This is a genomic window from Microbacterium sp. NPDC055910, assembly GCF_042271185.1.
Lineage (GTDB): Bacteria > Actinomycetota > Actinomycetes > Actinomycetales > Microbacteriaceae > Microbacterium.
Genome location: NZ_JBHJZS010000006.1, coordinates 1 through 57,671, shown reverse-complemented (window position 1 = coordinate 57,671; position 57,671 = coordinate 1). Strand labels below are relative to the sequence as shown.

The following is a 57,671-nucleotide window of genomic DNA, read 5'->3' as shown; positions in this document are numbered from 1 at the left end:
CTCGATGTCAGCCTGCGCCTCGCTGCGCACCGAGGGCGAGAGCGGGCCGAACGCGGCCCAGTCGAGATAGCCCGGTTCGCCGTCGAACGACTGCTGGAACGCCTCGAGGTCCATCATCGTCAGCCTCCGAATCGGCGGTCGCGATCGGTGTAGTCGCGGATCGCCCGCAGGAAGTCGACCTCTCGCAGGTCGGGCCCCAGCGCCTCGACGAAGTAGAACTCCGAGTGCGCGGACTGCCAGAGCAGGAAGTCGCTCAGTCGCTGCTCGCCCGACGTGCGGATGACGAGGTCGGGGTCCGGTTGCCCCCCCGTGTAGAGGTGCTCGCCGATCTGCTCGGGAGTGAGGCTCTCGGCGAGCTCCTCGAACGATCCGCCCGAGGTCGAGTGCGCCGCGATGATGCTGCGCACCGCGTCGACGATCTCGCCCCGACCGCCGTAGCCGACGGCGAGGTTCACGTGCAGCCCCGTATTGCCCTTCGTGCGCTCCTGCGCATCGTCGAGCACGCGCGCCAGATCCGGCGGCAGCAGCTCCGACCGGCCCACGTGCTGCACGCGCCAGTCGCGTTCGCGCGACAGTCCGTCGGCGAGTTCGGCGATGATGTCGATGAGATCGGACAGCTCGCGGGAATCCCGCTTGACCAGGTTGTCGTTGGAGAGCAGGTACAGCGAGACGACGTCGACGCCGATCTCGTCGCACCAGCCGAGGAAGTCGCGCATCTTCGCCGCACCGGCACGGTGCCCGTGCGCGGCCGACTCGTAGCCGAGCTGCCGCGCCCAGCGCCGGTTGCCGTCGATCATCATCGCGACATGCCGCGGCACCGCCGCTGCATCCAACCGGCGACGGAGCCGGTTGATATACAGGCGATAGAGGGGCCCTCGGCCCTCGTTCGACGAAGCGCGCGCCACACGCCTACGCTACCGCCCGCGGGCACGCGGCATGTTCGTCACGGCATACACCGACGCGTAGCCTGAGCACGTGACCAGCCGCAGCGGTGTTCCCGCAGAACCCGATGTCCCGGGACTGCCTCTCATGGAGGCCGCGGCCGTCGATGCCGCGACGCCTGAGATCCGGCCGACCTGGCGCGGCTGGATCCATGCCGCGACCTTCCCCGTCGCGATCGTCGCGGGGATCGTGCTCATCGTGCTGGCGCAGGGCGGCCCCGCGAAGTGGGCTTCCGCCGTCTTCATGGCGACGTCGCTGCTGCTGTTCGGCAACTCCGCGCTCTATCACCGGTTCGACTGGGGTCCGAAGACGAGGATCATCCTCAAGCGGATCGACCACGCCAACATCCTGCTGCTCATCGCCGGCACCTACACGCCGATCGCCGTCCTCGCGCTGCCGACGTCGCAGACCGTCATCCTGCTCTCGCTCGCGTGGGGCGGCGCGCTCCTGGGGATCCTGTTCCGGGTGTTCTGGATCGACGCACCGCGATGGCTCTACGTCGCGCTGTACCTCGTGCTGGGCTGGGCGGCCGTCATGTACATCGTGCCGCTCTTCCAGGCCAACCCGGCCATGATGATCCTCGTCATCATCGGGGGTCTGCTCTACACGGTCGGCGCCGTCGCCTACGCGCTCAAGCGCCCGAATCCGTGGCCCGGGCACTTCGGGTTCCACGAGATCTTCCACGTCTGCACCGTGCTGGCGTTCCTCTGCCATTGGACGGCGTGCCTGCTCATCGCGCTGCACCCGGCCTACCACGGCCCCTGAGCCCGCTACGGGCGCGGGGGCACCCGCGGATCCTCGTCGGGCTCGGCAGCATCCCGTCGTCCGTCCGCATCGAGGGCCTCGGCCTCTTCGCGCAGCTCGTCGGCGATGTCGGCACGTACGCGACCCCGGCGGATGCGACGCAGCATGTCGAAGATGAGCAGGAAGACCGCCACGACCACGAGGACGATGACGGCGAAGCCCAGCGGACCGGGTGTCACAAGCGATGGGTCGACCGTCATGCTCGGCGTCGGCTGGGGGTCGGCGGTCGCGAGCGCGGCGATCACGTCGTGCATGGTGTCCTCGATCCGCGCCGGAAGCGCATAGCCTGGATGTCCAGCCTAATCTTCCCGACAGGACCGCGATGACGACCCAGGACATGCTCGATCGGCGCTACGGCCGACGCGGTCGCGGGGGCTCGCGGGCGCTCGTCATCATCGGCATCGCGCTCGCCGTCGTCGCCGTGGGACTGTTCTCCTGGATGACGGTGGCCTCGTCTCTCGACTCCGTCGATGCCGACACGACCGGCTTCGACCTCGTGGATGAGCGCACGGTCGTGCTCGACTTCCAGTTCACCTCTCCCCCGGGCCGCAGCGTCGCGTGCGTCCTCGAAGCGCAGGACGAAGAGCACGGCGTCGTCGGCTGGAAGGTCGTCGAATACGAGGCGTCCGACATGCACGGCCGCGCGTACCGCGAGGTCATCCCGACGACCGCGCCCGCGGTGTCGGGGTTTGTCAACGACTGCTGGGTGACGTAGTCTTTTCCCGTTCACGCCCTGGCCAGCGCCGGGGCGTTCGACGTACCGGCCCCCACAGCAAGGAGATCGACGTGTCCAGCGATGCCCCGGTGACCTTCCTCACCCAGGATGCCTACGACCGTCTCGCCGCCGAGCTCGAGCAGCTCTCGACCGTCGGCCGCGAGGAGATCGCCAAGCGGATCGAAGCCGCGCGCGAAGAGGGCGACCTCAAGGAGAACGGCGGCTATCACGCCGCGAAGGATGAACAGGGCAAGCAGGAGGCCCGCATCCGCACGCTGCAGCAGCTGCTGAAGGACGCGACCGTCGGCGAGGCGCCCGAGAGCACGGGCGTCGTCGAATCCGGCACGGTCGTGACCGCGATCGTCGCCGGCGGCGAAGAGGTCTTCCTGCTCGGCAACCGCGAGATCGCCTCCGGCTCGGAACTCGACGTGTACAGCGAGGCCTCGCCCCTCGGTTCGGCGATCCTCGGTCTCACGGAGGGCGAGAAGACGTCGTACACCGCTCCCAACGGCCGCGAGATCGCGGTCGAGGTCGTGAAGGTCGAGACCTACGCGGGGCAGTGACCCCTCGCCAGGCTCCGCGCCCCTCTTCGACAGGCTCAGGGATCAGCCGCGAGACTGCATCCGCACGGCGAGACGACGGGGTTCACCCGCTGTCTCGCCGTGCCGTTGCAGTCTCGCGGTCATTGTTCGACGATGGCGGGGTGGAAGCCGGCCTCTTCGAGCACCGCGATGACGTGGGCGCGGTGCTCCTCGCCGCGCGTCTCGACGCTGAGCTGCAGGATGACCTCGCTGATCTGCAGGCCCTGACCGTGCCGCGTGTGCAGCACCTCGATGACGTTCGCTCCGGCATGCGACACGAGCTCTGAGACCCGCGCGAGCTGACCCGGACGGTCGGGCAGCGGGATCCGCAGCGACGTGTACCGATCGGATGCCGCGAGCCCGTGCGCGACGATGCGCTGCAGCAGCAGCGGGTCGATGTTCCCGCCCGACAGCACGCTGACGGTCGTGCCCGTGGCCTGCACCTTGCCGGCGAGCATCGCGGCGACGCCGGCGGCGCCCGCGGGCTCGACGACCTGCTTCGCGCGCTCGAGGAGCACCAGGAGCGCCCGGGCGATGTCGTCTTCGGAGACCGTCACGATCTCATCGACGACTTCACGGACGATGTCGAACGTGAGATCCCCCGGTCGCGCCACGGCGATGCCGTCGGCGATCGTGGGTCGTGTCGCGACCTCGAGCGGATGACCGGCGGCGATGGAGGGCGGGAAGGCCGCAGAGTTCTCGGCCTGCACTCCGATGACGCGGATCGTGCGTCCCACCGCGGCAGCGCGCGCCTTGAGAGCCGCGCCGACACCCGCGATGAGTCCTCCCCCGCCGATGCCGAGCACGACGGTCTCGAGTTCGGGCAGCTGGTCCCACAGTTCGATGCCGAGGGTTCCCTGCCCCGCGATGATGTCGAGGTGGTCGAAGGGGTGGATGAGGACGGCACCCGTGCGTTCGGCGAACTCCGCCGCGAGCCGCAGCGGCGTCTCGACCGTCGCGCCCTCGAGCACGACCTCGGCGCCGTAGCCGCGCGTCGCGAGGAGCTTGGGCACGGGCACCCCGAGCGGCATGAAGATCGTGGCGGGGATGCCGAGCTCCTGCGCCGCGAGCGCGACACCCTGCGCGTGGTTTCCCGCCGAGGCTGCGACGACACCGCGGGCGCGCTCCTCGGCGGTCAGCCGCGACAGACGGTAGGTCGCTCCGCGGATCTTGAACGATCCCGTGCGCTGCAGGTTCTCGAGCTTGAGGTGCACGGGCACCCCGAGCAGCTCGGACAGATGCTGCGACGCGTCCACCGGAGTGGGCGAGATGACACCGGCCAGCGAGGCCGCGGCGTCTTCGAACGCCGCGAGCGCAGGGACAGCCGACCGGGTCTGAGACGTGTTCACGCGCGTGTCCTCCTGGGGCGTGGGACGGTGCTCCAGATGAAGTCACCGGTGGGTGGCGCGCCGGTCTCCCAGGAGCGCTTGCTGAGATAGACCGCCACGACGTTCGCGAATGCCGCCAGCGGCACGGCGAACAGCGCCCCCGGGATGCCGGCGATCATGGCACCGCCGGCGACGACGATGACGATCGCGAGCGGATGCACCTTGACGGCGGCCCCCATCAGGAGCGGCTGCAGGACGTGACCTTCGATCTGCTGGACGCCGAGGACGACCACGAGCATCCACAGCGCGATCCACGGACCGTTGTAGACGAGGGCGAGGAACACCGCGACGGCGCCCGTCAGCACGGCTCCCACGATCGGGACGAAAGCGCCCAGGAACACCAGGACGGCGACGGGGATCGCCAGCGGCACGCCCAGCAGGAACGCGCCGAGTCCGATCCCGACGGCATCGATCGTCGCGACCAGCAGCTGCGTGCGGGCGTAGTTCACGACCGTCACCCAGCCGGCCTTCGCCGCGCCGTCCACGGCGCGGCGGGCGCGCCGGGGGAACAGTCGCGTGGCCCACTTCCAGATCCCGGCGCCGTCGGCCAGGAGGCACAGCAGGATGAACACGGCGAGCAGCGATCCCGCGGCGACATGACCCAGCGTCGTGCCGAGCGCCAGCGCACCCGACCACAGCAGCTGCCCCTGTTCCTGCATGAGCTGACCCGCCTGCGCCAGGAGGTCGTCGATCTGCTGCGCCGTGAGGTGCAGCGGGCCGTCGATGAGGTACTGGCGGAACTGCACGACCGCCTCGACCGTGCGCGTCTGCACCGACGCCCACTCCCTGCTGATCTGCCAGCCCACGAGCCACAGCAGTCCCGACACGATGGCGAGCGTCCCGACGACCGAGATGACGATCGCGATCCATTTCGGGACGCCTCGGCGCAGCATCCACGAGAATGCGGGCCAGAGCAGCGCCGTCACGAGGATCGCGACGAGGAGGGGGATGACGAGGAGCTTCAGCTGGATGATGAGCCAGATCGCGACGCCGATGGCCGCCGCGATGACGAGCAGGCGCCACGAGTACGCCGTCGCGACGCTCAGACTCCGCGGTACGGTGCGCCCCGCGTCGGTCGTGACGACCCGGGTCCGATCGCGCAGCGCGTCGAACAATGAGCCGCGAGGCTGGGGAGCGTCGGACTCCGACTCCGTACTGCTCATCCGACAAGTCTAGGACCGGCGCATTCCGCAATCACCATGCACCGCAGCGACGTCGGCGGCCGTCATTAGGCTGACCGCGTGAAGTCCTCACTCAGTCGCGCCGAAGCCCGCCGCATCGCCGTCGCCGCGCAGGGGTTCGCTCGCCCGCGCCCCGCCGCCGTCGGCACACGGCAGCTCAATCTCGCCCTCGCCCGCATGGCGACTCTGCAGATCGACTCGGTCAACGTCTTCGCGAGATCTCACTACATGCCGCTCTTCTCGCGCCTCGGACCGTACGACCCCGCACTTCTGGATCGATTGCTGTTCGCGCAACGCCCGCCCTACCTCGAATACTGGGCGCACGTCGCGGCGTTCATCCCCGCGACCGACTGGCCGCTGTTCCGGTTCCGGATGGATGCCCTGCGCGAGAAGTACGGCACGGGTCCCGACACGTGGTTCCACGCGCATCGCCCGGTCGTGGACTGGGTGCGCGCCGAGCTCGCCGATCGCGGACCACTGCGCCCCGCGCAGATCGAGTACGACGCGCATCGCGGCACGCGGGGTCAGTGGTGGGACTGGGACGTCGTCAAGCGCGCACTCGAGCAGCTGTGGCTCTTCGGCGAGGTGGCGATCGCCGGCAGGCGGGGCTTCGAGCGCCGGTACGCCGTGGCCGCCGATGTCGTGCCCGCCGCGGCGTTCGCCGCCCGTGTGCCGCGTGACGAGGCCGTCCGCGAGCTCGTGCGGCGCGCAGCGCGCGCCTACGGTGTCGCGACAGCGGCCGATCTGGCCGATTACTGGCGGATCAGCGACCGCCGCGCCGTCCTCGCGGCGGTGCACGACCTCGTCGATTCGCACGAGCTGCGCCCGGTCACGGTCGAAGGCTGGACGACGGGCGACCGCCCCACCCCCGCCTGGCTGCACGTCGATGCCCGGCGCCCCCGGCGCATCGACGCGAGCGCGATCCTGACGCCGTTCGACCCGCTGGTGTGGTTCCGCGACCGCACCGAGCGCCTGTTCGACGTCGAGTACCGGATCGAGATCTACACGCCCGCGCACCGCCGCCGCTTCGGCTACTACTCGCTGCCGGTGCTGCAGGGCGACGACGTCGTCGGCCGCGTCGATCTCAAGGCCGACCGCGCGGCATCCCGTCTGCTCGTCCAGTCCGCGTGGTGGGAGCACGGTCATCCTCCGGATGCCGCGGCCCGGCTCGCGCACGAGCTGCAGGCCGCCGCGGCCTGGCAAGGTCTGGACACGCTGTCGGTGTCACGATGGGGCGACGCCACCGACGACCTCGCCGCCGTGCTCCCCCGTGCCGAGCGCCACGATGCAGGACCGGTCGCGGCGGGTTAGCGTGGCACTGTGCAGCGCCGTGTCATCGCAGGGATCGTCGCCGGCGTCGCGGTGGTCGCGATCGGCGCCGGCATCGCGGCGTGGACGCTGACGCGGCCGCCCTCCGCCGACGATGTCGCCGACCGCTATCTGCGCGCCCTCTCGAACGGCGACTTCGCCGCCATCGCGCCGCTGCTGCCCGAGTCGGTCGATGCCGGACACCTCGAGACGGCCTTCGCCGGGGCGACCGGGCACCTCACCGACTACACCGTGACGCTGACCGGCGACGGCGACGCGGTCAGCGCGAGAGCCGACGTCCTCCTCGGTGGCGCGGACGGCGTCGTCGTCTTCGGTCTCGCCCGCACCGATGACGGCTGGACTCTCGCACAGGACTTCCTCGCGAGCCTCGAGGTGAGCACGACGCTCGGCGATTCCGTCCTCGTCGGCGACGCCCTCGCGCCCGCGGACGAACCGATCGCTCTGCTGCCGGCCGTCTATCCCGTCTCAGCGGCGCCCGCCGGTATCCTCGAGGGGGACATCGAGGTGACCGCGACGAACGACGAGCCGGTGACGGCGGCGCTCGACCCGACGCTCGCGCCCTCTGCGACCGACATCGCCCAGCGACGGCTCGACGACTACGCCGCGCAGTGCACGGCGCCGGCGGCGACGATCCCGGAACGCTGCGGGCTGCGCGCACCGTGGGCCGCAGACCTGCGCACACTCGACGCCGTCGCGTTCCGCGTCGAGACCCTGCCGTCGCTGCGCATCGCCGACGACGGCCGATCGTTCGCCGCGACCGGCGGCGCCGTCGTGGCGACGGTGACCGGCACGACGAGGGCAGGGTCCGCCGCATCCTTCACGTATCGATCGGAGGACTGGTCGATGTACGGAACGGTCCGCTTCGAGGGCGAGCAGATGGTGCTGCTCGTCGACTGACCGACAATCCGAGGTCGAATCCGTGCGACAGATGACGCACATCAGAGGCCTTCGGCGCGACACTCTGCCAAGACATACCAGAATGGACGCGGTTCAACAAGACTTCCATCCCCGCGCGCGCGACGCTATGCAGGAAGTATGACAATATCCCCACCTCTACCCGAAACGGCTCGGAGGCGCCGCGGCACAGTAGCCGCGACCGTCACCGTCGCGGCTCTCGCAGCGGCCCTGCTCAGCCCCACGGCGGCATCAGCTTCCGCCGCCGACCCCGTCATCACCATCGAAGACGGCGTCACGCAGCCCGTCTTCGACTACGGCACGGCCGTGCGCGAACGCGTCTTCATCCCCGTCGAGGGTGTCGACCAGGACAACGACGGTGTGACCGACGTCACCTCGGTCGACATCATCCGCCCGGCGCAGGCCTCGGCGGACCTCAAGGTCCCGGCCATCATCGACCCCAGCCCCTACTACACGACCCTCGGACGCGGCAACGAGTCCCAGCGTCTGACCGACATCGACGGCGACGGCGTCGCCGACCTGTTCCCCCTGTTCTACGACAACTACTTCGTGCCGCGCGGCTACGCCGTCATCCACGCGCAGATGAACGGCACGGGCTGGTCGACCGGTTGCCCCCACCACGGCGGTGCGGGTGACATCGAGAGCATGAAGGTCGTCGTCGACTGGCTCAACGGTCGCGTCCCCGCCTTCAACGCCGCCGGCGACGCTGTCGCGGCGACGTGGCACAACGGCAAGTCGAGCATGATCGGCAAGTCCTACGACGGCACGCTGGCCAACGGCGTCGCCGCCACGGGCGTCGACGGCCTGTCCACGATCGTCCCGATCGACGCGATCAGCGACTGGTACCGCTACTCGCGCACGAACGGCATCCGCCACAACACGAACTACCCGGCGAGCCTGTCGAACACCGTCACCAACCCCGAGCGTCGCGCCCTGTGCGCCCCGTCGCGTGCCGTCTTCAACGACATCGACGGTGACGAAACGGGCGACATGAACCCGTTCTGGGACGAGCGCAACTACCTCAACGGCATCGACAACGTCAAGGCGTCGGTCTTCGCGATCCACGGGCTCAACGACGACAACGTCCGGATGAGCCAGTTCGGCGACTACTGGGAGGCCCTCAGCGAGCGCGACGTGCCGCGCAAGGTGTGGCTGCCCCGTCTCGGCCACATCGACCCGTTCGAGTTCCGTCGTGAGGTGTGGGTCGACACGCTGCACCGCTGGTTCGACTACTGGCTGCACGGCATCGACAACGGCATCATGAACGAGCCGCAGTCCACCGTCGAGTTCGGTCCGTCCGAGTACGTCGACGAAGCATCGTGGCCCGCCCCCGGCACCGAAACCGTCGAGCTGAACCTCTCGGGCGCGACGCAGGGCGCCGCCGGCGCGCTGCGCATGGCACCGGTCGCCGGTGCGACGACGCTCTCGTACACGGGCGGCTCCAACGCGCCCGGCGAGAACTCGTTCATCCCGAACCCGGAGAACCCGCAGGCCAACCGCGTCGTGCTGCTCTCCGAGCCGCTCACGGCGGACCTGCGCGTGTCGGGCACGCCCGTCGTCAAGCTCGACGCGTCGCTCAGCCAGGAGCAGTCGAACCTCGCCGCGCTCCTCGTCGACTACAGCACCGACGTGCGCACCCCGCGCTCGCCCGGTGACGGCGTGCTGACCACCGAGGTCCGCACGTGCTGGGGCGCCGCGAGCGAGCATGACAACGCGTGCTACCTCGAGGCTGAGCGTCGCTCGGCATCGTCGGACTTCTGGCGCCTGTCGCGCGGCGCGCTGGACTCGTCGAACCGTGAGGGCATCGCCGAGGGCCAGGCCTCGCCGGTCGTCCCCGGTCAGAAGTACGACTTCGACTGGAAGATGGAGCCGTACGACCACGTGTTCAAGGCCGGCTCGCGCATCGGCGTGATCCTGACGACGAACCTGTCGGGCTACCAGGCCGGTTCGCCCAACGCCACGGTCACGTTCGACGCGACCACGTCGACGATCGCGCTGCCCATCGTGGGTGGGTCGGGCGCCGCGTCCGCCGCCGGTCTGAACACCGTCGCCCTCGATGCAGCCGTCACGTCGCGCTGCCTCGCCGGCAAGGTGTACAACTCGGTCTCGGTCACCAACAACGACTCCGTCGCGGTGAACATCTCGGTCACGAGTGAGCACGGCAGCAAGTCGTTCGTCTCGGTGCAGCCGGGCAAGACCGCTGCGGTCTCGATCAACACCCGCACGGCGACGCTGACCGCGGGCGAGATCGGCATCAGCGGCAACGCTGACGGTCGCACCGACCGCACCACCTCCGTCACCTACCCCGCATTCACCTGCGGCTGATCCATCCCTGACGCCGGCCGCGGCATCCTGGTTCGCCAGGGTGTCGCGGCCGTCGCCTTTGGTGCGGGACGGATAGCGGCACGTGACACCTGGCACGGCCCGTCACGGCGACCGTACCGTCGCGGTGACAGCAGGCTGACCCGCTCGCACCGTTGCAGAGACAGCGGACCTACCCGCTCGCACCGTCGCAGAGACAGCGGACTCACCCGCTCGGCCCGGTCAGGGGAACGCGACCCCCTCACACACCGCCAAGCCGTCACGGTGGACCGAGCCCTGGAGCCGCACCGCACGGCCGAACCCGCGCGCCGCCGCGATCCGCGTTCACCTGCCGCGCACGACTGGGCCCACTCGGGGCGTCACACCGGTCGTGTCAGAACTGCACGCGCGGCGGCTCTGAGATCGCCGCACCGTCGACGACCTCGAAGAACTCGCGCTCGTGGAACCCGAGGTTCCGGGCGAACAGATTGTTCGGGAACACCTTGATCTTGGTGTTCAGTTCGCGCACGCCGCCGTTGTAGAACCGGCGCGATGCCTGGATCTTGTCTTCCGTATCGACGATCGACTGCTGCAGGTGCAGGAAGTTCTGGCTCGCTTGCAGCTGCGGATACGCTTCGGCGACGGCGAACAGCGACTTGAGCGCCTGTTGCATGTGCCCTTCGGCCACGCCCGTCTCGACGGGACCCGTGGCGGTGAGCGTCTCGGCGCGGGCCCTCGTGACATTCTCGAAGACGGCCTTCTCGTGCGCCGCGTAGCCCTTCACCGCCTCGATGAGGTTGGGCAGCAGATCGGCTCGGCGTTTCAACTGCACCGTGATGTCGGCCCACGCTTCGTCGACGCGGACGTTCAGCTGCACAAGCGAGTTGTACGTCGCCCAGAGGTAGACACCGGCGATGACGACCAGCGCCACGACGATGAGAACCGGAATGAGCCATTCCCACATAGCCACAAACTCCGTTCGAAAGATCACCTCATCCTAACGGCGGCACCCTCGCCGACACCGGCGGCTGGGGAGACTCCCAGCTACTCCCCGAGCACGCGTTCGAGGTAGGGGTTGTGGAACATGCGCGTCGGATCGAGTCGATCCCGCACGGCGACGAAGTCGTCGAACCGCGGGTAGCGCTCGCGCAGAGCCGCGGCATCCAGCGTGTGCAGCTTGCCCCAGTGCGGGCGTCCGCCGTAGCGCAGCAGAATCTCCTCGGCGGCTTCGAAGTACTCCGTCGGGTCTTCGCGCACGTACCGGTGCACCGCGATGTAGGCCGTCTCGCGCCCCGACGCGGTCGACAGCCACAGATCATCGGATGCCGCGAACCTGACCTCGACGGGAAACGAGATGCGCCACCCCTCGTCGGCGATGAGAGCGCGCAGGGAGGCGAACGCGGGAACGACGTGCTCGGCGGGCAGCGCGTACTCCATCTCGCGGAACCGCACCGTGCGCCGGTGCGCGAAGACGCGCGCCGAGCGGTCGGTCTGCTCGCGTGTGCCCGTCAGCCTCGTCGCGGCACGCGACACCGCGGGCACGACGGCGGGCAGCACCGACCCGAGTGCGCACGTCGCGCGGTACACGCCGTTGGCCAGGAGCGTCTCGTCAACCCAGCGGCCGACGACCGGCAGCGGCCGGCGCACGTCGCTCTCGGGCAGGCGCGTCAGGGTCTTCGTCAGGGCAACCTCGGTGTGCGGGAACCAGAAGAACTCCATGTGGTCGGCTTCGCGCGCACGCGCCGCGAGCCCGTCGACGACGTCATCGAGCGGCTCGCGACGTTCGACGGCGTGCAGCAGGAACGCCGGGACGCACTGGATCGTGATCTCGACGAGGATCCCCAGCGCCCCGAGCCCGAGCGCGACGGCCGGCAGCAGGTCGGCGTTCTCGTTCTCGTCGACGGTCATCCGCTCGCCGTCGGATCGCACGAGGGTGACACCGGTGACCTGCGTCGCGATACCGCCGAAGCGCGCGCCCGTGCCGTGGGTGCCCGTCGATATCGCACCGGCGAGCGATTGCCTATCGATATCGCCCAGGTTCTGCATCGCGAGCCCGTACCGCGCGAGCAGACGCGGAATCTGGTGCAGCCGCGTGCCCGCCAGAAGCGTCACGCGCGCCCGGTCGCGGTCGACGCGCACGAGACCCGTGAGATCGGTCAGATCCAGCAGCACACCCGGCGCGACCGCGATGCCGGTGAAGCTGTGACCTGCGCCGACGGCCTTCACCCGCAGCCCGCGCGCCGCGGCGGACCGCACGGAGCGCTGCACGGCCGAGACCGATCGCGGGAACTCGACGCGTTGCGGCCGCACCGACGCCGAGCGCGCCCAGTTCTGCCATGTTCCGCCGGGGCGCGTCACAGGAACGCCTTGCCTTCGCCCCGGTACGTCGGCAGCTGCTCCACGATCGCCCCGTCCTCGATGACGTGATACCGGTCGATGCGTTCCGCGAGCTCGCCGCTCTTCGCGTGACGGAACCAGACCCGGTCGCCGACGGCCAGCATGCGCGCCGCCTCGCCCTGCAGCGGGGTCTGCACCTCGCCGGCGCCCTCGCGCGGCAGCATCCGCAGTCCTTCCGGCCAGACGGCACGCGGCTGCCTGCTCGCCGAGGGCGGTCCCGAGGCGATCCAGCCTCCGCCGAGCACCGTGGCGATGTCGGGGCGGGGTTTGCGCACGACCTCGAGGGCGAACGCCGCGGCGGGCGCCGGCTCGAACGCGCGATAGCCGTCGAAGAGGTGGCCCGCGAGCAGGCCGCTGCCGGCGGTGAGTTCGGTGACCGATTGATCGGATGCCGTGCGCTCGAGCGAGCCCGTCCCGCCGGCGTTGACGAACTCGATCGGCGCGACATCGCGCAGTGCTGCGACGATCGCCGCGCGCCGCTCCGCCAGCTCGTGCGCCGAGCGGCGCTGCATCCATCGGATGACGCCGTCGCCGGCCCCGGTCGCGTCGCCCTGCCCGGCGATCTGCGCTTCGTACATCATCAGTCCCACGAGACGGAAGCCCTCGCGAGCCGCGATCGAGCGAGCGAGGGATGCCACCTCCCCCGGCTCGTAGAGGGGCGAGCGGTGCACGCCGATATGGCCGAGTCCCGGCGCGCGCCACGATGCATCGGCGTCGATCGCGACGCGCAGCCGGGGGCGCGTACCGGGCGCGGCGACGGCGTCGACGAGGTCGAGCTGCGCGGGATCGTCGACCATGAGCGTGATGCGCGAGCCGGCCCGCTCGTCGGCGGCGAGTGCAGCGATCGCGGCACGGTCGGTCGTGGGATAGCCGAGCACGACATCGTCGTGCGTCTCGGCGAGCCAGAGCGCCTCGGGCAGGGTGAAGGCGAGGATGCCGCGATATCCGGCGAGGGCGAGCGTCGCGTCGAGCACGCCGCGTACGCGCACCGACTTGCTCGCGACGCGAATGGGCACGCCGCCCGCACGCACGAGCATGTCGAGGGCGTTGTGCCGGATCGCGGCGAGGTCGATCACGCCGACGGGGCCCGAGAGGTCGGCCACGGCACGGGTCAGCAGCGTCCAGTGCCGGGCGGGGTCGGGCCAGGTGGGGGTCGAGACGTCCGCCGCGAGCAGGTCCATGCGCCCCAGCCTACGAGGCCGTTGTGCGCGGCGCGCGAGTGCGGTTCGATGTCGGCATGACCGCTCCCATCCACTACCTCGCTCCGGGCACGAGTCGCCCCGCGTGCGGCGATACGAGCCCCGACGCGCCGGTGACCTCATCCGTGACGTTGGTGACGTGCACGGCGTGCGCACGCGTCGTCACGACGCCGCGCCGACCGACGCCGCACGGGCGCACGAACTGACGCGTCCGTGTGAGAGCACCGCGGCGTGCCGAGCCTCGGGCGGCGTGGGCCCACCCGCACGGGTTCTCGTCAGCTCCGGAACACGGCGCCGCAGCCGCCCGATGGGCGACAGCACCGCCGTACCCCCGGTGGGACTCGAACCCACACTGAAGCGATTTTAAGTCGCCTGCCTCTGCCATTGGGCTACGGGGGCGTCGTCAGCTGACGACACCCACGCTACCGGTCAGCCCGAGACGGCCGCCTTCTCGGCGTCGGCGCGCTTCGCTTCGGCTGGCTTGCCCTGGTCGCGCGGCTCGGCCGGCGGGGTGACGGCCGGCTGCGGCGGACGCGGACGCGCGGCGAACTCCTCGAAGACATAGCGCGGGTTCTGCACGGTCTCGAGGTTGACGAGGTCGCGACCCAGCCAGAAGTTGTTCCACCAGCCCCACAGCACGCGCCACTTGCGCTCCCACGACGGCATCGCGAGGCCGTGGTAGCCACGGTGGGCGAGCCAGGCGATGAAGCCCTTGAGCGCGATGTTGCCCGACTGGAAGACGCCGTTGTACAGGCCGAGACCCGCGACGGCACCCATGTTGTGGTGGACGTACTCGCGCGGCAGCTCACCGCGCAGGACGCCGACGAGGTTCTTCGCGAGCAGCTTGGCCTGTCGCACGGCGTGCTGCGCGTTGGGCACGCAGTACCCGCCGACGCCGCCGCCCGAGAGGTCGGGCACGGCCGAGATGTCACCGGCCGCCCAGGCGCCCTCGACGATCTCCTCTTCCGTGCCGACGCGCAGGTCGGGCCGGGTGCGGATGCGGCCGCGCTCTTCGACGGGCAGGTCACTGCCGCGCACGACGGTCGGGTTCGCCATGACGCCGGCGGTCCAGATGATGAGGTCGCTCGGGATGGTCTCGCCGGTGGACAGCTCGATGTTGCCGTCGACGGCACCGGTCACCTGCGTGTCCAGGTGCACCGAAGCGCCCCGCTCGGCGAGGCTCTTGAGCACCCACTCGCTCGTCTTGAGCGATACCTCGGGCATGATGCGGCCCATCGCCTCGACGAGGTGGAAGTGCGTGTCCTCGAAGGTGATCTGCGGGTAGCTCTTCACCAGCGAGGACGCCAGCGAGCGCAGCTCGGCGAACACCTCGATGCCGGCGAATCCGCCGCCGACGACGACGACCGTCAGCAGGCGGTCGCGCTCGGGGCCGGGGGGCAGGACCGACGCCTTGTCGAAGTTCGACATCAGCCGGTCACGGATCGCGACGGCTTCTTCGATCGTCTTCAGGCCGATCGCGTTGTCGGCGATGCCGGGGATCGGGAACGTGCGCGACACCGCACCGGCGGTGACGACGATCTGGTCGTACTCCTGCTGGTAGGGCTCACCCGCCACGGGAGTGATCGTCGCGACCTTGCGGGCGTGATCGATACCGGTCACCTTCGCCGCGATCACCGCCGTGCGCTTGAGGTGACGACGCAGCGCGACGACGGAGTGGCGCGCTTCGATCGAACCGGCCGCGACCTCGGGGAGGAAGGGCTGGTAGGTCATGTACGGCAGCGGATCGACGATCATGACTTCCGCTTCGCCCTTGCGGAGGAGCTTCTCGAGCTTCCAGGCGGTGTAGAAGCCCGCGTATCCGCCTCCGACGACGAGGATTCTGGGCACGGTGTTGCTCACGGCGGGGAAAACTCCTCGTGGATCAGCGGCTCGGCGCGCGGGACGCCATTCGGATGCGTCGGACAGTTGCAGTGACGCCGAGCCCCATCAGTATAGCGGTGGAGGTGAGTGCCAGAAGCGGGAGCGTGCCGTAGAGCAGCGTCTCGTAGGACGGCAGGAGAGGCGACGTCTCGATCCGACCGTCGGCGACCGGCGGGAGCGGATCGACATCGACGGGGCCGCCGGTCGGCGTCGGTGCGGGTGCAGCATCCGCGCGTCGGTAGAGCCGGATCCATTCCTGCAGACTGCCCATCGGGTTGGCCACGACGGCGGGCACCTCGGCGGCCACCGCCGCGGCGGCGTCCACGAGGCCGTAGCCGTAGAGCGGATCGGGATGCGACGTCGCGGCCGGCGCGGGGCGCGTCGTGCGGACGATGCGGTTGATGACGTTGTTGGCGTCGAGGTCGGGATGCGCCGAGCGGACCAGGGCCGCGATGCCGGCGACGATGGGCGCGGCGCCGCTCGTTCCGTCCCACAGCACCACCCGCCCGTCGGCCGAGACGCCGAGCAGCTTCTCGCTCGGTGCGGAGACGCCGATCGTGATGCCCTGCGTCGAGGCATCCAGGCTCGCGCGCCCCTCGGGGTCGACACCGCCGACGGTGAGCACGCCCGGGATGGTCGCGGGGGCGCCGACGCGCGATGTGCCGCTCGCGCGGTTTCCTGCCGCGACCACGACGACGACGTCGTTCTCGTACGCGTAGAGGAATGCGTCGTCCCAGCTCTTGTCCCAGTCGGGCACGTTCGTCGTGAGTGAGAGGTTGATCACGTCGGCGCCGTTGTCCACCGACCAGCGCATCGCCTGGGCGATCTGGTCGACGAACGGCACGGATGCCGCGGCCCCGAAGCCGACCGAGACCGACAGCAGCTCCGCCTCGGGCGCCACGCCGATCATGCCGGCGCCCGGCCCCGTGCCGCGCGCCGCGGCGAGCGAAGCCACCCAGCTGCCGTGATTGCGGTCGATCGTGCCGACCGGCTTGCGCCCGTCCGGACTCCCCGTGCCGGACACATCGATGCCGTTCACGACGGCGCCCTCGAACTCGACGGGACCGCGCGCGATGCCCGTGTCGATGATCGCGATCCGCACGCCCTCACCGCGCGTCGTCTGCCATGCCTCCTCGATGCCGTACTCGTCGAGCCAGTACTGCATGCCGCGGATGGGGTCGATCTCGGGCGCGTCCGTGGTCGAGGGGGCGGGGGCGAGCGGTGCGACGACGGCGAGGGACAGGGCGAGCGCGCCGGTCGCGAGCGCGCCGAGCCTCACCCCGCGGCTCCCGGTCGGGCGCACACGCAGCGTTCGGGAGACCACGACGACAGCGCGAGTGCGCGATCGCCGAAGGGATTGACTCCGGGTCCTGCGGCGAGCGTGTGCGCCAGCACGGCGTGCAGGCACTTGATGCGGGTCGGCATGCCGCCGGCCGAGATGCCCTCGATCTCGGCGACGTCGCCGTACGGCGCACGGTCGGCGAGGTACGCGTCGTGTGCGCGCTGGTAGGCCGCGCGCAGATCGTCGTCGTCGGCGAGCTCGTCGGTGAACTGGCGCATGACCTGACCGGCTTCGAGCGTCGACATGGCCGCGGTCGCGGCGGGATGCGTCAGGTAGTAGAACGTCGGGAACGGCGTGCCGTCGTCGAGGCGCGGCGCCGTCGCGGCGACGGTCGGGTTGCCGCAGGCGCACCGCGCGGCGACGCCGACGACACCGCGGGCGGGACGCCCGAGCTGTTCGCGAAGAACCGTCAGATCGGCGTCGGTCACGGGCGGATAGGGAGGCGTCGGCACGTCCTCCAGGGTACCGGCCACGGCTGGGGCGCCGCTGGATCGCCTCACCCGGAAGGCGACTCGTCGGGGGCGGGGTCGGGCACACCGACCGTGGGCGGGGCGACGGTCTGCGCGAGCCCCGCTTCGGTGAGCGAGCGGACGAACTGCGACATCCAGTCGGTGCGCGTCTGCTCGACCTCTTCGCTCACGGGATCCAGTTCCTGCGGACGCTGATCGGCCGGCAGATCGTTGTCCACGAGGTAGATGACCTCGCCGGGCTTGACGTAGTACAGCCGTTCACGAGCCTGCGTCGTGATGTAGGCCGGATCGCGCCAGCGCTCCCGCTGCTGCTCGAGCGCGGTCACCTCTTCGCGGCTCACCTGCACCGAGCGCTCGAGCGCGGCGATCTGCTGCCGCTGCCCGATGTAGGTGCCGATCGTGGGCACGAGCACGAATGCGGCGAGCACGACGAGCCCCAGCATGATGACCATGAATCCCGACAGTCGGATGCCGCCGAGCCATTGCCGGACGTCGACCTGGCGCGCTTCACGCGTGCGGCGGGCGCGAGCAGGGGGAGCCGTCGTCTTGGCCACGGCTCCCCCTTCTCTTCGCGGTCGGTGATCGAGCAGCCCGCCTCAGCGCGCTCCCGGTGATCGAGCAGCCCACCTCAGCTAACCCACCCGGTGACCGAGCAGCCCACCTCAGCAACCCACCCGGTGACCGAGCAGCCCACCTCAGCAACCCACCCGGTGACCGAGCAGCCCACCTCAGCAACCCACCCGGTGACCGAGTAGCCCGCCACAGCAGCCCACCCGGTGATCGAGTAGCCCGCGCAGCGGGCGTATCGAGATCTAGTCCTTGAACCGAGGGAAGGCCGAGCGACCCGCGAAGACCGCGGCGTCGCCGAGGTCTTCCTCGATGCGCAGAAGCTGATTGTATTTCGCGACGCGCTCGCTGCGGGCGGGCGCGCCGGTCTTGATCTGACCGCAGTTGACGGCGACCGCGAGGTCGGCGATCGTCGTGTCCTCGGTCTCGCCCGAGCGATGCGACAGCATCGAGCGGTAGCCGTTCTGCGTCGCGAGGGCGACGGCGTCGAGCGTCTCGGACAGCGTGCCGATCTGGTTCACCTTGACCAGGAGGGCGTTTCCGACACCGAGGTCGATTCCCCGCTGCAGCCGCTCGGGGTTCGTCACGAACAGGTCGTCGCCGACGAGCTGCACTTTCGAGCCGAGCTTGTCGGTGAGCGCCTTCCAGGCATCCCAGTCGTCTTCGGCGAGGGCATCCTCGATCGTGACGATCGGGTAGTTCGCGACGAGGTCGGCGAAGTAGTCGGTGAGCTTCTCGGCCGACCACGGCTGTCCCTCGACGGTGTAGACGCCGTCGTTGAAGAACTCCGTAGCGGCGACGTCCAGGCCCACGGCGATGTCGGTGCCGGGCGTGTAGCCGGCCTTCTCGATCGCGCGCATGAGGAAGTCCAGCCCCTCGCGGTTGCTCGGCAGGTCGGGAGCGAAGCCGCCCTCGTCGCCGAGTCCCGTCGCGAAACCCGCTGCCTTCAGCTCGCCCTTGAGGACGTGATAGACCTCGGTGCCCCACCGCAGCGATTCGCCGTAGGTCTCGGCGCCGATCGGCGCGAGGAAGAACTCCTGGAAGTCGATCCCGTTGTCGGCGTGCTCGCCGCCGTTGATGACGTTGAACAGCGGCACCGGCAGGACGTGCGCGTTGGGACCGCCGAGGTAGCGGAACAGCGGCAGGTCGGCGGCGTCGGCGGCCGCCTTCGCGACGGCGAGCGAGACGCCCAGGATCGCGTTGGCGCCGGCACGGGACTTGTTCTCGGTGCCGTCGGTCTCGATGAGGATCTCATCGACGATACGCTGCTCGCTCGCCTCGACTCCTTCGAGGGCGGGTCCGAGCTCGTCGATGACGGCGGCGACGGCCTTCTGGACGCCCTTTCCGCCGTAACGGTTCGCGTCGCCGTCGCGCAGCTCGTACGCCTCGAATGCGCCCGTCGATGCGCCGGAAGGGACCGCCGCACGCTGGACAGTGCCGTCATCGAGCAGCACCTCCACTTCGACGGTCGGGTTGCCGCGCGAATCCAGGATCTCGCGCGCGCCTACAGCCTCGATCAGTGCCACAGGGGACTCCTTAGGTCGTGGAGGTGGGGATCGGCGGAGCGTCGTCGGTCCGTCGGTGCGAGTCTAGTGATCGGATGCCGCTCCCCGAAGGGCGGCCCCGCTGAGCGGCCCCTGAGCCTGCCTAAAGGTCGCGATGCGCCGGTCTCGCTCCCCGCCGCTAAACGACCAGTGCGATGGCGACCCCGTCCCAGCCCTTCGCGTCGAGCGTCTGGATCGCCGTCGCGTCGAAGCGGGGATCGCGGCCGAGCATCTCGATGCCGCGCTGCACTCCGATGATCTGCGGGTCCTCGGTCGCGGGGTTGGCGACCTCCCCCGAGCGCACCGTGTTGTCGACGATGACGATCGTGCCGGACCGACCCAGCCGCGCCGCCCAGTCGAGATAGATGGTGTTCGACTCCTTGTCGGCGTCGATGAAGACGAGGTCGAACGGTTCGCCGCCCTCGAGCGTCGGCAGCACATCGGCTCCGCGCCCCAGCCTGATCTCGACGCGGTCGCCCACCCCGGCGCGATCGAGGTTCCGACGTGCGAGCTCGGCGATGCGCGGCTCGGCCTCGATCGTGACGACGCGACCGTCGTCGGGGAGCGCCCGCGCGAGCCAGATCGTCGAATAGGCGCCCAGGGTGCCGATCTCGAGCACGCGGCGCGCGTTGGACATGCGCGCGAGGAGGTGCAGCAGCTTGCCGTTGACCGGGGCGACCTCGATCGACGGCAGGTCCGCCGCGTTCTGCTCGGCGACGGCGCTTTCCAGGCCGGGATCGTGCCCGATGAGCGTGTCGGTCAGGTAGGCGTCGACGCGGCGCCAGGACTGCGGGTCGGGAAGGGGTTCGCTCACCCGTCCAGACTCACCGGGCACCCGGCATCCGTCAACCCGTGAACGCGAACGGATCGATGACGGGCACGCCGGTATCCACGAAGTCGTCGGTGCTGCGCGTCGCGACCGGATGCTGCCGCGGTAGCCGCGTTCGAGTTCATCGATCCACGATCCGATGGGGCCCGCTCGCGCGTGCGGCCATCGTGTTCAGGAGCGCGGCGCCGGTTGCTGCATCGTCGACCGTGACGACGAAGGTGCGTCCGTTCGACCTCGTGACCTCGATGCACGACCCCGTTCGCAGCACGACGCCGAATCGGCGGTCGGGCGACCATCGCATGCCCCAGCCGCCGAACTCGGCCATGGGGTTCACGTGCGACGCCGTTGCCACCGTGACGTCGCTCGCGGCGATCCGGAACCGAGGGACCCCGAGGGCCGAGCGCACGGTGAGCCCGGACGCGTCCACGACGACGTGGAAGACCGTGTTGGACGCGGCGAGGAGCGCGATCAGTGCGCCGAGCCCGAGAACGATCCAGGCCGGCCCCGACTCCCCCGCGAGGATCATCCCGATCCCGATCGCGACGAGCAGCACGACTCCGCCGACGAGCACGAGGACTCCCCCGCGCGACATCACGGCCGTGCGGATCCAGACCGCCTGCTCGTTGTCGGCGAGCGGCAGCGGGTCGGCCGTCGCGACGCGGGGGCGCGGCATCCCCGCCGGCAGCGCTGCCCGGGCGATCGCGCCGCCGATGACTCCGGCCACGGCGCCGGCGAGCATGCTCAGCCAGATCGCCGGGGCATCCGTCGCGTTCTCGATGCCCACCTGCGTGAGCACCGTCGAGGTCATCATCACGACGATGAAGGCCGTCGTGCCGAGCGACACACCGCCGATGAAGCGGTAGGAGCCGCCACGCTGGCCCCAGCGCGGATCGACGCGGCTCTGCATCAGCGCGGACCCCACGACGATGAGCGGCAACAGGATTCCGATCACCGCCGTCATGGCGAGGGCCGTCCAGGCGGGTGCGTACCCGTCGGCCCGCCCGTCCAGCCCCCAGTGGATCGCGATCCGCGCGGGAACGCGCGGCAGGCAGATCGCCTGGATGATGACGCCGACGACGGCGAGCACGATGGGCGCGATCAGTCCGACGGCACGCAGGCGGGCGGAGACGGGACCGGTCATGGGGTCTTCCTTTCGTCGGAGCGCGCGGCATCGCCCACGCGCGCGGTCTCGCGTACGAGCGCGGCGAGGCTGTCGGGGGACAGCCCGAGTTCGGCTGCCCGACCCACGAGCGCCACGATCTCGGCGTGCAGACCCGACAGGGCGCCCACGGCGGGTGTCGCAACCGCGCCGCGACCGCGCCGCAGTTCGATCAGGCCCTCGTCGCGCAACTGCTGGTAGGCGCGCAGCACGGTGTGCACGTTGATGTCGAGCGCGCCGGCCACATCGCGCGCCGAGGGAAGGCGGTCCCCTGCCCGGATGCGCCCGGCCGCAGCGTCAGCGCGCACCGAATCCGCGACCTGCCCGAACAGCGGCACGTCGCTCTCGGCGTCGATGGTGATGAGCATGCACTTACTCTAGTTTATATAGAACAACAGGTCTTCCGCACCTGTTGGGTTGCGCCTCATGCACAAGCGATGTGCGCGCCCCGAGCCCGCACGCCACGATGATCGGATGCGCATCACGCCCCGTCGCCTCGCCATCGGCATGAGTCTGTGGATCCCGAACCTCTTCAGCGGAATCCGCGTGCGGCGATTCTCAGACGACTGGACGAGCGCGACCGTGGAACTGCACGTCAACCTCGTCACCCGCAACTACGTCAAGACGGCATTCGGCGGATCGATGTCGGCGATGACGGATCCGTACTTCTTCATGCTCGTCATGCATCAGCTCGGCCGTGACTACGTCGTGTGGGACACGCGCGGCGAGATCGAGTTCGTCAAGCCGGGCCGCGGTGTCCTGACGGCTCACTTCCACGTTCCGGTCGAGACGGCCGACGATCTCCGCGACCGCGCGCGCGGCGGCGCGAAGGTGCTCGAGTGGTTCGAGACCGACATCGTCGACGCCGACGGCGACGTCGTCGCACACGTGAGGCGCGAGGTCTACGTCCGCGAGAAGCGGCGGGTCACGGAGCGGGCGAACTGAGCCGACTGCGCACCCTGAATCTCACGTGTCGTGCTCGATGACCCCGGCGTCCTGCCGGTGATCCTCGGGGTCTCCCGGCGGGAACACCGCCACCTCGGGCCTGCTGCGCAGGAACAGGGCGCTGACGACCGTGCCGCCCCACACGATGATGATCGACAGGACGAGGAACGTGATGGCGAGGGGGGTCATCGGGACGCCTTCCGCTGAGCCGACGGGGTGACGGGTGCCGGCGGGAATGCCGGCCAGGGCTCGAAGTCGTCGGGCGAGCGCTTCCAGCGAAGCAGCGGCAGGATGATGGCGCCGACCACGATGACGACGATCGTGCCCCACCCGAAGGCCAGCAGGTACCACTCGGGCAAGCCCCCGTACCCCTCGGTGACGAGCACGATGATGCGCTGCACGAGCATGTAGCCGAGCACGATGGGCCCGAGGACGCCGATCAGGAAGACCCACCAGCCGCCGACGCGGAAGGTCGACAGGGCGTTGAGGTGGTAGCGCAGCTCGGGGCCCTTGCGGGCGACCCACACGACGAGGATCGTGAGGAACACCGCCGACGCGACGATCCCGATGTTGTTCGCCCACTGGTCGACCGTGTCGAGCGCGAGCAGGCCCGTCGTGGTCGAGAAGATGAGGATCGACAGTGCCGCCGACACGACGCCCACGCCGATCGATGCCGTGCGCCGCGTCCATCCGAACTTCTCCTGCACGGCCGCAGAGACGACCTGCAGGATCGATACGAGCGATGTGAACCCCGCGAGCGTCAGCGAACCGAAGAACAGGCACCCGAAAATGGGGCCGCCGGGCATCTGGGACACGATGGCGGGGAACGTGATGAACGACAGCCCGACACCCGTGAGGCCTTCGAGTTCACCGACTGCGATGCCCTGCTGGAAGGCGAAGAAGCCGAGCGTGGCGAAGACGCCGATGCCGGCGAGGATCTCGAACGACGAGTTCGAGAACGCGACGACCAGACCCGGCGTCGTGAGGTTCGACTTGCGGCGGCGATACGACGCGTAGGTCACCATGATGCCGAACGCGATCGACAGCGAGAAGAAGATCTGACTGTATGCCGCGATCCACACGTTCGGGTTCGCCAGCGCCTCCCAATCGGGCGTGAAGAGGGCGTTGAGGCCCTCGGCGGCGCCGTCGAGGAAGAGCGCGCGCACGACGAGCACCGTGAAGGCGATGACGAGCACGGGCAGCGCGATCATGTTCGTGCGCTGCACGCCCTTCGCGACACCAGCCGCCATCACGACGATCGCGACGACCCAGACGATCGCGAGCGGGATGAGCACGCCGGGAACGAAGTCGAGGCTGAAGCCCGGTTCGGCGACCTGCAGATAGTCGTTCATGAGGAACCCGCCCGGATCGTCGCCCCAGCGCAGATCGAACGAGAAGACGAAGAAGCTCAGTGCCCACGCGATGACGGCCGTGTAGTAGAGGGCGATGACGAACGCGATCATCACCTGGAACCACCCGAGCGCCTCGAAGAAGCCCTTGCCGCGGCGGGCGAGCCGACGGAAGGCGGTCGGCGAGGCCCCGCGGAAACGGTGGCCGATCGCGTAGTCGAGGAACAGGATCGGGATGCCGGCGGTCAGCAGCGCGATGATGTACGGGATGAGGAAGGCGCCGCCGCCGTTCTCGTACGCCACTCCCGGGAACCGCCAGATGTTGCCCAGACCGACCGCCGAACCGATCGCGGCGATGATGAATCCGACCTGTCCGGTCCATTGCTCACGAGGCTTCTCGACGCTCGCTCCGTTGCGTGAATCGGATACGGCCACAGGTAACTCCCTTGTCAGTGTGACTGCCAGTGTGTCTGCCGGTGCCGCAGCATCGGCCACTCCGGTCCCCGGCACGCTACCAGTCCGGCGCAAGCGCGCGCGACTGGCGCGGCGGGCCCGGCTCAGCCCAGCGGCTTGATGTCGAGTTCGGCGCGCGTCGCGCCGGCCGCGACGGTCGCGAAAGCCGTGTATCCGTCGGATGCCGCGCGCTCGAGCAGCGCCTTGAGGTTCTTGGTGCGCTGCTCCAGGCGCACACGCGAGCCCTCGGCGATGAGTGCGGCCTTGATCGCGATGAGCTCGTCCTGTGCCGCATCGCGGTCGTGCACGAGCACGATCGCCGAGGCTGCGGCATCCGCGCGCTCCTGCACGAGGTCGACGATGCGCTCGAAGCCGATCGAGAAGCCGACGGCGGGCGCGTCCTGGCCGAGGAAACGGCCGATCATGCCGTCGTAGCGGCCGCCGCCGCCCAGCGAGTAGCTGACCGAGGGGTGGGCGAGCTCGAAGATCGTGCCCGTGTAGTACCCCATGCCGCGCACGAGGAAGGGGTCGAACACGAGCGGGATGTCGCCGGCCGCGGCCGCTGAGCCTGTCGCCCCTGAGCTTGTCGCCCCTGAGCTTGTCGCCCCTGAGCTTGTCGCCCCTGAGCTTGTCGCCCCTGAGCTTGTCGAAGGGCGTGCCGCCATGACGGCCGCGCCGATGCCGACGAGGTGCGCGACGATGTCGTCGGGGGCTCCCTCGGGCAGCAGCTTTCGGATCTGTCGCTCGCCGTACGGGTTGTATTCCAGCGTCATGGGTCGGGTGAGGAACGACTCGAGGCCGTCGACCGCGTCCGGTGTCGCGCCTCGTTCGCGCAGCTCGCTCACGACGCCGGACGGCCCGATCTTGTCGAGCTTGTCGATCGTGATGAGCACGCCGGGCCGCTCGTCGGGGGCGAAGCCGAAGCGGTCCAGCATCCAGTCGAGGACGCGGCGGTCGTTGATGCGCACCGTTCCGCCCTCGAGACCGAGGGCGTCGAGCGTGTCGAGGGTCGCGACGACGAGTTCGGCTTCGGCCCGCGCCGACGCGTCGCCGATGATGTCGATGTCGCACTGCATGAACTGGCGGTAGCGCCCCTTCTGCGGGCGCTCGGCACGCCACACGGGCGCGATCTGGATCGCCCGGAACACGGTCGGCAACTCGCCGCGGTGGCTCGCGTAGAACCGCGCGAGCGGGACGGTCAGGTCGTACCGCAGCCCGAGGTCGGTCAGAGCCTCGGGGTCGTCTGCGGCGGCACGGATCGCCTCGGCGTCGAGACCGCGTTTGAGAACGTTGTAGGCGAGCTTCTCGTTGTCACCGCCGATGCCCGCGTGCAGGCGCGCGTACTCCTCCATGACGGGGGTCTCGATCTCGTCGAACCCGTGCGCACGGTAGCGCTCGCGGATGACGGCGAGCACACGCTCGCGACGGGCCTTGTCGGCGGGGAGGAAGTCGCGCATGCCGCGCGGCGGATTGACGGATGCCACGGGGTCATTCTTCCAGGTCCACCGCGTGCACAACGTCAGGACCACCGCGTGCACAACGTCAGGACCACCGCGTGCACAACTCCTCATGGATTTCGCGGGGCGGCGTTCTCGACGTGCATCCAGCGGTTCGGTGAGGAGTTATGCACGCTCCGCGTCGCGGATGTCGCGCTCGAGGCGGCGCACCCGCACGCGCAGCGCGCGCTCGGCGTCCCACCCGTTCGCGCGGGCGGCGACGACGAGCCCGAGCAGCGCGTCGCCGAGCTCCGCCTCGGTCGTCGGCCCTTCCGCGAGCTCAGGGACCGGGGGCAGTCCGGGCGCCTCGGCCGTCGACCCTTCGGCACGCTCAGGGACCGGGGGCAGTCCCGGGTCAGGGACTGGGGGCGCGGCGGGGTCTGGTCGCTGAGCGTGTCGAAGCGTCGTCGCCTTGCCCAGGAGCTTCTGCGCGAGCGCGAGGGAGGGCATCCGGTCGCTGACGCCGTCGAGGACGCTCGTGCGCTCGTTCTTCTCGGCCGCTTTCGCGGCGTTCCAGTGCATGAGCACCTCATCGGAGGTCCGCGCGACGGCGTCGGCGAAGACATGCGGATGCCGCCTCACCATCTTGTCGGTGAGCCCCCGGGCGACGTCGTCGATGTCGAACGGCTCGACGGCGTCGCGCGAGGCGATCTCGGCGTGGAACAGCACTTGCCAGAGCAGGTCGCCGAGCTCTTCGCGCAGCTCGGCGGGCGTGCCGTCCTCGACCGCATCGATGACTTCGGCGCTCTCCTCGACGAGGTACGGCACGAGGTCGCGATGATCGATCTGCTGCGTCCACACACAGCGATCCCGCACGGCGCGCATCGTCTCAGCCGCGGCACGGAGGGCATCGGGCTGCGCGCGCGGGTCGGGTGCGGCATCCGTCACGCGATCTGGCCCTTCGTCTCCTCCTGCGGCGGCAGCTCCTCGTCACGGGTCTCCGGCGAGGTGCGGCGATAGTGCAGCGCGCGCTGCGCGACGAGCGCCGCCGCCAGCACGATCGAGATCACCGATCCGGCGAGCACGCCGAGCGTCGCCTCGTCGCGCACGAGCGGGCTGTCCGCGAAAGCGAGCTCGGACAGCAGCAGCGAGACGGTGAATCCGATCCCGCCCAGCGCGCCGGCGGCTACGAGGTCCATGAGTGCGAGATGGGGGGTCTTGCCCCGGTTGCCGATCCGCAGCGAGATCCATCCGGCGAGCGTGATGCCGAGAATCTTGCCCACGGGCAACGCCACGAGGATGCCCCAGAACGCCGGTGAGAGCTGAGCGGGCGACACCATCGGGATCACCACGAGTGCGGCCGAGAAGGCGAACAGCGGCAGGACGAGTCCGTTGACGAACGGCTCGAGCGCGTGGCGCGTGCGCATCGCCGGCTGCTGCGCCATCACGAGCCCGAGCGCGACACCGGCGATCGTCGCGTGCACACCTGAGAGGTACACGAGCACCCACGTCGCGAGCCCGAGTACGACGAGCCCGGCGATGACGACGCCGTCCGCACGCGAGCCGAGCATGCGGCTCAGCACGGCGAAAATCGCAACGGCGACCACGGCGAGCGCGAGCAGGCCGACGTTGACGTCGTTCGTGAAGAGCACGGCGATGAAGACGATCCCGACGATGTCGTCGAGGATCGCGAGCGCCAGCAGGAAGATCCGGATGCCGCTGGGCAGGCCCTTACCGAAGACGGCGAGCACGCCCAGGGCGAAGGCGATGTCGGTCGCCGTGGGGATGGGCCACCCGCCGGCGGCGTCGGTTCCGCCGGCGAAGAGCAGGAACACCCCGATCGGCACGATGACTCCCCCCGCGGCCGCGATCGCCGGCTGCAGGGCCTTGCGCGCGGAGTTGAGCTCGCCCGCGGTGAGTTCGTACTGCAGTTCGATCGCGACGACGAAGAAGAAGATCGCGAGCAGGCCGTCCTGCACCCAGTGGCCGACGGACATCTCGAAGACCCCGGGGATGCCGAGGTACGCGCCCTTGATCTCGGCGACGGCCGGACCGATCGGCGAGTTGGCGAGGATCAGCCCGAGGACGGCGGCTGCCAGCAGGATGACGGCGGGGAATCGTGCGGAGCGCAGCAGGGACATGGGCCTCTTTCGGGTGAGTCGGCAGGGTACGGCAGCACCGTGCCGACCAGACTTCCCGGCTCACCGCCGCCCAGTGTACCGAGCCTTCCGAGACCGCCGCGGCGGATCAGTCCACGCGCGTGTCGTGCGCGTGGCGGGCGAGGCTCTGGCCGTAGCGCTCGGTGAGCTGCACCATGAGATCGGGGGTCTCGGCGTCGAGTCCGAAGACGTAGCCGGGGAAGTCGAGTTCGCGCTGCGCCGCCCAGATCTCCTCGTGCCGCTCGGGAGGCAGGATCCGGGCGGGCTCACCGACGGCGACCCAGCCGATCGGCACGACCGACTCGGGCGGCAGGGTCGTCCGCAGGTGCACGACCGCATTGATGCGGATGTCGCTGCGCGCGCCGATCCGGGCGCCGTTGAAGATGCGGGTCCCCGTCGCGAGGAACACCTCGTCCTCGATCGTCGCGCCCGACACGCTCGCCATCGGCCCGACGAGCACATGGTCGCCGATGTGCACCGGGTTCGTCGCGGTCGCGCGTACGAGCGCGTTCTCCATGACGATGACGTCATGCCCGAGCGTGACGGGACCGCCCTCCGACGTGATGACCGCTCCGTGCAGCACTTGGCACTCGGCACCGATCTCGACGTCGCCGCTGATGACGGCGGTCGGCGCGATGACCGCCGTGGGGTGGATGCGGGGCCCGACCCCGAGATGCTCGAACCTCATCGTTCCTCCTCGGTCGGCGCTCAGCGTAGCGCGCTCTCGTGCGCGTGGCATCCGCTCATGAGTCGCGCGCGTTAGGCTGAGGTCTCCCGTCCGTGCCGATGCGCGTCACCCGCGCACCCCCGGGCAGCCACGCATAATCCGCGTCGCACCCGGCAGCCCACGAACCCGTGGGTGGGGATCGCCGGTTCCGGGTGCCCATCGCTCCGGCCAGAAAGTGCTCTCCGTGACCGAAACGCTCGCCGCTCTTCCGCCCGCCGTCACCGAGGTGTTCGACACGGTTCAGGCACGCAACCCCCACGAACCCGAGTTCCTCCAGGCCGTGCATGAGGTGCTGGAGTCGATCGGCCCCGTGCTCGAGGAGCATCCCGAGTTCGTCGATGGCGGCATCGTGGAACGGCTCGTCGAGCCCGAGCGGCAGATCCTGTTCCGCGTGCCGTGGGTCGATGACAGCGGGCGTCTGCGCGTCAACCGCGGGTTCCGTGTGCAGTTCTCGTCGGTGCTCGGTCCGTACAAGGGCGGCCTGCGCTTCCACCCATCCGTGAACCTGTCGATCGTGAAGTTCCTCGGCTTCGAGCAGGTCTTCAAGAACGCGCTCACGGGGCAGGGCATCGGCGGCGCCAAGGGCGGCAGCGACTTCGACCCGCACGGCCGCTCCGACGCCGAGGTCATGCGCTTCTGCCAGTCCTTCATGAACGAGCTGTATCGCCACCTCGGCGAGCACACCGACGTCCCCGCCGGTGACATCGGCGTCGGGGCGCGCGAGATCGGCTACCTGTTCGGCCAGTACCGCAGGATCACGAACCGCCACGAGTCGGGCATGTTCACCGGCAAGGGCGTGCAGTGGGGCGGTGCCGAGGTCCGCACCGAGGCGACCGGTTTCGGCGCGGTCTTCTTCGCGCAGGAGATGCTGGGTGTGCGCGGTCAGTCCCTCGCGGGGCTGCGCGTCGGCGTCTCCGGCTCGGGCAACGTCGCGATCTACGCGATCAAGAAGGCGTGGCAGCTGGGCGCGACTCCGGTCACGGCTTCGGACTCGTCAGGCTACGTCGTCGATGACGCCGGCATCGACGTCGAGCTGCTGCGCCAGGTGAAAGAGACCGAGCGTGCGCGCATCGGCGAGTACGCCGCTCGTCGACCGTCGGCACGTTTCGTCGAGGGGGCACGCCCGTGGGAGGTGCCCGTCGACATCGCGATCCCGTCGGCGACGCAGAACGAGCTCGAAGAGCAGGATGCCCGCGCCCTCATCGGCAACGGCGTGCGCGCGGTCGCCGAGGGTGCGAACATGCCCTCGACACCCGGTGCCATCGCCGCGTTCCAGTCCTCCGACGTGATGTTCGCGCCGGGCAAGGCCGCCAACGCGGGCGGCGTGGCGACGTCGGCGCTCGAGATGAGCCAGAACGCCTCTCGGCAGCGGTGGAGCTTCGACGACAGCGAATCGCGCCTGCGCTCGATCATGAAGGACGTCCACGACTCCGCCTTCGACGCCGCCGCGCGGTACGGCCGCCCCGGTGACTACGTCGTGGGCGCCAACTCGGCGGCCTTCGAGCGCGTCGCGCACGCGATGCTCGCGCAGGGCGTCATCTGACGCTTCTCCGCGCGGGTTTCGCGGCGGTTCCCGGGCGGCTGCTGTCAGAGGTGGTGCTGCGGAACGTACGCCTTGGCACCCTGGGAAGATGCGCGGCCGGGTGACGACGAGGACCTTCGGAGGCGTCGGGCTGATCGTCTGCGCCGTCGCCGGGATGCTGCAGACCAGCCTGCTCGGCACGCCGGGCGCCGTCGTGGGGTGCCGCTCGGTGCCGGTCCGCGGACGTCGACGTGTTCTGGTCGGCGCGAGACGCGCATTTCTTTTCCTTTTTTCTTCGCGCCCCTTCCCTTAATCGAAGATATGTACTACACTGGAGCCAGTTCTCGCGCACGTGCCCATCTCGCGCTTGACCGTCCACTCTCTGTGTTTGGAGCGCTCATGGGGCACGACCTGTCGACCGACACCGGCTGGACGACCGCGCTCGATGACCTCGTATCCGACATGCTCACCACCCGTCGGCAGATCGCAGCACTCGAGGCGCGGCAAGAGCAGCTGCTCGCCGACGCGGTGGACCTCTCCCTCGCTCGCGTTGCGCAGGGCAGAGCAGCCGGCCGCCGCATGTCGCGCAGCGACCTGGCCGTCCGCGAAGTCGCGGCCGAGCTGGGTGCGGCGATGCGGGTGACGGATCGAACCGTGCAGTCCCGGATGGGGGATGCCGCGACACTCACGAGTCGCTTCGCCGCCACCTTCGCCGCGTGGCAGGCAGGGCGTATCGACGCGGGACATGTCCGAGTGATCCTCGACGCCGGCTCTCCCATCGCCGATGCCGACACTCGTGCCCGATACGAAGAGACGGTGATCGCGGTAGCGGAAGCCGAAGCGCCGGGCCGACTGCGCGCGATGGCGCGGGCGGTCGCCGCCCAGCTCGACCCGGATGCGACTGTCGAGCGGCAGCGCCGGGCCGTCGCGGACAGGTGCGTTCGGCTCATCGACCTCGACGACGGTGTCGCGCGGATCATCTCGGACCAGCCGGCAGCGCTCGCCTACGCGATCCGCGACCGGCTGACCGAGATGGCCCGCGCCATCGTGAACGACAACGCCGCGGCCGATAGCGGGCCCCGCTCGCTCGAGGCGCGCGACAGCGACGGCCACGACGAGACGGGATCCGTCGTCGTCACGGAACCCGTCGTCGTTACGGAACCCGTCGTCGTCACCGGCCCGTCCGACGGTACGCTCGCCGGCGCGGGCGACAGTACGCTCGCCGGCCCATCCGACGGCACGCTCGCCGGCGCCGGCGCGGACGCGGGCGCGAGGATCGCGGGATCCGGCAACGCGCACGCCGCATCGACCGACAGCGACGCCGACGGTGCGGCGTGGACCGGCGACGAGCACGGTGCGGCATCCGAACCCCGCGACTCCCGGACGATGGACCAGATTCGCGCCGACCTCTTCGCCGACCTGCTTCTGGCCGGCGCGCCGGCTGCACATGGCGAGGGTGACGCGCTCGCCGCGCTCACGGGGCACGTCCAGGTCACCGTCCCCGCGCTCACCGCCGCGGGCTCCGGCGCCGAGCCCTACCTCTTGGCCGGGTACGGTCCCATCGATCCCGACACCGCTCTCCGTCTGGCGGGCCACGCGAAGGGGTGGGACCGCGTCCTCACTCATCCGCATACCGGTGCCGTGCTCGCCGTCGACCGGTACCGGCCCGACAAGAAGCTCCGCCGACACTTGCGGGCGCGCGACGAGCGCTGTCGGGCTCCCGGGTGTCGGCGCCCGGCGATCCGCGCCGACGTCGACCACACGAAGGACGCCGCGAAGGGCGGGGCGACCTGCGAGACCAACCTCGGTCACTTCTGCAGGCGCCATCACACGCTCAAACACCACACGGCGTGGCGCGTCGAACAAAGACCGGGCGGGGTCCTCGAGTGGTACTCCCCCACGGGCCGTCGCTACCAGGACCGACCACCGTCGACGGTCAGATTCGTCCCGACGGACTGGCTGGCGATCGCCACCACGAGCACGGACGAGGGCGGACCGCCCGCGCCCTTCTGAGCCGGCACCCGCCCCCCCCGGCAACCCCCGCGCCCTCGGCGGCACGCGCAAATCGGCAGCCCCCGCCCCCTCAGAGGCACCCGCCGCCTCGGCAGCACCCGCTCCCTCTGCGGCACTCGCCCCCTCGGCAGGACCCACCCGCTCGGCAGCACCCGCCCCTCGGCAGCCCCCGCCCCTCGGCAGCCCCACCCCTCGGTGGCACCCGCGAGCCGGCAGCGCCCGCCCCCTCGGTAGCACCCGCCCCTCGGTGGCACCCGCCCCTCGGTGGCACCCGCGAGCCGGCAGCACCCGCCCGTCGGTGGCACCCGCCCCCTCGGCAGCGCCCGCCCCCTCGGCAGCGCCCGCCCCCTCGGCAGCCCCCGTCCCTCGGTGGCACCCGCCCGCTCGGCAGCACCCGCCCCCTCGGCAGCGCCCGCCGCCTCGGCAGCCCCACCCCTCGGTGGCACCCGCGAGCCGGCAGCACCCGCCCCCTCGGCGGCACGCGCGACGATGACGACGGCTCAGCGCGCCGGCCATGCCCTCCGCGCGCCGGGCGGGGTCATCCTCCGGCAGCGGCCTCGGCTGGCGCAGCATCCTTCAGCGGCCACAGCTGATCGAGCAGCTGATCGACCCACGCGATGAGCTCCGCATCGCGCGGCGCCTCGCCGCCCGCCGTCGGCAACGGCACGACGAGCGCGTCACCGCCCGAGATGAGCTTCGCTTTGGGATGCAGCCGCTGCAGCCGCACGCGCATCGAGTCGGGCAGATGCGCCGGTGCGATGCGCAGGTTCGGACCCATCGCGACGACGTCGGCGAGCCCCGCGCGAGCGGCGCGTCGGCGCAGGCGGGCGACCGCGATGAGCCCGTCGACGTCGCCCGGCATGTCGCCGTAGCGGTCGGTGAACTCGTCGACGACGAGGTCGATCGCGTCGTCCTTCGCGCTGAGGGATGCCGCGGCCGAGAGCTTCTGATAGGCCTCGAGCCGCAGCCGTTCGCTGTCGATGTACGACTCGGGAATCCGCGCCTGAACGGGCAGCTCGAGCCGCAGCTCGGTCGGGCCCTCGACGTCGTCGCCGCGGAACGTCGCGACCGCCTCGCCGATCATGCGCAGGTACAGATCGAACCCGACCCCTGCGATGTGGCCGGCCTGCTCGGCGCCCAGAAGATTGCCCGCGCCGCGGATCTCGAGATCCTTCAGCGCGACCTGCATTCCCGACCCGAGGTCGTTGTTGACCGCGATCGTCTCGAGACGGTCCGCTGCCGTCTCGGACAGCGGCTTCATCTCGTCATACAGGAAGTACGCGTACGCCCGCTCGCGCGCGCGGCCCACACGCCCGCGCAACTGGTGCAGCTGCGACAGCCCGTACTTGTCGGCCCGATCGATGATGATCGTGTTCGCGTTGGAGATGTCCAGGCCCGTCTCGACGATCGTCGTGCACACGAGCACGTCGAACCGGCGCTCCCAGAACGCGTCGACGACCTCTTCGAGCGCGTGCTCGCCCATCTGGCCGTGCGCGACGGCGATGCGCGCCTCGGGTACGAGCTCGGCGAGGTCGGCGGCGACCCGCTGGATCGACTGCACGCGATTGTGCACGAAGAAGATCTGTCCTTCGCGCAGCAGCTCACGACGGATCGCCGCCGCGATCTGCTTGTCATTGCGCGGACCGACGAACGACAGGATCGGATGCCGGTCCTCGGGCGGCGTCTGCAGCGTCGACATCTCGCGGATACCGGTGACCGCCATCTCGAGCGTCCGTGGAATCGGCGTGGCACTCATCGCGAGGATGTCGACGTTCGTCTTCAGCTTCTTGAGCGCGTCCTTGTGCTCGACGCCGAAGCGCTGCTCCTCGTCGACGATCAGGAGCCCGAGGTCTTTGAAGATGACCTTCTCGGTCAGGATGCGGTGCGTTCCGATGACCATGTCGATCGTGCCGTCGGTGAGCCCCGCGAGCACGTCGCGCGCCTGCTTGTCGGTCTGGAACCGGGACAGCGCCTTGACCTTGACGGGGAACCCGGCGAACCGCTCGGAGAACGTCTCCAAGTGCTGCTTGACCAGGAGCGTCGTCGGCACGAGCATCGCGACCTGCTTGCCGTCCTGGATCGCCTTGAACGCGGCCCGCACAGCGACCTCGGTCTTGCCGAATCCGACGTCGCCCGACAAGAGCCGGTCCATCGGGATCGGCTTCTCCATGTCGGCCTTGATCTCATCGATCGTCTGCAGCTGGTCAGGAGTCTCGGCGAACGGGAAGGCCTCTTCGAGCTCGCGCTGCCACGGCGTATCGGGTCCGAACGCATAGCCCTTCGCGGCCATCCGCGCCGAATAGAGCTTCACGAGCTCGACCGCGATGTCGCGCACCGCCTTGCGCGCCTTGCCCTTGGCCGCCGCCCAATCGCTGCCGCCCATCTTCGACAGCGTCGGCGCCTCGCCCCCGACGTAGCGCGAGAGCAGGTCGAGCTGATCCGTCGGCACGAAGAGCTTGTCGCCGGGGTACCCGCGCTTGGAGGGCGCGTACTCGAGCACGAGGTACTCCCGCACGCTCTTGACGGGATTGCGCCCGCCGCTGGACACCTCGCGCTGCGTCAGCTCGACGAAGCGCCCGATGCCGTGCGTCGCGTGCACGACGTTGTCCCCCGGCTTGAGCTGCAGCGGATCGACCACGTTCTTGCGACGCGACGCGAGCTTCTTGACGACACGCTGGTCTCCGCCGATCGTGCGCCCGTAGAACTCGGTCTCCGTGAGCACAGCGAACTTGGCGTCTGCCACCTCGAACCCGCGTTCGAGAGGCGCCGCGACGATGTGCGCCACACCGGCATCCGGGATCTCGCTCAAGGTGTCGACCTTGCGAGCCGCGATGCCGCGTTCGGCGAGCACGTCGCGTGCGCGATCCACCAGCCCCGCACCCGATGCCGCCACGACGACGCGCCATCCGTCGGCGAGCAGCTGGCCGACGTGCGCCGTCGCGCCGTCGACGTTGCCCTGGAACGAGGGCACGGATGCGCCGGGCACGCGAAGCGCGGAGGCCTGCTCGAGAGCGACGTCGATGTCGATGTCCTCGCCGGCCTCCTGCGCTTCTCGAAGCGCGGCGATCGCGTCGGAGGCGCCCGAGTCGAACGCGCTCAGCGTCCACCACACGGCGCGGCGCGCGTGCGCCGCCTCGCGCAGGTGCGGCAGCGTGACGAAATCGCCCGCGCCGAGGTCGATCGGCGCCTCGGCACCCGCCGTCGCGGCATTCCACGCCGCCTCGAGGAACTCGCGGTTCGTCTCGCCGAGCGTGATGGCACGCGTCACGGCACGCTCGGGATCGACGAGCGCGATGGCGGCGCCCTCGGGCAGGTAGTCGGCGAACGTCACGATGCGATCCGCGACGGCCGGAAGAAGGGATTCCATCCCCTCGACGGGGATCCCCTCGGACATCTTCTCGAGCATGCCCCGCAGACCGGGGAAATCCTCGGCGAGAGCGCCGGCACGGGCACGGACGTCGGGCGTGAGCAGCAGCTCGCGGCTGGCGATGAGCTGCACGGCGGGCACGTCGCCGGGAAGCGAGCGCTGATCGGCGACCGAGAACGCGCGGATCTGGTCGACCTCGTCGCCGAAGAACTCGATGCGATACGGGTGGGGCGCCGTGGGCGGGAAGACATCGAGGATGCCGCCGCGCACGGCGAACTCGCCGCGGCGCGACACCATGTCCACGCGCTGGTAGGCCAGCTCGACCAGGCTCAGCGCGATCGTCGCGAGATCGTGGTCGCGCCCGCCGACAGCGAGCTCGACGGGCGGCACGTCGGTGAGCCCCGCCGCGAGCGGCTGGATCGCGCCGCGCACCGAGGTCGTCACGACGAGCGGCGAGGTGCCCTCCCACCGTGCGATGCGGCCGAGCACATCGAGCCGATTGCCGACGATCTCGGCCGACGGGCTGAGACGTTCGTGCGGCAAGGTCTCCCACGCGGGGAAATGCATGACCTCAGCGCCGGGAAGCACGGAGGCGAGCGCGGGCCCGAGCGCATCGGCGCGGCGACCCGTCGGGGTGATCACGAGAAGCATCGGCGGGTGTCCTGCCGCGCGGCGTCTGTCGAGCAGCGCCGCCAGCAGCGGGGCATCGAGGCCTTCGACGAGCGAGAAGTCGGCGTCGGCGGATGCTGCGCCCGCGGCATCCCGGAAGGACTCAGCCTGTTCGAGGGCGCGCACGATCCCGGGAACTGTCACCGCAGAAGTCTACGCGGGACGGCGGACATGCGCGCCGCGCGGCGCTCGTAGGATGAACGGATGAGCGATCGACAGCACCTCGGCAACGTCCCGATGGGTGCGCCCTACGCTCCGCCGTACGTCCTGCCGCGCGCCGTCGCGATGCCGCCTCCTCCCCCGCAGCCTCGCGCCGCGACGACCGGGATCGTCGCGCTCGTGGCCGCACTCGTGGCATCCGTCGTCGCGCCGCTCGTCGTCGCGTTGGCGGCGTACGGCATCGGTTCGGCGGGGATCGACTTCGTCCGGCTCGTGAGCGGGCCGAACCTCGACTGGGCGGCGCTGAGCCCCGTACGCGACATCGTGCTGCTCGCGGAGGTCGCGGGATGGGCGGGCACGACGGCCGGGATCTGGGCTCTCGTGCAGGGCATCATCGCGATCGCGACCGGCGCGGGCCGGGGTCAGGGCATCGCCGCTGTCGTCCTCGCCGTCGGCGGCCCGGTCATCTTCGCCGTCGCCGCGGTCGGCGCACTCGCGCTCGGGCTGGCGGCCGCTCCGTACTGACCCGCGTCACACGCGCGGAGCGTGGTGCTTCTGCTGCGCCGCGAGCAGCCCCTCGCCGACGAGCTGCTCGACGGCGTCGGCGGCGTCCGAGAGCAGAATGGGCAACATCTTGCGCTCGGTGGTGCCGAATGGGTCGAGGACCCAGTCCGCGGCATCCTGACGCCCCGGAGGTCGCCCGATGCCGACGCGCACGCGCGGGAACTCCGGCGTGCCGAGGGCCTTCGCGACGTCGCGCACGCCGTTGTGACCGCCGTGACCCCCGCCCGTCTTGAGCTTGAGGCTGTCGAACGGGATGTCCAGTTCGTCGTGCACGACGATGACATGGCCGGGTTCGATGCCGTAGAACTTCGCGAGCCCGGCGACCGGACCCCCCGAGACGTTCATGAAGGAGTTCGGCTTCGCCAGGATCAGCTTCGCCCCGCCCGGCCGCAGCCACGTCTCGGCGATGCGAGCGTTCGCCTTGTGCGCCTTGAAGCCCTCGCCGCGTCGTGCCGCGAGTTCGTCGACGACGAGCTGCCCCACGTTGTGTCGGGTCGTTTCGTAGCGCGGCCCTGGATTGCCCAGGCCCACGACGAGCCATGCGTCTGCCATGCCCACCATCCTGCCCGAACGGCCGCCGCCCGAACGCCGAAGGGGTGCGTCGCCCGGTCGGACGACGCACCCCTTCGTGAGCGTGCGGAGTCTTACTCGGCGCTCTCGGCCGACTGCTCTGCGGCGACGGCGGCATCCGCCTCGGCGATCTCATCCTCAGCGGCGATCGCGGCGGCGGGCACCGAGATCGCGACGATGAGCGTCTCGGGGTCGGCGATGAGCGACGAGCCCTTGGGCAGCGTGAGGTCGGCGGCGGTGATGTGCGCGCCTTCCTCGAGGCCTTCGATGTCGACCTCGATGCTCTCGGGGATGTGGGTCGCCTCGGCCTCGAGCAGGATCGTCGGTGCGTCGAGGTTGGCGATCGTGCCCGGGTAGGACTCGCCGAGCACGACGACGGGAACGTCGACCTGGACCTTCTCGCCCTTCTTCACGACGAGCAGGTCCATGTGCTCGATGATCTGGCGCACGGGGTCGCGCTGCACGTCCTTGACGAGCGTCAGCTGCGACGCGCCGTCGATGTCGAGGTCGAGCAGCGCGTTGGCGCGGCGCACGAGGAGCGACACCTGGTGACCCGGCAGTGCGACGTGCACGGGGTCGGTGCCGTGGCCGTAGACGACGGCGGGGATCTTGCCCTCGGCGCGGAGGCGACGGGCGAAGCCCTTGCCGAAGCTGTGGCGGGTCTCGGTGGCGACCTTGTTGTCGAGTTCGTTCGACATGATGTTCTCCTTGGGGCACGCGGCCCGTTCGCTCTTCGGGCACCGCGCTTCTCGCGGGCCCACGTATGGGGGTCTCGACTCGAACGCGAGCGCGTGAGGAAACCTGGAAGGCCTGCACACCCCCGTCGATAACGGATGCCGCGACGTGCCGCCGTGGCGGCATGCGACGATCCCTCGCCGAAGTCCACCCCGAGTCTACCAGCGCTCCCGCTACGATGATGAACGGACCATCCTGCCCCGACCCAGAGGACCCGTGACCATGGACACTCAGCTCGCCACGACCGTCATGATGGGGCTCATCGGCCTCATGAGCGCCCTCGGGCTCATCGCTCTCGTCGGGGCGTTCTGGTCGATGGGCCGTCAGGCGTACCGCAAGGACTGAACGCGCCGGCCGTCGTCCGTACCCGCGCCATCGCGCCACGCGTTGCGCCCCGAACCGTCCCCTCATCGAACCCAGGAGCACGTGTGACGCAGAGCGACCCCTCGACCAGCAACGACATCTCGACCGATCGCGACGATCAGCCGGGTTCGGCTCCCGCGCACGAGGGCGCGCCGCGCCCCGAAGAGGTCGAACGCCCGGTCCCGGAACCGGAGGGTCCGGATGCCGCGCCCGCCGCGACGGCGAACATCGGTGTCGTGGGGCTTGCGGTGATGGGGTCGAACCTGGCGCGCAACCTCGCGTCGCGCGAGGGAAACACCGTCGCGGTGTTCAACCGCACGTACGCCAAGACCGAGGAGCTCGTCACGGCGCACCCCGAGGCGGGGTTCGTCGCGACCGCGTCGTACGAGGAGTTCGCCGCATCGCTCGTGCGCCCGCGGACGGCGATCATCATGGTCAAGGCGGGCCCGGCGACCGACGCCGTGATCGACTCGCTCGTGTCGGTGTTCGAGCCCGGTGACATCATCGTCGACGGCGGCAATGCCCTGTTCACCGACACGATCCGCCGCGAGAAGGCCGTGCGCGACACGGGCATCAACTTCGTCGGGATGGGAGTCTCCGGCGGCGAGGAGGGCGCGCTGCTCGGGCCCTCGCTCATGCCGGGCGGTTCGGACGAGTCCTGGATCACGCTGGGACCGATCCTGCGGTCGATCGCCGCGGTCGCCGAGGACGAGCCGTGCGTGACGCACGTGGGTCACGACGGCGCAGGGCACTTCGTGAAGATGGTGCACAACGGCATCGAGTACGCCGACATGCAGCTCATCGCCGAAGCGTACGACCTGATCCGGCGAGCGACGGGCAAGAGCCCCGCCCAGATCGCCGACATCTTCGCCGAGTGGAACACCGGCGAACTCGAGTCCTACCTGATCGAGATCACCGCCGAGGTGCTCCGCCAGACGGATGCTGCCACGGGCGAGCCGCTCGTGGACGTCATCCTCGACCAGGCCGGCGCGAAAGGCACCGGCGCGTGGACGGTGCAGACCGCGCTGGACCTCGGCGTGCCGGTGTCCGGGATCGCGGAAGCGACCTTCGCCAGGTCGCTGTCCGCTCAGGCCGGACAGCGCCCCTACGGTGTGAACCTTCCCGGACCCGACCGCGACCTCGACGTCAGCGACGTGGACGCGTTCATCGAAGACGTCCGCTTGGCGTTGTACGCGTCGAAGATCGTCGCGTACTCGCAGGGGTTCGACCTCATCCGCGCCGGCGCCGCCGAGTACGGCTGGGCGATCGACCTCGGCGCCATCTCGAAGATCTGGCGGGCCGGGTGCATCATCCGTGCCCAGTTCCTCAACCGCATCGCCGACGCCTACACGCAGGACCCCGGGCTGCCCCTGCTCATGGCCGCCCCGTACTTCGACGAAGCGCTCGGCCGGGCACAGGGTGCGTGGCGACGCATCGTCGCGGACGCCGCAGCCAGTGGCATCCCCTCTCCCGCGTTCGGTTCGTCGCTGGCCTATTACGACGGGATCCGCGCCACGCGCCTGCCCGCCGCGCTCATCCAGGGCCAGCGCGACTTCTTCGGTGCCCACACCTACCGCCGCATCGACCGCGAGGGCACCTTCCACACCCTCTGGTCCGGCGACCGCACCGAGATCGACGCCGAAGACACCCACTGACCCCCACCCGCGAGACTGCACCGGGGCGCCGAGACTGCGGGGTTCACCCGCTGTCTCGCCCCGCCGTTGCAGTCTCGCGGTCAACGGGTTCATAGGGAGCGCACAGCCGGCGCATAGCGCTCGCCATAGGAAACCCATAGGTGCGGGCGCAGAATGGGAGGCGTGAACGCCACTCCCTCCCTGCACCGGCCCGACGGCACCGCCCTGCGCGTGCTCGTCGTCGACGACGAGCAGATGCTCACCGACCTGCTCTCGATGGCGCTGCGGATGGAGGGCTGGGAGGTGCGCGCCGCGTCCTCGGGCACCGAGGCACTGCAGGCGGCGCGCGAGTTCGAGCCCGACGTCATGGTGCTCGACGTCATGATGCCCGACCTCGACGGGATGGCCGTGCTGCAGCGGCTGCGCCAGTCGGGCGACAACGTGCCCGTGCTCTTCCTCACGGCGAAGGACGCCGTCGCCGACCGCGTCGCGGGCCTCACGGCGGGCGGCGACGACTACGTCACGAAGCCGTTCAGCCTCGAGGAGGTCGTGGCACGCCTGCGCGGACTCATGCGCCGCGCCGGCACGGCGCACCCGAGCGGCAGTGAGCCGATCCTGCGCGTCGGCGACCTCAGCCTCAACGAGGACAGCCACGAAGTCGAGCGCTCCGGCACCGAGATCGAGCTCACGGCGACCGAGTTCGAGCTGCTGCGCTTCCTCATGCGCAACCAGCGCCGCGTCGTATCCAAGGCCCAGATCCTCGACCGCGTCTGGAACTACGACTTCGGCGGGCGCTCCTCCGTCGTCGAGCTCTACATCTCGTACCTGCGCAAGAAGATCGATGCGGGCCGCGAACCCCTCATCCACACCGTGCGCGGCGTCGGGTACATGATCAAGGCCCCGCAGTGACGGATGCCGCGGCCCCGGCACCGCCGACGGGTCGGCGCCCCTGGACTCTGCAGAACCGCCTGATCGGCACGGTCGTCGCGATCGTCTCGCTCATCCTCGTGCTCGTCGCGGTCGCGATGAGCGCGATCCTGGGCACCGTCCTCGAGCAGCGCCTGAACGCGCAGCTGACGTCGACCGCGAACCGCACGGCGCTGTGGATCGGGCCGATGCTGAGCGCGGGGATGACGGCCGCCGACGTGCTGCGCGAGAACCCGCAGCCGGCCGGCTCGCTGCTGGCGATCTCGTCGCCCTTCGGCGAGGCCACGGCCGCTGTCGTGCAGGACGACGGCACCGTCGCGACGCTGGATGACGACCAGATCTCGCAGATCGCGCAGGGACTGCGCGTGCAGGGGCCCATCGTCGCCTCGATCGACGACGTCGGCACGTACCGGCTCGAGCCCCTCCGCGCGGGAGCGACCGTCGTCCTGGTCGGGCTCTCGCGCGCCGATGTCGCCACGACGATCGGCCAGATGCTCACGACGATCACCCTCCTCACGCTCGGTGGCCTGATGCTGCTCAGCGTCGCGACGGCGTGGACGATCCGCGTGGGGCTCGCGCCGCTGCGCGCCGTCGCCGACACCGCGGCACGGGTTTCGGCGCTGCCGCTCGCCGAGGGCGCCGTCTCGCTCACCGAGCGCGTGCCGGCCGCGCAGGCCGATCCGCGCACCGAGGTCGGGCGAGTCGGCGAAGCCCTCAACACGATGCTCGACCACGTCGCGGTCTCGCTCGACGCGCGTCAGCGCAACGAAGAGCGGATGCGGGCATTCGTCGCCGACGCGAGCCACGAGCTGCGCACGCCTCTCGCCTCGATCCGCGGGTACTCCGAGCTGTCGCTGCGGGCCCTTCGGCAAGCTCAGGGACCGGCTGTGGCTCAGGGACCGGGCGGCGCGCCCGAGGTCACCGGCATCGCGTGGGAGACGACGGAGGCGTCGCTCGAGCGCATCCAGGCGCAGTCGCTGCGGATGACGGCGCTCGTCGAGGACCTGCTGCTGCTCGCGCGTCTCGACGAGGGGCAGGAGCTCGTCTACGGCTCAGTCGACCTGTCGCGCCTCGTGATCGATGCGACCGGCGATGCCCAGGCCGCGGCATCCGATCACGAATGGTCGCTCGACCTCGATGAGAACCCCGTCGTCGTCGCGGGCGACGCCGGGCGCCTCACGCAGGTCGTCGCCAACCTGCTCGCCAACGCGCGCATCCACACCCCCGAGGGCACGCACGTCGCGGTCTCGGTGCGGCACGACGGCCGAGAGGCCGTCGTGAGCGTGCACGATGACGGCCCCGGCATCGACCCCGCCGTCGCCGACGAGCTGTTCCAGCGCTTCTCGCGCGGCGACCGCTCCCGCGCACGGCAGACGGGCGGCACCGGCCTCGGCCTGTCGATCGCGCAGGCGATCGCGCGCGCCCACGGCGGCACGCTGTCGGTGCGATCGGCGCCGGGCGACACGACGTTCGAGCTGCGACTGCCCGCGGCCCGGCCGGCCGACCCCCACGCCGACCCCGCGACGACGCCGGCTCAGTAGCCGCTGAACGCGTCGGTCGTGATCGAGCGCGCCCGCTCGAGCGCGGGCGCCAGGTCGGCGATCAGGCCGGGTGGACCCGAGATGTACGCGTGCCGCGACGCGATGTCGGGGACGACCTGCACGAGCCCGCCGGCGTCGAGACGCACACCGCGCGCCCACGCCCAGTGCGACGGCAGATCCGCGGGCCGGTCCCGTGTGAAGACGACGACGGGCACGCCCGTCGCTTCGAGCTCGGGGCGATAGGCCAGCTCCGACGACTCGGATGCCACGTACACGAGCACGACATCGCGGTCCTCGGCGGCGAGCTTCGCGGCGCGCAGCTGAGACACGAACGGCGTGACGCCGATGCCCGCCGCGACCATCAGCAGGGGCGCGGTCGTGCGCTTGGGCAGGACGAAGTCTCCCCACACGCCCGTGACGGGCAGCGCCGTGCCGGCCTCGACGGCCGCGAGCGCGCGCTTGTACGAACTGGGCGGCTTCGCCCCCTCGCCCTGGGCCTCGCGGAACGCGACCCGCACGAACGGCATGTCCTGCGGCGCCGAGGCGATGCTGAACTCGCGTCGGGTTCCGCGCGCGTCGGGGTGGTGGTGCGGCACCTCGAGCTCGAGGTACTGGCCGGGCACGAACCGCAGCGGACGACGGGCGAGGAAGGTCAGCTCGCGCACGGTCGGTGTGAGCTGCGTCCGGGAATCGAGGACGAGCCGCACGGACGAGCGCACCGCGAACGCGAAGGCGACGAGGTTGCCGATGATGAGCGCACGCTCCTGGCCGAGACTCATGGCGCCGAGGTCGATCGGCCAGCCCGCGAGGATGCCGACGACGGCCGCGACGATGAACTGCTGACGGCGCCGCGGCGGCAGCGTGAGCGGCTCGGACAGCATGAACGCGCCGAGGAACAGGAAGGGCGACGACGACAGGATCGGCCAGAAGATGTCGCCGATCTCGGTCGACACACCCGCCGCCTCGTACTGCGCGGCCGTGCGCATGACGGCGACGCCGACCGCGACGACGAGGAAGACGGCGATCACCCGCAGCTTCTCGGTGCGCCACAGGACGACGATGCCCAGCAGCGCGACGGGGCCGGCCATCGCGGGTGTGCCCACCCACCACGACGGCATCCCGAGCGCGGGGACGGCCAGCGCGACGAGCGTCAGCACCGTCGCGCCGACGGCGGCGGGATTGAGGATGTGCCGCCCCTGCCACGCGAGGACGTACTTCGAGAGGGATGCCACGGCCGCGGCCAGCGCGATCCCCGCGAGCCCGGCGAGATCGAGCGTCGGTCGCAGCACGAACAACAGGATGTGCGCCGTGATGAGCGAGGACTCCAGACGCCACGGCAGCGAGAGGATGCGCTGAGCCGCGGCATCCACCCCCACGCAGACGCCGGCCAGGACCGCGAGCGTCGCGAGCAGCTCGAGCGGTCCGGGAGCCACCTGGCCGAAGAACGACAGCACGAGCGCGATCCCGCCGAGCACGGCGAGCGCGAGCAGCACGAGACGGTACATCGACACGCGGCCGAGGACCGCGAAGACACGACTCCACAGGACGGTGAACGAGCCCAGCACGTCACACCACCTCGCGAGAGGCCTGGGCGGACGTGCGAGGGCGCGGCGAAGACGTGTCGGTCACGGTTCCACGGTACTGCCCGCAGCGAACAGCTCGGCCCGGCAGCCCGGCGACCATTCCACCCGGCCGTCGGTCATCATGCGCACCCAGTGGACGCCCCACTCGTGCGCGAGCCGCGGGCCCCCGTCGAAGAAGAGCGCCGTCGCGATCGCATCGGCCCGCAGCGCCGTCGCCGCGACCGCCCACGTCGCCGCGATCGCGCGCACGGGCTCTCCCGTGCGCGCATCGAGCACATGATGCAGGCCGTCGCCCCACGCACGCCGGTTGGTCGCCGAAGCGCACAGCGCGGCGTCCTCGACCTCCCACACCCCGAGGACGCGGCGGGCGTCGAAGGGGTGCTCGAGGCCGATCCGCTCCCGGACGCCGTGCATCGCCATGTCACCGCCCGCGTCGACGACGACGACGCGATGTCCCGCACGGCGGAGGAGTGCCGCGACGAGGTCGACGAGGTGCCCTTTGCCGACGGCGCCGACATCGATGAGGGCCGGACGGCGCAGCGCCAGCCGCTCATCGTCCCAGGTGAGCTGCGCCCGCCAGTCCGACGGAGCGGAGCGCGCGCCGCGATCGACGAGCGAGAAGTCGGCGTCGTACCCGCGCTGGGCGAGTGCGTCGCCCACGAGCGGCTGCACGGCGCCGGCTGTGGCCTCCGAGAGCGCGGTGTACGCGTCGAGCATGACGCGGGCATCCCCGGGAGCGGGCGCTTCTCCCCCGTCACGAGCGAGCCGGGCGACGAGCGAATCGGCGCGGAAGCGCGACCACGTCTCGTCGAACGACGAGATGACGGATGCCACGTCCCGCCGCACGGCATCGCTCATCCGATCGGGGGTCTCGACGAGCCACTCGGTGCCGATCGCGGCGAAACGCCAGTGCTCGCGGAGCGTCACCGTCTCAGTCCGCGGCGTCGGCCTTGATCGCCTCGAGCGCCTCGGCGAATCCGCCGCTCGTGAGCGAGGACCCCGCGACGCGGCTGACCGAGACCTCGTCGAGGGGCTTTCCCACGACTTCGCCCGAGATGCCGCCGATGAACTGGCCCTGGAACTGCGCGGATTCGGCGCGCTGCGGGTCGCCTACGACCGACACGTCGGTGACGACGTCGTCGGCGAGCGTCACGGTCACCGTGATCGTCTCGACCGATTCGGGCGTCGCGTAGGAGCCCTCCGCCGTGTACACGCCGTCGGCGTACGGTCCCGCGACCTGATCGCCGTCGGCCCCGGCAGAGGTGGAGGCGCAGCCGGCGAAGCCGAAGGCACCCGCGATTCCGACCGCCGCCGCGGCGAGCGTGCGCGTGCGAACCGTCACGCCGCCCCGTCGAACATGCTCGTGACCGAGCCGTCCTCGAAGACCTCGCGGATCGCACGGGCGAGCAGCGGCGCGATCGGGAGGACCGTCAAGTGGGGGAAGCACTTCTCGGGCGGCAGGGGGATCGTGTCGGTCACGACGACCTCGTCGATCGCGTCGCTCTGCAGTCGCTGGGCGGCGGGATCGCTGAAGACGGCGTGGGTCGCCGCGACGATGACGCGTTCGGCACCGTTCTTCTTGAGCGCCTCGGCTGCCTTGACGATCGTGCCGCCCGTGTCGATCATGTCGTCGACGAGCAGGCAGACCCGGCCGTCGACGTGGCCGACGATCTCGTTGACGCTCACCTGGTTGGCGACGTTGGGGTCGCGACGCTTGTGGATGATCGCGAGCGGTGCGCCGAGGCTGTCCGACCACTGGTCGGCGACGCGCACGCGGCCCGTGTCGGGCGAGACGACCGTCAGCTTCTCACGGTCTTCGGCGGACAGGGTGCGCTGGAAGTACTCCAGCAGCACGGGCTTGGCGAAGAGGTGGTCGACCGGGCCGTCGAAGAATCCCTGGATCTGGGCGGCGTGCAGGTCGACGCTCATGATGCGGTCGGCACCGGCCGTGCGCAGCAGATCCGCGACGAGACGGGCGCTGATGGGCTCGCGTCCGCGGCCCTTCTTGTCCTGCCGCGAATACGGGTAGTACGGCATGACGACCGTGATGCGCTTGGCGGAGGCCCGCTTGGCGGCATCCAGCATGATGAGCGTCTCCATGAGCCACTCGTTGACCGGCGGACCGAAGGTCTGGATGAGGAAGAAGTCGCACCCGCGGATCGAGACCTCGAAACGGGTGAGGATCTCACCCGAGGCGAAGGTGCGGTGCTCGGTCGGCACGAGCTTCGTCCCCAGACCCTGGGCGACATCACCTGCCAGCTCGGGGTGCGAGCGACCAGCCGCGACGACGAGCCGCTTCTTGGTCTTCGCGACCAGACCCGGAGTCGTGTCCCCCGAGTGATCGCGATCAGCCGTCTTGTTCTTGCGCCCCATCGTCCGCTTTCTGTGCGGACCGAGCCTTGGCCGCGACGTCCGCGGCACCGGTTCCCGGTCTGTTCATCTCGACCCACCCCTCGACGTTGCGCTGGGGGGAGACGCTGAGGGCCAGGGCACCCGCGGGAACGTCCTTGCGAACGACGGCTCCCGCCCCGGTCTTCGCGCCATCTCCGATCCTAACGGGCGCGACGAAGACGTTATGCGACCCCGTGTGCACCTCGTCGCCGAACTCGGTGCGATGCTTGGCGAGGTCGTCGTAATTGGCCGTGATGGCGCCCGCGCCCAGATTGACGTGGCGTCCGATCGTCGCATCGCCGATGTACGACAGGTGCGGAACCTTGCTGCCCTCGCCGATCGTGGTGTTCTTCGTCTCGACGAAGGTTCCGATCTTGCCGTTCTCGCCGAGGATCGTGCCGGGGCGCAGGTACGAGAACGGACCGACCGTCGCTCCCGCGCCGATGACGGCGAGCGTCGCGTCGGTGCGCTTGACGGTCGCCCCCTCCCCCACTTCGCAGTCGGACAGCGTCGTGTCGGGCCCGATGACGGCGCCCGAGGCGATCGTCGTCGCCCGCAGCAGGTAGGTGTTCGGCAGGATCGTGACATCGGGCGCGAGCGTCGCGTCGACGTCGATCCACGTCGTCGCGGGGTCGAGGATCGACGCGCCCTCGAGCTGCCAGCGACGCACCGTGCGCGCGTTGAGCAGACGCGCCGCCTCGGACAGCTGCACGCGGTCGTTGACCCCGAGCGCGACGGCGGCGTCGGGCGCCGGCGTCGCGGCGACCTGCTCGTCGGCACCGCGCAGCAGACCGACGACGTCGGTGAGGTACTTTTCGCCCTGCGCGTTGGCGGTGCCCACGCGCGAGAGCTGCACGCGCAGCGACGCCGCGCGGAAGACGTAGACCCCGGCGTTGATCTCGGTGACGGCGCGCTCCTCGGGCGTGGCATCCTTCTGCTCGACGATGCGGGCGACGGCGCCCGACTCGTCGCGGATGACACGGCCGTAGCCGGTCGCGTCATCGAGGATGGCGCTCAGCACGGTCGCGGCGGCCGCGCGCGCACGGTGCGTGTCGAGCAGTGCCGTGAGCGTGTCGGCGTCGAGCAGCGGCACATCGCCGCTGAGCACGAGCACATCGCCGTCGAAGTCCGGGATCGCCTCGAGCGCGACCTCGACGGCGCGGCCGGTGCCGGGGATGTCGTCCTGGTCGACGACGACGGCCTGAGCGTCGGTGTCGACGACGGCCTGCGCGACACGGTCGCGATCGTGGCGCACGACGACGAGGACCGACGCGGGCGAGAGGGCGCGGGCCGTGCGCACGACGTGTCCGACGAGCGGACGACCGCCGATCGGATGCAGCACCTTGGGCAGCGCCGACTTCATGCGGGTGCCCTGCCCCGCGGCGAGGACGACGACGGCCAGCGGTGTGTGCGTGTTCGACATGCTCCGCCGCCAGGATTCGAACCTGGGCCTAACAGCTCCAAAGGCTGTCGTGCTGCCGTTACACCACGGCGGACCGGCCGCGACCGCGGCACCTGACAAGTCTGCCACGACGCAGGCGGATGCGATGATGGGCGGGTGGCGGACAAGTCGGACGAAGTCGATCGCATCGTCGAGGCGTGGATCGCGCAGCGCCCCGACCTCGACTTCTCGCCGCTGGAAGTGCTCTCGCGCGTCGATCGGCTCTCTCGCCACCTCGACCGCGCGCGGCGCGATGCGTTCCGCCGCAGCGACCTGGAGCCGTGGGAGTGGGACGTGCTGTCGGCCCTGCGGCGCGCGGGCGAGCCGTTTCAGCTCAGCCCCAAGCAGCTGCTGCAGCAGACGCTCGTCTCGAGCGGCACGATGACGAACCGCATCGACCGGCTCGTGGCCCGGCGGCTCGTCCGGCGCGAAGCCGACCCGGATGACGGTCGCAGCATCCTCGTCACGATCACCGATGACGGCCGCCTGCGCGTCGACGCGGCCATCACGCGCCTCGTCGACGCCGAGGCGACGCTGCTCGCGACGCTCTCGCGCGCCGACCGCGACCGCCTCGCGGGCCTCCTGCGCAAGCTGAGCCTCGGCTTCGACCGCTGAGCGCATCCGGGCAGGCGTCGCCGCCGGCCCGGATGCCACGGGTCAGCGTCCGACGGACTCCGCGAGGTCGGCACCGGCCGACTCGTCGAGGTAGCGCTCGAGGCTGTCGTCGAGCTCATCGATCCACGGCGTGTGGTGCTGCACCGCGATCGTGCCGGTCATGACCGAACGGTAGGTGCGGTCACGGTAGCCCATGATGTCCTCGGCCTTGTCGTCCTTCCACGCGAGGAAGATCTCGACGACCTCATCGATGTCGAACATCGGGTAGTCGGTCGCATCGATCAGGTCGCGGATGTAGTCGCCCTGGAACCGGATCTCATCGGCGGCGCTGGCGATCGCGTGGAACCGCGCGAGCCAGTGATCGATGTCGATCTGCCGCGTCGCGGCATCCGGAAGCCGGATGCGCCCGAGGATGATGTCGCGCACGAACCAGGCCTGTGCGTCGAACATGTTGAACGTGAACCACTGGTCCTGTGCGCCGAGGTAGAACACGTGCGGGTTGTCCTGCCACACGATGCCCTTGTACAGCCCCGCGGGGTAGACGCAGTTGCGCGACTCGAGGGCGAGCTCGTCGGGAAGGAAGGGGTACTTGTGCAGGTAGCCCGTGCACAGGATGACGGCGTCGATCTCGGCGACGCTGCCGTCCGAGAAGTACGCCGTCGACCCCTCGAAGCGATCGATGAGCGGACGCTCCTCGAACCCCTCGGGCCAGTCGTATCCCATGGGCTGCGTGCGATAGCTCGCGATGACGCGTCCGGCGCCCATCTTGTAGGCCTGGCTGCCGATGTCCTCGGCCGAATAGCTCGAGCCGACCACGAGGACGGTGCGGTCCTTGAGCGCCTCGGCGCCGCGGAAGTCGTGCGCGTGCATGATGATGCCGGGGAACGTCTCGACACCGGCGATCTCGGGCTGCGACGGGAAGGAGAAGTGACCGGATGCCACGATGATGCGATCGAACTCCTCGCTCGTGGTCGAGCCGTCGACGAGGTTCTCGCTCGCGAGCGTGAACGTCTCGGTCTCGGGGTGGTAGTCCACCCAGCGCACGACCGTGCTGAAGCGCACCGCTGCGCGCAGGCCCGCTTTCTCGACGCGGCCGTTGATGTAGTCCCACAGCACCTCACGCGGCGGGTAGGACGAGATCGGCTTTCCGAAGTGCTCGTCGAAGCTGTAGTCCGCGAACTCCAGCGCCTCCTTGGGGCCGTTCGACCACAGGTTGCGGTACATGCTGGAGTGGACCGGCTCGCCGAATTCGTCGAGACCCGTGCGCCACGTGTAATTCCACTGGCCGCCCCAGTCCTCCTGCTTCTCGAAGCAGACGATCTCGGGAACTTCTGCGCCCGCCTGTTCTGCAGCGTGGAAGGCTCGCAGCTGCGCCATTCCGCTGGGACCGGCGCCGATAATCGCTATTCTCATGTATTCGTATCCTCTAGTTGCGTATCACTTGCATCTGCGTCATCGCATACATCTGCACCGCTGCGGCACGGGGAAGAAACACCACGCGCGCCGTCCGGGTTTCGGTGCTGACCGTCTTCCAGGGTATCAAGCACGCGATCAGCGGTCTTTTCCGGGTGATTGCGGGTCGTGCGCAACGCACTGCGCGGGCCCGCCTCCGAAGGGACGGACCCGCGCAGCGCTGTGGCGAGGACCGGTTACGAGCCCTGGTACGGCGCGAAGACCGTGAAGGTCTCGTCCGTCTCGAGGTTCGTCACCGTGACGGTCGCCTCACCGTCGGCGACGGACGCCGACCGTGAGTTGAGCGAGACCGCGACGGTCTTGCCCGGCGCGACCGACGAGAACGACTTCTTGCCGAAGGCCGTCTCGACGGTGATGTCCACCGGGGCATCCGCGTCGTTCCTGACCGAGACGCTCACGTACGCCGTGCTGCCCAGCGACCGCGTCGCGGTGCTGGCCGTGACGGCGAGCGAGTCTGCGAGCTCTCCGCAGTCACCGACCGTCGCGCCGCCCAGGGCGTTCGTCGCGCCGAAGTCGCTCAGCGCGGCGCTGTTCGCGTCGCACGTGAGCGTGCCGTACACGGTGTTGCCCGCGAACACGGGGCCGTACTCACCGGCGAGCCTGCTGAAGCGCTCGTTGGCGGTGACCTGCGTGTTGCCGGACAGCTCGACCCCACGACGGAACGTCGTGCCCGCCGCGGTGACGTCGCGCTCGACGCCGCTGATCGTCGCGGAGCCCTCGACGGTCGATCCGAAGATCTGGAACGTCTCGGCCCCGTCGACGGCGAGCGCACCCGAGATGACCGTGTCGGTCACCATGACGGATGCATCGCCCGTGACGGTGAGGGCACCGGCGATGTCGGCATCGGTGATGCACGTGGCACCCGCGGTGAGCGTGACGGACTCGAGCGCGCCGGTCAGCGTCTGGGTGCACTCCAGTGCCGCGCCGGGCAGTGCCGTCGCGGTGTACGAGTCGGCATCGCCGATGTTGCCGGCGGCGTCGATCGCGCGGTGCTCGACGACGTGCGTGCCGAACCCGGGGATGAAGCCGCCCAGCGGGTGGTCATCCGGAAGGGTCTGCTCGAACGCGGCCTTGCTCAGTCCGCCCGAGCCGAGGTTCCCGTAGGTGAGGGCCTTCAGGTCGGTGCCCGAGTGGCGGAAGCGGAACGGCGAGTCCGGCATCGGCTGCTCGGGGAAGCCCGAGTAGTCGAGCCATCCGTCGCCGTTCAGGCGCAGCTGACCGACGACGTAGCGCTCACTGTCGTACCCGGCGGTGGAGTCCGTCGGGTCGAGCTTCATGTCCCATCCGCCGAAGTAGATCGGGTGAGCATCGGTCGTCGAGGTCGCGAGCGACTCCGACAGCGTCCGCGGCGCGGTGGGCATGACGGCGTCGATCTTCCACGCCTGCGTCGCCGGGGCGACGTCGGGGTTCGCCGGGTCGGTGACCGAGACCGTGAGGTCGTAGGTTCCCGCGCCGAGGTCGAGCGCGCCCAGGTCGAGCGTCGTGCGCGTGCCGGACTGCACCTCGGCGCCATCGATCTTCCACGTCACCGTGGGGATGCGGTCGCTCGGGTGGTTCGTGCGGACGAAGACGACCTCGTCGCGTGCGAGCGGCGTGGACGTGAGGCTGGCCGAGGTGATCTCCGCACCGGGAGCCGACGGGACGACGGCCTCCGCACCGATGGTCCACTGCCGGGTCTGCACGAAGCGCGGGCCGTTGTAGCCCGAGTCGGTCGCGGTGTTGTTGGCCGACGGGATGCGGACCCAGTCGATGCCGTCGGGACCGACGGGGTCGCGGACCTCGACGTGGACCGTCGTGCCCTCGGGCAGGTCGAGCTCGCCGAGGTCGAGGCTGCGCTCGGGGCCCGACGCGATGATCTCGCCCTCCGGACCGCCGTTGCGCCACGTCACCGTGAGCTCGTGGAAGCGCGGCTGGCCGGACTCGGTCCACAGGACGCTGTCGGCGGGCACGACACCCTCGGGCGTCGAGGTGACGACCATCTGACCCGAGTCGCGCAGGCCCGTGATGCGGGCGACCATGTGCTCGAGGCCGATCTGGTCGAAGTCGTATCCGACCCAGCGCATCATGGAGTGCTCGCTCGGACGGTACTGACCGCAGGGGTACAGTCCGCCGGATTCGTACAGGCCGATCCTGCCGCCCGAGCGGCTCTCTTCGCCGAGCCAGCGGAACCACTTGTGCTCGTCGGCGATCATCTGCTCTTCGGACGTGTACGTCGTGTGGTGGAAGCTCGTGCCCGACTCGGCACCCGTGTAGCACTGGCGGACGACGTCGCGCGAGTTGTAGGGGTACTCGTCGCGCAGCGTTCCGAGCGAGTGGCCGAGCTCGTGCAGCGAGACGACGGGACCCTGCGGGGAGCCCGCCGAGGTCGTCGCGTCGCGGCCGCCGATGCCGCCGTACGTGAAGGTGTTGGCCAGCGCGAGCGTCTGCACGTTCTGCGCCGTGCGCGGGATGCCCAGCAGCGGCGCGACGTAGTCGTCGAGGATCCGGCGCTGTGCCTGGATGCCCGTCTCGCACGGGTCGACGCCCTCGGGGTAGCGGCCGGCCTGCGACTCGCAGTCGACGGGGGCGCGCCCGTAGGTGATGCCGCGGGCGAGCGGGTCGTTGCAGCCGCTCAGCGTGAGGCGCAGTGCCGTGTTCTTGGTCGCGAGGGGTCCTTCGCGCTCGCCCGTGTCGCGGATCGTGCCGTCGGGGTGACGCACGCGGCCGTCGGGGTCGCAGTGCACGCCGTAGTCGATCGACGCGAGCTGCACGGCGTAGATGTTGATGTAGTTCTTGTAGCTGCGGAAGGGCTCGGTCCCCCACAGCACGCCGAGATTGCGGTCGAGGTCGGCCATGAACAGGCTCTGCTGGTCGGCCTGGTAGCCGTCACCGAAGACGACGAGGTTCAGTCGTTCGCTGGGGTCGCCGGTCACCTGGATCGGCACGACGTTGGGCTCGGGCAGCGGGTCGACCGCCGTCGCCGTCGCCGTCGCGGCACCGCCGACGACGAGCGTTGCGGTCATCGCGACCGTCGCGAGTACCGCGCCGATCCTCGATGACGCTCTTCTGGGGGATTTCAACACGTGGACCTTCCTTTTCCGGGACGCTTCTGTGCGCCGTCACGGATCCGCACCGCTTCGTAGGGGTGCAATGGGGTTCGCCGGGCGGGGGCCCGGTGACGTGTAACACGCTACTGAAGGGGCCCGACAAAGACCATCGACAGACGTCGCACCCTCAGTAATGTTTGACATATCACAGAGGACCCTGCGACGATTCGGGCACGTCTCCTGGATTCCACAGCGGCACGACGTCGTGACAGCACCACCGGAGTCCGGACGACCAACGCAACCGCGACGCACGATGCCCCGCGGCGAAGCGGGCACGTGCTCGGACCCGACACACGTCGACGAAGGGACCCTTCACTGTGAGACTCAGAACCCCGGCCGCCGTGGCCGTCCTGGTATGCGCCGGGCTCGTCTCGGCCGCCGCGACCAGCCCCGCGACAGCGAGCACCGCGCAACCACCCGGGATCGTGATCGCCGATGGGGTGACCCAGCCCGTGCACGGCTACACCGATGCCGTGCGCGAACGCGTATGGGTCAAGGCCGGTATCGACAGCGACCGCGACGGCGTCGAGGATCTGATCCGCGTCGACATCATGCGGCCGGCCGCGACCGAAGAGGGTCTGAAGGCCCCCGTCATCATCGACAACTCGCCGTACTACGCGACACTCGGACGCGGCAACGAGTCCGAGTTCAAAGCCGACGTCGACGGCGACGGCCTCAACGACCGGTGGCCCCTCTACTACGACAACTACTTCGTGCCGCGCGGCTACGCCGTCGCCCTGGTCGACATGACCGGAACCGCCGGCTCGACCGGCTGCCCGACGATCCAGGGCGAGTCCGAGAACATGTCCGGCCCCGCCGTCGTCGACTGGCTCAACGGCCGCAACACCGCCGTCGATGCGGATGGCGAGCCCGTCGTCGTCGACTGGCACAACGGCAAGTCCGGCATGATCGGCAAGTCCTACGACGGCGCGCTCGCGATGGGCGCGGCCGTGTCCGGCGTCGAGGGTCTCGCGACCGTCGTCCCGATCGGCGGACCGTACAACTACTACGACTACACGCGCACGAACGGCCTCGTGCAGCGCGGCAACAACTACCTGCGCTCCCTCGCCACGACGATCACGAACGACGACCGCGAGCGTCAGGCACGATGCGCGCCCGTGTGGGATGAGATCGACGCGGCGGACGGCGATGAGAACGGCGACTACTCCCCGTTCTGGTACGAGCGCAACTACCTCGACAAGGTCGACGAGGTGACCGCGTCGGTCTTCCTCGTGCACGGCCTGCAGGAGGAGAACGTCCGCGCCGACCACGCCTCGAAGATGTGGGCCGCCCTCGGCGAGCACGACGTCGAGCGCAAGATGTGGCTGTCGCGCACGGGCCACATCGAGCCCTTCGACTTCCGCCGCGGCGAATGGGTCGACACGCTGCACCGCTGGTTCGACCACTACCTGCTCGACATCGACAACGGGATCGACGCCGAGCCGATGGTCGACGTCGAGGTCGAGGGCGGCGTATGGGAGCAGCACGCGAACTGGCCCATCGACGGCACCGAGCACGTGGAGGTCTACCTCCGCGACGGCGCCGGCGGCGCCGGGTCGTTCGCCCTGACGCCCGCTCCGGGCGAGGCGACGGTCGCGTCGTTCGTCGACAACCCGAGCCAGACCGAGGCGCAGGCCATGAACAACCCCGAGACGACATCGGCGTCGCGGCTCGCCTTCCTCTCCGACCCGCTCGCCGAGGACCTGCGCATCTCGGGCACGCCCGTGGTCGAACTCACGGCCGCCTCCAGCCAGGACGTCGCGTACGTCGGCGCCATGCTGGTCGAGTACGGTCCGACCGAGCAGAACGACCGCGCGGGCGACGGCATCCGGCAGAACACGACGGCACCCGAGACCTGCCATGGCGAGGCGTCCGAGCACGATGACGCCTGCTACCGGATCGTGGACTACCGCCCCATCACGACGAACCAGTGGCGTGTCACGAAGGGGGTCATGGATGCCCGCAACCGCTTCTCGCTCGAGCAGGCCGCGCCGCTCGTCCCCGGTGTCGCGGAGAGCCTGAGCTTCCCGATGCTCCCCGAGGACTACACCTTCTCGGAGGGCAACCGCATCGGAGTGATCCTCGTCGGGTCGTACCGGTCGTACTCGGTCGAGACACTGCCATCCCGCCCCGAGATCACCGTCGACATGACACTGAGCAGGATCAGCCTCCCCGTCGTCGGCGGCACGCAGGCGGCCTCGGATGCCGGGATCGAAGCCCTCGCGGGAGACGTGACGGCCACGACGCGCACGCTCGGCGGCACGCCGTACGTCAGCGTCACGGCCGCCAACGACGCCGAGGTTCCCGTCGACATCACCGTCGAGACGGACTTCGGCACGAAGACGTTCTCCTCGGTCGCGCCGGGCAAGAGCGTCGCCGTCTCGTTCAACACGCGCTCGGCATCGGTCGGCGCGGGCACGGCGACGGTCACGGTGACCGGACTCGTCGACGGCGAGACCATCACCGTCACCAAGACGGCGTCCTACCCGGCGCGGTGAGTTCCGGCGGTGGGGGTGCGCTCCCGCATCCCCACCGCCGGCTGATCACTCCACGAGGCCGGACAGCTCGAACCAGCGCTCCTCGACCGCATCCCGATCGGTCTCGAGCGAGGTGATCCTCGCCATCTCGGCGGCCAGGCCCCCGTAGTCGGCCTGATCGTGATCGGCGAGCGCCGTGCGCGCCGTCGCGATCTGCTTCTCGAGCTTCTCGAGACGGCGCTCCAGCGACGCGATCTCCTTCTGCATCGCCCGAAGCTCCGCACCGGTCGGCTGCGGTGCATCCGGTATGTCAGCGGATGCCGCGGCGCGGTCGGCCGCAGGAGCCTGACGCTCGCGCTCGCGCAGCCGCAGGTACTCGTCGACGCCCCCCGGCAGGTGGCGCAGGTGCCCGCTCAGGATCGCGAACTGCTGGTCGGTGACCCGTTCGATGAAATAGCGATCGTGGGAGACGACCAGGAGCGTGCCGGGCCACGTGTCGAGCAGGTCCTCCATCGCGGCGAGCATGTCGGTGTCGAGATCGTTCGTGGGCTCGTCGAGGATCAGCACGTTCGGCTGCTCGAGGAGGATCAGCAGCAGCTGCAGGCGACGCTTCTGCCCGCCCGAGAGGTCCTTCACGGGCGTCGACAGCTGCGCGCTCGAAAAGCCCATCTGCTCGAGGAGCTGACCCGGGGTGAGCTCCTGGGCCTTCGAGCCGGCACCGAACGTGTACGAGGTCCGCAGGCCCGCGATGACGACCCGCACGGGATCGTCGAGGTGCTCCTCGAGTTCGTCCAGGCGCTGCGTCAGCGTCGCCACCTTGACGGTCTTGCCGCGCTTGACCCGACCGGTCGTCGGCTCGACCTCACCCGACACCAGCCCGAGGAGCGTGGACTTGCCGGCGCCGTTGACGCCCAGGATGCCCGTGCGCTCCCCCGGCGCGATACGCCACTCGAGGGGATGCAGCACGACGCGGTCGCCGTAGCTGACCGAGGTGTCGAGCAGATCGACGACGTCCTTGCCGAGGCGCGTGACGGCGAGCGACTGCAGCTCGGTCTTGTCGCGGATCTCGGGGACGTCGGCGATGAGCTCGTTGGCCGCATCGATGCGGAACTTCGGCTTGGACGTGCGCGCGGGGGCTCCTCGCCGCAGCCACGCCAGCTCCTTGCGGGCGAGGTTCTGGCGTCGCGCCTCGATCGTCGCCGCCTGCCGGTCACGCTCGACGCGCTGCAGGATGTATGCGGCGTATCCGCCGTCGAAGGGCTCGACGATGCGGTCGTGCACCTCCCACGTCGATGTGCACACCTCATCGAGGAACCACCGGTCGTGGGTGACGACGAGCAGGCCGCCCTGGTTCGCCGGCCACCGGCGCTTGATGTGCTCGGCGAGCCAGGCGATCGCCTCGACGTCGAGGTGGTTCGTCGGCTCGTCGAGGAAGATGACGTCGTGGTCCCCGACGAGCAGCTGCGCGAGCGCGACGCGGCGGCGCTGGCCGCCGGACAGGCCCGTGACGGGACCGTCCCACGCGATGTCGGCGAGCAGCCCGGCGATGACGTCGCGCACGCGCGAGGATCCCGCCCACTCGTACTCCGGCGTGTCGCCGACGACGGCCTCGGCGACCGTGCCGGTCTCGCCGAGGGTGTCGGACTGGTCGAGGACCCCGACGCGGACGCCGCCGCGCACCGTGACGCGGCCGCCGTCGGGTTCGAGCCGGCCGGCGAGCATCGCCAGGAGGCTGGATTTGCCGTCGCCGTTGCGGCCGACGACGCCGATCCGATCGCCTTCGTCGATGCCGAGCGAGACGGAGTCGAACACGACCTTGGTGGGGAACTCGAGGTGCAGGGCTTCCGCCCCGAGAAGATGCGCCATATCCCTCCCAGGCTAGGCCCCCTTGACCGTGAGACTGCACCGGGGCGCCGAGACTGCGGGGT

50 protein-coding genes and 2 tRNA genes (1 of these 52 running past the window's edge) are annotated in these 57,671 nt (G+C 70.1%); 17 read left to right on the top strand and 35 right to left on the bottom strand.

Annotated elements, in window-relative coordinates:
- On the bottom strand, window positions 1-117 hold the beginning of the coding sequence (locus ACFC3F_RS04605; protein WP_376127150.1) for an aminotransferase class V-fold PLP-dependent enzyme. 1,008 nt of this gene lie to the left of the window's left edge; only the first 117 of its 1,125 coding nucleotides appear in the window; it begins with the start codon at window positions 115-117; the stop codon falls past the left edge of the window.
- A 2-nt stretch (window positions 118-119) separates the two neighbouring features.
- Window positions 120-905, bottom strand: coding sequence for an isoprenyl transferase (locus ACFC3F_RS04600; protein ID WP_376127149.1), 786 nt, complete (start codon window positions 903-905; stop codon window positions 120-122).
- A gap of 124 nt (window positions 906-1,029) precedes the next feature.
- On the opposite strand from ACFC3F_RS04600, the gene ACFC3F_RS04595 reads away from it, so the two are divergent.
- Window positions 1,030-1,707 carry a hemolysin III family protein gene (locus tag ACFC3F_RS04595; protein WP_376127267.1) on the top strand — a complete coding sequence of 226 codons (678 nt, stop codon included), beginning with the start codon at window positions 1,030-1,032 and terminating at the stop codon, window positions 1,705-1,707.
- 5 nt (window positions 1,708-1,712) lie between these two features.
- Here the strand turns inward: ACFC3F_RS04595 and ACFC3F_RS04590 are convergent, their stop codons facing one another.
- Window positions 1,713-2,000 carry a hypothetical protein gene (locus ACFC3F_RS04590; RefSeq protein WP_376127147.1) on the bottom strand — a complete coding sequence of 96 codons (288 nt, stop codon included), beginning with the start codon at window positions 1,998-2,000 and terminating at the stop codon, window positions 1,713-1,715.
- Window positions 2,001-2,068: 68 nt separating this feature from the next.
- Here ACFC3F_RS04590 and ACFC3F_RS04585 point away from each other — a divergent pair, with 68 nt between their 5' ends.
- Together ACFC3F_RS04585 and greA are read left to right on the top strand one after the other, a co-directional pair.
- The gene (locus tag ACFC3F_RS04585; protein WP_376127145.1) at window positions 2,069-2,461 is read left to right on the top strand and encodes a DUF4307 domain-containing protein; all 393 of its coding nucleotides are present in this window, start codon (window positions 2,069-2,071) and stop codon (window positions 2,459-2,461) included.
- A 71-nt stretch (window positions 2,462-2,532) separates the two neighbouring features.
- Complete coding sequence (greA, locus tag ACFC3F_RS04580; RefSeq protein WP_376127143.1) at window positions 2,533-3,024, top strand: transcription elongation factor GreA; 492 nt, start codon at window positions 2,533-2,535, stop codon at window positions 3,022-3,024.
- 119 nt (window positions 3,025-3,143) lie between these two features.
- Here the strand turns inward: greA and ilvA are convergent, their stop codons facing one another.
- Window positions 3,144-4,391 (bottom strand): threonine ammonia-lyase, encoded by a 1,248-nt coding sequence (ilvA, locus tag ACFC3F_RS04575; RefSeq protein WP_376127141.1) that lies wholly within the window; start codon window positions 4,389-4,391, stop codon window positions 3,144-3,146.
- On the bottom strand, window positions 4,388-5,593 hold the full coding sequence (locus ACFC3F_RS04570) for an AI-2E family transporter (RefSeq protein ID WP_376127139.1): 1,206 nt from the start codon (window positions 5,591-5,593) through the stop codon (window positions 4,388-4,390). Before ACFC3F_RS04570 ends, ilvA begins: the two co-directional genes overlap by 4 nt.
- Before the next feature lie 78 nt (window positions 5,594-5,671).
- Between ACFC3F_RS04570 and ACFC3F_RS04565 the strand changes: the two genes are divergently transcribed.
- The 3 genes from ACFC3F_RS04565 to ACFC3F_RS04555 all read left to right on the top strand — a co-directional run bounded on the left by ACFC3F_RS04565 (window position 5,672) and on the right by ACFC3F_RS04555 (window position 10,180).
- Window positions 5,672-6,922 carry a winged helix-turn-helix domain-containing protein gene (locus tag ACFC3F_RS04565; protein ID WP_376127137.1) on the top strand — a complete coding sequence of 417 codons (1,251 nt, stop codon included), beginning with the start codon at window positions 5,672-5,674 and terminating at the stop codon, window positions 6,920-6,922.
- A gap of 9 nt (window positions 6,923-6,931) precedes the next feature.
- Complete coding sequence (locus ACFC3F_RS04560) at window positions 6,932-7,837, top strand: hypothetical protein (RefSeq protein WP_376127136.1); 906 nt, start codon at window positions 6,932-6,934, stop codon at window positions 7,835-7,837.
- Between the two features lie 138 nt (window positions 7,838-7,975).
- On the top strand, window positions 7,976-10,180 hold the full coding sequence (locus ACFC3F_RS04555; protein WP_376127134.1) for a CocE/NonD family hydrolase: 2,205 nt from the start codon (window positions 7,976-7,978) through the stop codon (window positions 10,178-10,180).
- A gap of 370 nt (window positions 10,181-10,550) precedes the next feature.
- Here the strand turns inward: ACFC3F_RS04555 and ACFC3F_RS04550 are convergent, their stop codons facing one another.
- The 3 genes from ACFC3F_RS04550 to ACFC3F_RS04540 all read right to left on the bottom strand — a co-directional run bounded on the left by ACFC3F_RS04550 (window position 10,551) and on the right by ACFC3F_RS04540 (window position 13,734).
- Window positions 10,551-11,120 carry a LemA family protein gene (locus ACFC3F_RS04550; protein WP_376127132.1) on the bottom strand — a complete coding sequence of 190 codons (570 nt, stop codon included), beginning with the start codon at window positions 11,118-11,120 and terminating at the stop codon, window positions 10,551-10,553.
- Between the two features lie 80 nt (window positions 11,121-11,200).
- Window positions 11,201-12,514 (bottom strand): D-arabinono-1,4-lactone oxidase, encoded by a 1,314-nt coding sequence (locus ACFC3F_RS04545; RefSeq protein WP_376127130.1) that lies wholly within the window; start codon window positions 12,512-12,514, stop codon window positions 11,201-11,203.
- Window positions 12,511-13,734, bottom strand: a complete 1,224-nt coding sequence (locus tag ACFC3F_RS04540) for an alanine racemase (protein WP_376127128.1) — start codon at window positions 13,732-13,734, stop codon at window positions 12,511-12,513. Before ACFC3F_RS04540 ends, ACFC3F_RS04545 begins: the two co-directional genes overlap by 4 nt.
- A 56-nt stretch (window positions 13,735-13,790) precedes the next feature.
- Between ACFC3F_RS04540 and ACFC3F_RS04535 the strand changes: the two genes are divergently transcribed.
- A complete protein-coding gene (locus tag ACFC3F_RS04535; RefSeq protein WP_376127126.1) occupies window positions 13,791-13,958 on the top strand; it encodes a hypothetical protein in 168 nt (55 codons plus the stop codon).
- 120 nt (window positions 13,959-14,078) lie between these two features.
- Here the strand turns inward: ACFC3F_RS04535 and ACFC3F_RS04530 are convergent.
- The 9 genes from ACFC3F_RS04530 to ACFC3F_RS04490 all read right to left on the bottom strand — a co-directional run bounded on the left by ACFC3F_RS04530 (window position 14,079) and on the right by ACFC3F_RS04490 (window position 21,912).
- Window positions 14,079-14,151: transfer RNA gene (locus tag ACFC3F_RS04530), tRNA-Leu, on the bottom strand.
- Window positions 14,152-14,181: 30 nt separating this feature from the next.
- Entirely contained in the window at window positions 14,182-15,600 is a 1,419-nt protein-coding gene (locus ACFC3F_RS04525) for an NAD(P)/FAD-dependent oxidoreductase (RefSeq protein WP_376127265.1), read from the bottom strand.
- 34 nt (window positions 15,601-15,634) lie between these two features.
- Window positions 15,635-16,912 carry a S8 family serine peptidase gene (locus tag ACFC3F_RS04520; RefSeq protein WP_376127124.1) on the bottom strand — a complete coding sequence of 426 codons (1,278 nt, stop codon included), beginning with the start codon at window positions 16,910-16,912 and terminating at the stop codon, window positions 15,635-15,637.
- Complete coding sequence (locus tag ACFC3F_RS04515; RefSeq protein WP_376127123.1) at window positions 16,909-17,427, bottom strand: DUF501 domain-containing protein; 519 nt, start codon at window positions 17,425-17,427, stop codon at window positions 16,909-16,911. The genes ACFC3F_RS04520 and ACFC3F_RS04515 overlap by 4 nt, the downstream gene beginning before the upstream one ends.
- A gap of 44 nt (window positions 17,428-17,471) precedes the next feature.
- Window positions 17,472-17,999: a septum formation initiator family protein gene (locus ACFC3F_RS04510; RefSeq protein WP_376127121.1), complete on the bottom strand. Its 528-nt coding sequence runs from the start codon at window positions 17,997-17,999 to the stop codon at window positions 17,472-17,474.
- A 258-nt stretch (window positions 18,000-18,257) separates the two neighbouring features.
- Entirely contained in the window at window positions 18,258-19,538 is a 1,281-nt protein-coding gene (gene eno / locus ACFC3F_RS04505; RefSeq protein WP_376127119.1) for a phosphopyruvate hydratase, read from the bottom strand.
- A gap of 157 nt (window positions 19,539-19,695) precedes the next feature.
- On the bottom strand, window positions 19,696-20,370 hold the full coding sequence (locus ACFC3F_RS04500; protein ID WP_376127117.1) for an O-methyltransferase: 675 nt from the start codon (window positions 20,368-20,370) through the stop codon (window positions 19,696-19,698).
- 136 nt (window positions 20,371-20,506) lie between these two features.
- A complete protein-coding gene (locus ACFC3F_RS04495; RefSeq protein ID WP_376127115.1) occupies window positions 20,507-21,526 on the bottom strand; it encodes a DUF1648 domain-containing protein in 1,020 nt (339 codons plus the stop codon).
- Entirely contained in the window at window positions 21,523-21,912 is a 390-nt protein-coding gene (locus tag ACFC3F_RS04490; protein ID WP_376127113.1) for a GntR family transcriptional regulator, read from the bottom strand. Before ACFC3F_RS04490 ends, ACFC3F_RS04495 begins: the two co-directional genes overlap by 4 nt.
- 106 nt (window positions 21,913-22,018) lie before the next feature.
- Between ACFC3F_RS04490 and ACFC3F_RS04485 the strand changes: the two genes are divergently transcribed.
- Window positions 22,019-22,489: a PaaI family thioesterase gene (locus ACFC3F_RS04485; RefSeq protein ID WP_376127111.1), complete on the top strand. Its 471-nt coding sequence runs from the start codon at window positions 22,019-22,021 to the stop codon at window positions 22,487-22,489.
- Between the two features lie 21 nt (window positions 22,490-22,510).
- Here the strand turns inward: ACFC3F_RS04485 and ACFC3F_RS04480 are convergent, their stop codons facing one another.
- The 6 genes from ACFC3F_RS04480 to ACFC3F_RS04455 form a co-directional block, all read right to left on the bottom strand.
- Window positions 22,511-22,678: a methionine/alanine import family NSS transporter small subunit gene (locus ACFC3F_RS04480; protein ID WP_376127109.1), complete on the bottom strand. Its 168-nt coding sequence runs from the start codon at window positions 22,676-22,678 to the stop codon at window positions 22,511-22,513.
- Window positions 22,675-24,273 carry a sodium-dependent transporter gene (locus ACFC3F_RS04475; RefSeq protein WP_376127107.1) on the bottom strand — a complete coding sequence of 533 codons (1,599 nt, stop codon included), beginning with the start codon at window positions 24,271-24,273 and terminating at the stop codon, window positions 22,675-22,677. Before ACFC3F_RS04475 ends, ACFC3F_RS04480 begins: the two co-directional genes overlap by 4 nt.
- A 122-nt stretch (window positions 24,274-24,395) precedes the next feature.
- Complete coding sequence (gene hisS, locus ACFC3F_RS04470) at window positions 24,396-25,748, bottom strand: histidine--tRNA ligase (protein WP_376127263.1); 1,353 nt, start codon at window positions 25,746-25,748, stop codon at window positions 24,396-24,398.
- A 165-nt stretch (window positions 25,749-25,913) separates the two neighbouring features.
- On the bottom strand, window positions 25,914-26,675 hold the full coding sequence (locus ACFC3F_RS04465) for a MazG nucleotide pyrophosphohydrolase domain-containing protein (protein WP_376127106.1): 762 nt from the start codon (window positions 26,673-26,675) through the stop codon (window positions 25,914-25,916).
- Window positions 26,672-27,868, bottom strand: coding sequence for a Na+/H+ antiporter NhaA (locus ACFC3F_RS04460; RefSeq protein WP_376127104.1), 1,197 nt, complete (start codon window positions 27,866-27,868; stop codon window positions 26,672-26,674). The genes ACFC3F_RS04465 and ACFC3F_RS04460 overlap by 4 nt, the downstream gene beginning before the upstream one ends.
- A gap of 106 nt (window positions 27,869-27,974) precedes the next feature.
- Window positions 27,975-28,574, bottom strand: coding sequence for a gamma carbonic anhydrase family protein (locus tag ACFC3F_RS04455; protein ID WP_376127102.1), 600 nt, complete (start codon window positions 28,572-28,574; stop codon window positions 27,975-27,977).
- A gap of 223 nt (window positions 28,575-28,797) precedes the next feature.
- On the opposite strand from ACFC3F_RS04455, the gene gdhA reads away from it, so the two are divergent.
- On the top strand, window positions 28,798-30,156 hold the full coding sequence (gdhA, locus tag ACFC3F_RS04450; protein WP_376127100.1) for an NADP-specific glutamate dehydrogenase: 1,359 nt from the start codon (window positions 28,798-28,800) through the stop codon (window positions 30,154-30,156).
- Between the two features lie 378 nt (window positions 30,157-30,534).
- A complete protein-coding gene (locus ACFC3F_RS04445) occupies window positions 30,535-32,148 on the top strand; it encodes a DUF222 domain-containing protein (protein WP_376127098.1) in 1,614 nt (537 codons plus the stop codon).
- Window positions 32,149-32,686: 538 nt separating this feature from the next.
- On the opposite strand, the gene mfd is transcribed toward ACFC3F_RS04445, so the two are convergent.
- Entirely contained in the window at window positions 32,687-36,328 is a 3,642-nt protein-coding gene (mfd, locus tag ACFC3F_RS04440) for a transcription-repair coupling factor (protein ID WP_376127096.1), read from the bottom strand.
- 60 nt (window positions 36,329-36,388) lie between these two features.
- Here mfd and ACFC3F_RS04435 point away from each other — a divergent pair, with 60 nt between their 5' ends.
- Window positions 36,389-36,868 carry a hypothetical protein gene (locus ACFC3F_RS04435; RefSeq protein WP_376127095.1) on the top strand — a complete coding sequence of 160 codons (480 nt, stop codon included), beginning with the start codon at window positions 36,389-36,391 and terminating at the stop codon, window positions 36,866-36,868.
- A 6-nt stretch (window positions 36,869-36,874) separates the two neighbouring features.
- Here the strand turns inward: ACFC3F_RS04435 and pth are convergent, their stop codons facing one another.
- Window positions 36,875-37,459 carry an aminoacyl-tRNA hydrolase gene (gene pth, locus ACFC3F_RS04430; protein WP_376127093.1) on the bottom strand — a complete coding sequence of 195 codons (585 nt, stop codon included), beginning with the start codon at window positions 37,457-37,459 and terminating at the stop codon, window positions 36,875-36,877.
- A gap of 92 nt (window positions 37,460-37,551) precedes the next feature.
- Window positions 37,552-38,175 carry a 50S ribosomal protein L25/general stress protein Ctc gene (locus ACFC3F_RS04425; protein WP_376127091.1) on the bottom strand — a complete coding sequence of 208 codons (624 nt, stop codon included), beginning with the start codon at window positions 38,173-38,175 and terminating at the stop codon, window positions 37,552-37,554.
- A 253-nt stretch (window positions 38,176-38,428) separates the two neighbouring features.
- On the opposite strand from ACFC3F_RS04425, the gene ACFC3F_RS04420 reads away from it, so the two are divergent.
- The 4 genes from ACFC3F_RS04420 (at window position 38,429) to ACFC3F_RS04405 (ending at window position 42,677) form a co-directional block, all read left to right on the top strand.
- On the top strand, window positions 38,429-38,557 hold the full coding sequence (locus tag ACFC3F_RS04420) for a hypothetical protein (RefSeq protein WP_376127089.1): 129 nt from the start codon (window positions 38,429-38,431) through the stop codon (window positions 38,555-38,557).
- A 245-nt stretch (window positions 38,558-38,802) separates the two neighbouring features.
- Window positions 38,803-40,230 (top strand): NADP-dependent phosphogluconate dehydrogenase, encoded by a 1,428-nt coding sequence (gene gndA, locus ACFC3F_RS04415; protein WP_376127261.1) that lies wholly within the window; start codon window positions 38,803-38,805, stop codon window positions 40,228-40,230.
- A gap of 162 nt (window positions 40,231-40,392) precedes the next feature.
- Complete coding sequence (locus ACFC3F_RS04410; protein ID WP_376127087.1) at window positions 40,393-41,118, top strand: response regulator transcription factor; 726 nt, start codon at window positions 40,393-40,395, stop codon at window positions 41,116-41,118.
- On the top strand, window positions 41,115-42,677 hold the full coding sequence (locus tag ACFC3F_RS04405; RefSeq protein ID WP_376127085.1) for a sensor histidine kinase: 1,563 nt from the start codon (window positions 41,115-41,117) through the stop codon (window positions 42,675-42,677). Before ACFC3F_RS04410 ends, ACFC3F_RS04405 begins: the two co-directional genes overlap by 4 nt.
- Here ACFC3F_RS04405 and ACFC3F_RS04400 read toward each other — a convergent pair.
- From ACFC3F_RS04400 to ACFC3F_RS04375, 6 genes are all read right to left on the bottom strand, one after another.
- Entirely contained in the window at window positions 42,671-44,239 is a 1,569-nt protein-coding gene (locus ACFC3F_RS04400; protein ID WP_376127259.1) for an FAD-dependent oxidoreductase, read from the bottom strand. The genes ACFC3F_RS04405 and ACFC3F_RS04400 overlap by 7 nt on opposite strands.
- 63 nt (window positions 44,240-44,302) lie before the next feature.
- On the bottom strand, window positions 44,303-45,187 hold the full coding sequence (locus ACFC3F_RS04395; RefSeq protein ID WP_376127084.1) for an FAD:protein FMN transferase: 885 nt from the start codon (window positions 45,185-45,187) through the stop codon (window positions 44,303-44,305).
- A gap of 4 nt (window positions 45,188-45,191) precedes the next feature.
- Window positions 45,192-45,602, bottom strand: coding sequence for a hypothetical protein (locus tag ACFC3F_RS04390; RefSeq protein ID WP_376127082.1), 411 nt, complete (start codon window positions 45,600-45,602; stop codon window positions 45,192-45,194).
- Complete coding sequence (locus tag ACFC3F_RS04385) at window positions 45,599-46,633, bottom strand: ribose-phosphate diphosphokinase (protein WP_376127080.1); 1,035 nt, start codon at window positions 46,631-46,633, stop codon at window positions 45,599-45,601. The genes ACFC3F_RS04390 and ACFC3F_RS04385 overlap by 4 nt, the downstream gene beginning before the upstream one ends.
- Window positions 46,608-48,074, bottom strand: coding sequence for a bifunctional UDP-N-acetylglucosamine diphosphorylase/glucosamine-1-phosphate N-acetyltransferase GlmU (glmU, locus tag ACFC3F_RS04380; protein WP_376127079.1), 1,467 nt, complete (start codon window positions 48,072-48,074; stop codon window positions 46,608-46,610). Before glmU ends, ACFC3F_RS04385 begins: the two co-directional genes overlap by 26 nt.
- A gap of 1 nt (window position 48,075) precedes the next feature.
- Window positions 48,076-48,147: transfer RNA gene (locus ACFC3F_RS04375), tRNA-Gln, on the bottom strand.
- Window positions 48,148-48,209: 62 nt separating this feature from the next.
- Between ACFC3F_RS04375 and ACFC3F_RS04370 the strand changes: the two genes are divergently transcribed.
- A complete protein-coding gene (locus tag ACFC3F_RS04370) occupies window positions 48,210-48,707 on the top strand; it encodes a MarR family winged helix-turn-helix transcriptional regulator (protein WP_376127077.1) in 498 nt (165 codons plus the stop codon).
- A 42-nt stretch (window positions 48,708-48,749) separates the two neighbouring features.
- Here the strand turns inward: ACFC3F_RS04370 and ACFC3F_RS04365 are convergent, their stop codons facing one another.
- The gene (locus ACFC3F_RS04365; RefSeq protein ID WP_376127075.1) at window positions 48,750-50,120 is read right to left on the bottom strand and encodes an NAD(P)-binding domain-containing protein; all 1,371 of its coding nucleotides are present in this window, start codon (window positions 50,118-50,120) and stop codon (window positions 48,750-48,752) included.
- Window positions 50,121-50,356: 236 nt separating this feature from the next.
- Window positions 50,357-53,182: a M64 family metallopeptidase gene (locus ACFC3F_RS04360; RefSeq protein WP_376127073.1), complete on the bottom strand. Its 2,826-nt coding sequence runs from the start codon at window positions 53,180-53,182 to the stop codon at window positions 50,357-50,359.
- 401 nt (window positions 53,183-53,583) lie between these two features.
- On the opposite strand from ACFC3F_RS04360, the gene ACFC3F_RS04355 reads away from it, so the two are divergent.
- Window positions 53,584-55,764, top strand: a complete 2,181-nt coding sequence (locus ACFC3F_RS04355) for a CocE/NonD family hydrolase (protein WP_376127071.1) — start codon at window positions 53,584-53,586, stop codon at window positions 55,762-55,764.
- A 45-nt stretch (window positions 55,765-55,809) separates the two neighbouring features.
- On the opposite strand, the gene ACFC3F_RS04350 is transcribed toward ACFC3F_RS04355, so the two are convergent.
- Entirely contained in the window at window positions 55,810-57,609 is a 1,800-nt protein-coding gene (locus tag ACFC3F_RS04350; protein WP_376127069.1) for an ABC-F family ATP-binding cassette domain-containing protein, read from the bottom strand.
- Window positions 57,610-57,671 lie beyond the last annotated feature (62 nt).

Excerpts from the sequence above, each read along its gene's own strand:
- ACFC3F_RS04595 (WP_376127267.1), top strand. The coding sequence starts at position 1,030 with ATGGAGGCCGCGGCCGTCGATGCCGCGACGCCTGAGATCCGGCCGACC.
- ACFC3F_RS04590 (WP_376127147.1), bottom strand. The coding sequence starts at position 2,000 with ATGCACGACGTGATCGCCGCGCTCGCGACCGCCGACCCCCAGCCGACG.
- ACFC3F_RS04585 (WP_376127145.1), top strand. The coding sequence starts at position 2,069 with ATGACGACCCAGGACATGCTCGATCGGCGCTACGGCCGACGCGGTCGC.
- ACFC3F_RS04570 (WP_376127139.1), bottom strand. The coding sequence starts at position 5,593 with ATGAGCAGTACGGAGTCGGAGTCCGACGCTCCCCAGCCTCGCGGCTCA.
- ACFC3F_RS04555 (WP_376127134.1), top strand. The coding sequence starts at position 7,976 with ATGACAATATCCCCACCTCTACCCGAAACGGCTCGGAGGCGCCGCGGC.
- ACFC3F_RS04550 (WP_376127132.1), bottom strand. The coding sequence starts at position 11,120 with ATGTGGGAATGGCTCATTCCGGTTCTCATCGTCGTGGCGCTGGTCGTC.
- ACFC3F_RS04540 (WP_376127128.1), bottom strand. The coding sequence starts at position 13,734 with ATGGACCTGCTCGCGGCGGACGTCTCGACCCCCACCTGGCCCGACCCC.
- ACFC3F_RS04535 (WP_376127126.1), top strand. The coding sequence starts at position 13,791 with ATGACCGCTCCCATCCACTACCTCGCTCCGGGCACGAGTCGCCCCGCG.
- ACFC3F_RS04495 (WP_376127115.1), bottom strand. The coding sequence starts at position 21,526 with ATGACCGGTCCCGTCTCCGCCCGCCTGCGTGCCGTCGGACTGATCGCG.
- ACFC3F_RS04490 (WP_376127113.1), bottom strand. The coding sequence starts at position 21,912 with ATGCTCATCACCATCGACGCCGAGAGCGACGTGCCGCTGTTCGGGCAG.
- ACFC3F_RS04485 (WP_376127111.1), top strand. The coding sequence starts at position 22,019 with ATGCGCATCACGCCCCGTCGCCTCGCCATCGGCATGAGTCTGTGGATC.
- ACFC3F_RS04480 (WP_376127109.1), bottom strand. The coding sequence starts at position 22,678 with ATGACCCCCCTCGCCATCACGTTCCTCGTCCTGTCGATCATCATCGTG.
- hisS (WP_376127263.1), bottom strand. The coding sequence starts at position 25,748 with ATGCGCGACTTCCTCCCCGCCGACAAGGCCCGTCGCGAGCGTGTGCTC.
- ACFC3F_RS04460 (WP_376127104.1), bottom strand. The coding sequence starts at position 27,868 with ATGTCCCTGCTGCGCTCCGCACGATTCCCCGCCGTCATCCTGCTGGCA.
- ACFC3F_RS04455 (WP_376127102.1), bottom strand. The coding sequence starts at position 28,574 with ATGAGGTTCGAGCATCTCGGGGTCGGGCCCCGCATCCACCCCACGGCG.
- ACFC3F_RS04445 (WP_376127098.1), top strand. The coding sequence starts at position 30,535 with ATGGGGCACGACCTGTCGACCGACACCGGCTGGACGACCGCGCTCGAT.
- ACFC3F_RS04435 (WP_376127095.1), top strand. The coding sequence starts at position 36,389 with ATGAGCGATCGACAGCACCTCGGCAACGTCCCGATGGGTGCGCCCTAC.
- pth (WP_376127093.1), bottom strand. The coding sequence starts at position 37,459 with ATGGCAGACGCATGGCTCGTCGTGGGCCTGGGCAATCCAGGGCCGCGC.
- ACFC3F_RS04425 (WP_376127091.1), bottom strand. The coding sequence starts at position 38,175 with ATGTCGAACGAACTCGACAACAAGGTCGCCACCGAGACCCGCCACAGC.
- ACFC3F_RS04385 (WP_376127080.1), bottom strand. The coding sequence starts at position 46,633 with ATGGGGCGCAAGAACAAGACGGCTGATCGCGATCACTCGGGGGACACG.
- glmU (WP_376127079.1), bottom strand. The coding sequence starts at position 48,074 with ATGTCGAACACGCACACACCGCTGGCCGTCGTCGTCCTCGCCGCGGGG.
- ACFC3F_RS04365 (WP_376127075.1), bottom strand. The coding sequence starts at position 50,120 with ATGAGAATAGCGATTATCGGCGCCGGTCCCAGCGGAATGGCGCAGCTG.
- ACFC3F_RS04360 (WP_376127073.1), bottom strand. The coding sequence starts at position 53,182 with ATGACCGCAACGCTCGTCGTCGGCGGTGCCGCGACGGCGACGGCGACG.
- ACFC3F_RS04350 (WP_376127069.1), bottom strand. The coding sequence starts at position 57,609 with ATGGCGCATCTTCTCGGGGCGGAAGCCCTGCACCTCGAGTTCCCCACC.